Annotated in this window: 50 protein-coding genes, 1 tRNA gene and 3 pseudogenes (2 of these 54 cut by a window edge); 23 read left to right on the top strand and 31 right to left on the bottom strand. The window is 58.9% G+C overall.

What is annotated here, in order from left to right; genetic code table 11:
* Positions 1 to 688, bottom strand: the 5' portion of a protein-coding gene (locus tag BZ163_RS26705; protein ID WP_128873382.1) for a phosphoribosyltransferase domain-containing protein. 440 nt of this gene lie to the left of the window's left edge; 688 of the gene's 1128 nt are visible here — the first part of the coding sequence; its start codon is at positions 686 to 688; its stop codon lies off the left edge, out of view.
* Positions 689 to 747: 59 nt separating this feature from the next.
* Positions 748 to 1782, bottom strand: a complete 1035-nt coding sequence (locus BZ163_RS26700) for an ATP-grasp domain-containing protein (protein ID WP_128873381.1) — start codon at positions 1780 to 1782, stop codon at positions 748 to 750.
* A gap of 506 nt (positions 1783 to 2288) precedes the next feature.
* On the opposite strand from BZ163_RS26700, the gene BZ163_RS26695 reads away from it, so the two are divergent.
* Positions 2289 to 2828 carry a DUF1523 family protein gene (locus BZ163_RS26695; protein ID WP_128873380.1) on the top strand — a complete coding sequence of 180 codons (540 nt, stop codon included), beginning with the start codon at positions 2289 to 2291 and terminating at the stop codon, positions 2826 to 2828.
* 184 nt (positions 2829 to 3012) lie between these two features.
* Here the strand turns inward: BZ163_RS26695 and BZ163_RS26690 are convergent.
* A tRNA-Ser gene (locus tag BZ163_RS26690) sits at positions 3013 to 3102 on the bottom strand.
* Positions 3103 to 3409: 307 nt separating this feature from the next.
* Here BZ163_RS26690 and BZ163_RS26685 point away from each other — a divergent pair.
* The 3 genes from BZ163_RS26685 to BZ163_RS26675 all read left to right on the top strand — a co-directional run bounded on the left by BZ163_RS26685 (position 3410) and on the right by BZ163_RS26675 (position 6652).
* Positions 3410 to 4099, top strand: a complete 690-nt coding sequence (locus BZ163_RS26685) for a crotonase/enoyl-CoA hydratase family protein (RefSeq protein WP_128873379.1) — start codon at positions 3410 to 3412, stop codon at positions 4097 to 4099.
* A gap of 711 nt (positions 4100 to 4810) precedes the next feature.
* Positions 4811 to 5533, top strand: coding sequence for a 1-acyl-sn-glycerol-3-phosphate acyltransferase (locus BZ163_RS26680; RefSeq protein ID WP_128873378.1), 723 nt, complete (start codon positions 4811 to 4813; stop codon positions 5531 to 5533).
* Positions 5534 to 5680: 147 nt separating this feature from the next.
* Positions 5681 to 6652: a magnesium and cobalt transport protein CorA gene (locus tag BZ163_RS26675; RefSeq protein WP_128873377.1), complete on the top strand. Its 972-nt coding sequence runs from the start codon at positions 5681 to 5683 to the stop codon at positions 6650 to 6652.
* A 106-nt stretch (positions 6653 to 6758) separates the two neighbouring features.
* On the opposite strand, the gene BZ163_RS26670 is transcribed toward BZ163_RS26675, so the two are convergent.
* From BZ163_RS26670 to BZ163_RS26660, 3 genes are all read right to left on the bottom strand, one after another.
* Positions 6759 to 7493 carry an amidotransferase gene (locus tag BZ163_RS26670; RefSeq protein WP_128873376.1) on the bottom strand — a complete coding sequence of 245 codons (735 nt, stop codon included), beginning with the start codon at positions 7491 to 7493 and terminating at the stop codon, positions 6759 to 6761.
* Positions 7494 to 7586: 93 nt separating this feature from the next.
* Positions 7587 to 9731 (bottom strand): 3-hydroxyacyl-CoA dehydrogenase NAD-binding domain-containing protein, encoded by a 2145-nt coding sequence (locus BZ163_RS26665; RefSeq protein ID WP_128873375.1) that lies wholly within the window; start codon positions 9729 to 9731, stop codon positions 7587 to 7589.
* 24 nt (positions 9732 to 9755) lie between these two features.
* The gene (locus tag BZ163_RS26660; protein WP_128873374.1) at positions 9756 to 10961 is read right to left on the bottom strand and encodes an acetyl-CoA C-acetyltransferase; all 1206 of its coding nucleotides are present in this window, start codon (positions 10959 to 10961) and stop codon (positions 9756 to 9758) included.
* A gap of 618 nt (positions 10962 to 11579) precedes the next feature.
* On the opposite strand from BZ163_RS26660, the gene BZ163_RS26655 reads away from it, so the two are divergent.
* Positions 11580 to 12401, top strand: coding sequence for a cytochrome c (locus tag BZ163_RS26655; protein ID WP_128873373.1), 822 nt, complete (start codon positions 11580 to 11582; stop codon positions 12399 to 12401).
* Positions 12402 to 12535: 134 nt separating this feature from the next.
* Here BZ163_RS26655 and BZ163_RS26650 read toward each other — a convergent pair whose 3' ends face one another.
* From BZ163_RS26650 to BZ163_RS26620, 7 genes are all read right to left on the bottom strand, one after another.
* Entirely contained in the window at positions 12536 to 13357 is an 822-nt protein-coding gene (locus tag BZ163_RS26650) for a transglutaminase family protein (RefSeq protein ID WP_128873372.1), read from the bottom strand.
* Positions 13354 to 14304, bottom strand: coding sequence for an alpha-E domain-containing protein (locus BZ163_RS26645; protein WP_128873371.1), 951 nt, complete (start codon positions 14302 to 14304; stop codon positions 13354 to 13356). Before BZ163_RS26645 ends, BZ163_RS26650 begins: the two co-directional genes overlap by 4 nt.
* A 12-nt stretch (positions 14305 to 14316) precedes the next feature.
* The gene (locus BZ163_RS26640; protein ID WP_128873370.1) at positions 14317 to 15726 is read right to left on the bottom strand and encodes a circularly permuted type 2 ATP-grasp protein; all 1410 of its coding nucleotides are present in this window, start codon (positions 15724 to 15726) and stop codon (positions 14317 to 14319) included.
* Between the two features lie 275 nt (positions 15727 to 16001).
* Positions 16002 to 16343 carry a ribonuclease E inhibitor RraB gene (locus tag BZ163_RS26635; protein ID WP_064678940.1) on the bottom strand — a complete coding sequence of 114 codons (342 nt, stop codon included), beginning with the start codon at positions 16341 to 16343 and terminating at the stop codon, positions 16002 to 16004.
* 218 nt (positions 16344 to 16561) lie between these two features.
* Entirely contained in the window at positions 16562 to 16795 is a 234-nt protein-coding gene (locus BZ163_RS26630; protein WP_128873369.1) for a hypothetical protein, read from the bottom strand.
* A 227-nt stretch (positions 16796 to 17022) separates the two neighbouring features.
* Complete coding sequence (locus tag BZ163_RS26625) at positions 17023 to 17214, bottom strand: PLDc N-terminal domain-containing protein (protein WP_128873368.1); 192 nt, start codon at positions 17212 to 17214, stop codon at positions 17023 to 17025.
* A gap of 82 nt (positions 17215 to 17296) precedes the next feature.
* Positions 17297 to 17827 (bottom strand): hypothetical protein, encoded by a 531-nt coding sequence (locus BZ163_RS26620; protein ID WP_128873367.1) that lies wholly within the window; start codon positions 17825 to 17827, stop codon positions 17297 to 17299.
* Positions 17828 to 18005: 178 nt separating this feature from the next.
* On the opposite strand from BZ163_RS26620, the pseudogene BZ163_RS36605 reads away from it, so the two are divergent.
* The 3 genes and pseudogenes from BZ163_RS36605 to BZ163_RS26610 form a co-directional block, all read left to right on the top strand.
* Positions 18006 to 18569 (top strand): annotated as a pseudogene (locus BZ163_RS36605) (methyl-accepting chemotaxis protein); the annotation flags it as partial.
* Positions 18570 to 18602: 33 nt separating this feature from the next.
* Positions 18603 to 19487 (top strand): methyl-accepting chemotaxis protein, encoded by an 885-nt coding sequence (locus tag BZ163_RS36600; protein WP_371916834.1) that lies wholly within the window; start codon positions 18603 to 18605, stop codon positions 19485 to 19487.
* A 137-nt stretch (positions 19488 to 19624) separates the two neighbouring features.
* Entirely contained in the window at positions 19625 to 19990 is a 366-nt protein-coding gene (locus tag BZ163_RS26610; protein ID WP_128873365.1) for an Mpo1-like protein, read from the top strand.
* Position 19991: 1 nt separating this feature from the next.
* On the opposite strand, the gene BZ163_RS26605 is transcribed toward BZ163_RS26610, so the two are convergent.
* From BZ163_RS26605 to BZ163_RS26595, 3 genes are all read right to left on the bottom strand, one after another.
* Complete coding sequence (locus BZ163_RS26605; RefSeq protein WP_128873364.1) at positions 19992 to 20789, bottom strand: acyl-CoA thioesterase II; 798 nt, start codon at positions 20787 to 20789, stop codon at positions 19992 to 19994.
* A 281-nt stretch (positions 20790 to 21070) separates the two neighbouring features.
* Positions 21071 to 21838 (bottom strand): CHAD domain-containing protein, encoded by a 768-nt coding sequence (locus tag BZ163_RS26600; RefSeq protein WP_128873363.1) that lies wholly within the window; start codon positions 21836 to 21838, stop codon positions 21071 to 21073.
* Between the two features lie 39 nt (positions 21839 to 21877).
* Positions 21878 to 22156: a hypothetical protein gene (locus BZ163_RS26595; RefSeq protein WP_128873362.1), complete on the bottom strand. Its 279-nt coding sequence runs from the start codon at positions 22154 to 22156 to the stop codon at positions 21878 to 21880.
* A 222-nt stretch (positions 22157 to 22378) separates the two neighbouring features.
* Here BZ163_RS26595 and BZ163_RS26590 point away from each other — a divergent pair, with 222 nt between their 5' ends.
* On the top strand, positions 22379 to 23425 hold the full coding sequence (locus tag BZ163_RS26590; protein WP_128873361.1) for a patatin-like phospholipase family protein: 1047 nt from the start codon (positions 22379 to 22381) through the stop codon (positions 23423 to 23425).
* A gap of 135 nt (positions 23426 to 23560) precedes the next feature.
* Here the strand turns inward: BZ163_RS26590 and BZ163_RS26585 are convergent, their stop codons facing one another.
* The 6 genes and pseudogenes from BZ163_RS26585 to kdpF form a co-directional block, all read right to left on the bottom strand.
* Complete coding sequence (locus BZ163_RS26585; protein ID WP_128873360.1) at positions 23561 to 24259, bottom strand: response regulator; 699 nt, start codon at positions 24257 to 24259, stop codon at positions 23561 to 23563.
* Positions 24260 to 24295: 36 nt separating this feature from the next.
* Positions 24296 to 26946 (bottom strand): annotated as a pseudogene (locus tag BZ163_RS26580) (DUF4118 domain-containing protein).
* Positions 26947 to 27102: 156 nt separating this feature from the next.
* Positions 27103 to 27647 (bottom strand): annotated as a pseudogene (gene kdpC / locus BZ163_RS26575) (potassium-transporting ATPase subunit KdpC).
* A gap of 155 nt (positions 27648 to 27802) precedes the next feature.
* Positions 27803 to 29860, bottom strand: coding sequence for a potassium-transporting ATPase subunit KdpB (gene kdpB, locus BZ163_RS26570; RefSeq protein ID WP_128873359.1), 2058 nt, complete (start codon positions 29858 to 29860; stop codon positions 27803 to 27805).
* A 25-nt stretch (positions 29861 to 29885) separates the two neighbouring features.
* A complete protein-coding gene (gene kdpA / locus BZ163_RS26565) occupies positions 29886 to 31580 on the bottom strand; it encodes a potassium-transporting ATPase subunit KdpA (RefSeq protein WP_128873358.1) in 1695 nt (564 codons plus the stop codon).
* Positions 31581 to 31588: 8 nt separating this feature from the next.
* The gene (gene kdpF / locus BZ163_RS26560; protein ID WP_007899818.1) at positions 31589 to 31678 is read right to left on the bottom strand and encodes a K(+)-transporting ATPase subunit F; all 90 of its coding nucleotides are present in this window, start codon (positions 31676 to 31678) and stop codon (positions 31589 to 31591) included.
* Between the two features lie 261 nt (positions 31679 to 31939).
* Between kdpF and rfbC the strand changes: the two genes are divergently transcribed.
* From rfbC to BZ163_RS26535, 5 genes are all read left to right on the top strand, one after another.
* Positions 31940 to 32485, top strand: a complete 546-nt coding sequence (rfbC, locus tag BZ163_RS26555) for a dTDP-4-dehydrorhamnose 3,5-epimerase (RefSeq protein WP_128873357.1) — start codon at positions 31940 to 31942, stop codon at positions 32483 to 32485.
* Positions 32486 to 32574: 89 nt separating this feature from the next.
* Positions 32575 to 33657 carry a dTDP-glucose 4,6-dehydratase gene (gene rfbB, locus BZ163_RS26550; RefSeq protein WP_128873356.1) on the top strand — a complete coding sequence of 361 codons (1083 nt, stop codon included), beginning with the start codon at positions 32575 to 32577 and terminating at the stop codon, positions 33655 to 33657.
* Positions 33654 to 34529 carry a glucose-1-phosphate thymidylyltransferase RfbA gene (gene rfbA, locus BZ163_RS26545; protein ID WP_128873355.1) on the top strand — a complete coding sequence of 292 codons (876 nt, stop codon included), beginning with the start codon at positions 33654 to 33656 and terminating at the stop codon, positions 34527 to 34529. The genes rfbB and rfbA overlap by 4 nt, the downstream gene beginning before the upstream one ends.
* A gap of 70 nt (positions 34530 to 34599) precedes the next feature.
* Positions 34600 to 35469, top strand: coding sequence for a dTDP-4-dehydrorhamnose reductase (rfbD, locus tag BZ163_RS26540; protein WP_128873354.1), 870 nt, complete (start codon positions 34600 to 34602; stop codon positions 35467 to 35469).
* Between the two features lie 208 nt (positions 35470 to 35677).
* Positions 35678 to 35845, top strand: a complete 168-nt coding sequence (locus tag BZ163_RS26535) for a DUF2897 family protein (RefSeq protein ID WP_064678955.1) — start codon at positions 35678 to 35680, stop codon at positions 35843 to 35845.
* A 128-nt stretch (positions 35846 to 35973) separates the two neighbouring features.
* Here BZ163_RS26535 and BZ163_RS26530 read toward each other — a convergent pair whose 3' ends face one another.
* Positions 35974 to 36825 (bottom strand): DUF1989 domain-containing protein, encoded by an 852-nt coding sequence (locus BZ163_RS26530; protein ID WP_128873353.1) that lies wholly within the window; start codon positions 36823 to 36825, stop codon positions 35974 to 35976.
* A gap of 157 nt (positions 36826 to 36982) precedes the next feature.
* Between BZ163_RS26530 and BZ163_RS26525 the strand changes: the two genes are divergently transcribed.
* Positions 36983 to 37540, top strand: coding sequence for a TetR/AcrR family transcriptional regulator (locus BZ163_RS26525; RefSeq protein ID WP_128873352.1), 558 nt, complete (start codon positions 36983 to 36985; stop codon positions 37538 to 37540).
* On the opposite strand, the gene fabF is transcribed toward BZ163_RS26525, so the two are convergent.
* Positions 37537 to 38811 (bottom strand): beta-ketoacyl-ACP synthase II, encoded by a 1275-nt coding sequence (fabF, locus tag BZ163_RS26520; RefSeq protein WP_128873351.1) that lies wholly within the window; start codon positions 38809 to 38811, stop codon positions 37537 to 37539. The genes BZ163_RS26525 and fabF overlap by 4 nt on opposite strands.
* A 32-nt stretch (positions 38812 to 38843) precedes the next feature.
* Complete coding sequence (locus BZ163_RS26515) at positions 38844 to 39638, bottom strand: SDR family oxidoreductase (RefSeq protein WP_128873350.1); 795 nt, start codon at positions 39636 to 39638, stop codon at positions 38844 to 38846.
* Positions 39639 to 39998: 360 nt separating this feature from the next.
* Between BZ163_RS26515 and wzy the strand changes: the two genes are divergently transcribed.
* Positions 39999 to 41441, top strand: coding sequence for an O-antigen polysaccharide polymerase Wzy (wzy, locus tag BZ163_RS26510; RefSeq protein ID WP_128873349.1), 1443 nt, complete (start codon positions 39999 to 40001; stop codon positions 41439 to 41441).
* A gap of 78 nt (positions 41442 to 41519) precedes the next feature.
* On the opposite strand, the gene BZ163_RS26505 is transcribed toward wzy, so the two are convergent.
* From BZ163_RS26505 to BZ163_RS26480, 6 genes are all read right to left on the bottom strand, one after another.
* The gene (locus BZ163_RS26505) at positions 41520 to 42413 is read right to left on the bottom strand and encodes an O-antigen ligase (RefSeq protein WP_128873348.1); all 894 of its coding nucleotides are present in this window, start codon (positions 42411 to 42413) and stop codon (positions 41520 to 41522) included.
* 755 nt (positions 42414 to 43168) lie between these two features.
* Positions 43169 to 43504, bottom strand: a complete 336-nt coding sequence (locus tag BZ163_RS26500) for a helix-hairpin-helix domain-containing protein (protein ID WP_128873347.1) — start codon at positions 43502 to 43504, stop codon at positions 43169 to 43171.
* Between the two features lie 113 nt (positions 43505 to 43617).
* On the bottom strand, positions 43618 to 45612 hold the full coding sequence (locus BZ163_RS26495; protein WP_128873346.1) for a nucleoside-diphosphate sugar epimerase/dehydratase: 1995 nt from the start codon (positions 45610 to 45612) through the stop codon (positions 43618 to 43620).
* 213 nt (positions 45613 to 45825) lie between these two features.
* The gene (locus BZ163_RS26490) at positions 45826 to 47004 is read right to left on the bottom strand and encodes a DegT/DnrJ/EryC1/StrS aminotransferase family protein (protein ID WP_128873345.1); all 1179 of its coding nucleotides are present in this window, start codon (positions 47002 to 47004) and stop codon (positions 45826 to 45828) included.
* A gap of 93 nt (positions 47005 to 47097) precedes the next feature.
* A complete protein-coding gene (locus tag BZ163_RS26485) occupies positions 47098 to 47724 on the bottom strand; it encodes an acetyltransferase (RefSeq protein WP_128873344.1) in 627 nt (208 codons plus the stop codon).
* Positions 47721 to 48317 carry a sugar transferase gene (locus BZ163_RS26480; RefSeq protein ID WP_128873410.1) on the bottom strand — a complete coding sequence of 199 codons (597 nt, stop codon included), beginning with the start codon at positions 48315 to 48317 and terminating at the stop codon, positions 47721 to 47723. The genes BZ163_RS26485 and BZ163_RS26480 overlap by 4 nt, the downstream gene beginning before the upstream one ends.
* Before the next feature lie 732 nt (positions 48318 to 49049).
* Between BZ163_RS26480 and BZ163_RS26475 the strand changes: the two genes are divergently transcribed.
* The 7 genes in view from BZ163_RS26475 to BZ163_RS26445 are tightly spaced (at most 36 nt apart) and all read left to right on the top strand, a layout consistent with a single transcriptional unit that may run on beyond the window.
* Positions 49050 to 50480 carry a lipopolysaccharide biosynthesis protein gene (locus BZ163_RS26475; RefSeq protein WP_168187410.1) on the top strand — a complete coding sequence of 477 codons (1431 nt, stop codon included), beginning with the start codon at positions 49050 to 49052 and terminating at the stop codon, positions 50478 to 50480.
* Entirely contained in the window at positions 50468 to 51121 is a 654-nt protein-coding gene (locus BZ163_RS26470; protein ID WP_128873342.1) for a hypothetical protein, read from the top strand. Before BZ163_RS26475 ends, BZ163_RS26470 begins: the two co-directional genes overlap by 13 nt.
* Complete coding sequence (locus tag BZ163_RS26465) at positions 51013 to 51774, top strand: O-antigen ligase family protein (RefSeq protein WP_128873341.1); 762 nt, start codon at positions 51013 to 51015, stop codon at positions 51772 to 51774. The genes BZ163_RS26470 and BZ163_RS26465 overlap by 109 nt, the downstream gene beginning before the upstream one ends.
* An 18-nt stretch (positions 51775 to 51792) precedes the next feature.
* Entirely contained in the window at positions 51793 to 53736 is a 1944-nt protein-coding gene (asnB, locus tag BZ163_RS26460) for an asparagine synthase (glutamine-hydrolyzing) (RefSeq protein ID WP_128873340.1), read from the top strand.
* Between the two features lie 36 nt (positions 53737 to 53772).
* On the top strand, positions 53773 to 55050 hold the full coding sequence (locus tag BZ163_RS26455) for a nucleotide sugar dehydrogenase (RefSeq protein WP_305881752.1): 1278 nt from the start codon (positions 53773 to 53775) through the stop codon (positions 55048 to 55050).
* Positions 55051 to 55061: 11 nt separating this feature from the next.
* Complete coding sequence (locus BZ163_RS26450) at positions 55062 to 56102, top strand: NAD-dependent epimerase/dehydratase family protein (RefSeq protein ID WP_128873338.1); 1041 nt, start codon at positions 55062 to 55064, stop codon at positions 56100 to 56102.
* Positions 56095 to 56993: the 5' portion of a glycosyltransferase family 4 protein gene (locus BZ163_RS26445; RefSeq protein WP_128873337.1), read on the top strand. Its footprint extends 226 nt past the window's final position; 899 of the gene's 1125 nt are visible here — the first part of the coding sequence; the start codon lies at positions 56095 to 56097; the stop codon falls past the right edge of the window. The genes BZ163_RS26450 and BZ163_RS26445 overlap by 8 nt, the downstream gene beginning before the upstream one ends.

The following is a 56993-nucleotide window of genomic DNA, read 5'->3' as shown; positions in this document are numbered from 1 at the left end:
ACGGGGCGTCGATATCTTCGATAAAGCGGTAGGCCCCCTGTAACAGGGAAACCTGATCGGTGGAGGTGCCAATGGTGTTGCGCACAGCCCCGCCGGACCAATCCGTCAGAACGCAGGTGACGACCCGTTCGACCTTGCTCAGGCCGGCATCGACCAGGGCGCGGTGCAGATTGATGAACGTCTTGCCGGTGGATGCTTCGTCGTCGACCAGCACCAGCGAACGGGCGTTCAACATCATTTCCCGCACATCGGGATCGACGGGCAGGTGGATCAGGTGCGCACTGGCGTGACTGTGCTCTTCTTCGAATCGAGCGAACAGTTCGGTACCCGTCGGGTGACGCGTACTGACCATGTAGACGACATCGGGGCGGCTGGCGCTGAAGGCACGATGAACACCGGCGCCGAGGCCGACTGCCGTCTCGGCCATGCCAATCACGAGCACAGGGCCTGGCAAGTCGGCAGGAATTTTCGCCGCCAGGTTTTCAAAGCTTGCGTTCATCACCGACGGCCGCACGGGGATGTGACGTCCCAGGACTTTGGACACAAACAGAAACGCACGCTTCGGGTTACGGCGCTCGGCAAATCCGAACAGTGCGTCGGGGGCGATGACACATTCTTCGACGTTGACGTCGAGTCGCCCGCGCACCAGTTGCGCGCTAAGCATTTTTGTCGCGGCGTTACGTTCCATGAACACATTCCTAGGTTGGCGGAGGTCGATAACCTGACGCCTCTTCCGTGGGCTTCAAATCAAAAAGGGGTTACGGATTGCTGGCTTCGATCCGCCACAGCCAATACCGGAACAGCAACGGTAAGGGCCTTCACGCGCACCCCCGACCGCCAGACGGTCGCCGGTTCCTTCAGCCCCAGCCGGCGAGCGGCAAAGATTCCTGGCAGGTTTGTTCCAGTCGCACGGCTGTAACCGATACCGCCCGAGTAGCGAGGATTGATTTCCAGAAGGTGAGGCTTGCCGTTGGCGTCATCGCGCGTCTGTACATTGACGATACCGTCACAGTTGAAGTGCTGTGCGGCCTCGAGCGCCAGCTCCACCGCTGCGCCGTCGCGCTCGAATGTCTGATACAGGCCTTCTTTGCGCCGACCGACAAAGGCCACTGGATGACCTGCCTCACACACCATATCAACCGAACATTCGTTACCGGCCATGTAGGGCATCACGAGCATCGGTGGTCGGGCGGAGCCCGCGCAGTAGGCCTGCAGGTAGGTCTCGAAGCGCACCTCACGCGCGTCCGGATTGGCAAAGCAACGAAAAGGATCAGCGTCCTGAGTAAATCGCCAGAAGCCTTGACCATAGATCCCGACTGCAGGCTTGATGCAAACCTCTCCCACTGCCGAAAGGGTTTCATAGGCAGCAGCCAGTTCCCTGGCGTCAGTCACAGTGATTGCAGGTACGCAGGCCAGGCCTGCGCGCTCTGCCTCAGCGGTGAATAGACTCTTGTCGTCGACCCTGTTGAAGGTGTCGATCGATAGTCCACCCGTCACAAGGACCAGGCCCGATGCTTCGAATCGGGGCCGGGCCCGTTCAAATACACTGCCCTCGCGCCCGGCCAGGATGACCTTGATGTTGTTCGCCCGAGCGGTTTGAATCACCCATTCGATACGTTCCAGGTTGTCCTTCGGCTCCTTGAGGCCGACATCGGCGAGCCCGGTGATTTCGGGACGGTCTTGACGGTGGGAGGCAAAAATCTTCACAGCAGCTGGCAACGCCTCGCGTGCGCCAATGATAATATCGCGCTGGCTGGATTGCCCTTCGAGTAACCAGATCATGTGGAGCTCCTGAAAGATTTGCACGTCCGCCGCCGCTGCCCTCCTCTGAGATAACAGCGGCCTGAACTCCAATGGAAAGGAGGGGACGATAACGGTCCGATCTGTGACTGAAGGCGATGCGTGGCGCCGATGCCAACTTGTTAAAAAAATCCTGATCAAACAGCGGTTCGCGAATAAGTGTGCGAATGTTTCTAAATAGATAAAAACCGAAACATCTCTTTACATAAGTGCCCGTTGGATTATTACGCCGACCAATAATAATCAGTTTGCTCCCCGTTAACTCGGCCAGACTTACCTTGTATCAATATTCTGCGTTTAATAGCCCCGACACGACGCTGCACACTAAGTCAATTCATGTCGGGTTTCTGTGTGTTATCGAGCATGCCGGACAGTAAATCGTTTCAACGAATGTCTACGGTCAGATATCGGGCCCAGTCAGAATTAAACACTGTCCGTGATCGGCGGAATTGGGGCAGAATTCCGCTAATTAAAAACGGAGTGCGTACATGAAGTGGTTAAAGGGGTTGGTACTGGGTGCGATCTTCCTGGTAGTCGGTGCTAGCGCGCTAGGGCTTTACTACGTGCTGCCTCGACACGAGGTGGTATTGATCACCGGCGTCGAAGTCAAGCGCGTCGACAACGACGGCGTGATCAATGCCGAGAACCCTGCGGACGGCCCAACCCGGGATGTCTACTTCATCAATACCGAGGACCCGGACACGAAGCAGGTCGTGGTCTATCGCAACGAAGATACCGGCTGGAGCTTCCCCTGGTACTTCAAGTTCGACTCCGCCGATGTGCAGGCCAAGGCCCAGGGTTATTCCCGCGATGCCCAACAGCTGGCGCTCATCCGCTACTACGGCTGGCGGATCAAGATCCTGTCGGTCTTCCCTAACATTACTCACATCGAAGCAACGACTAGCCGAAATCAGCCGTTCCCGTGGTTCAACACAATTTTCTTTGGTGTGACGACATTGTTGCTGCTTGTTGTCGCCGTTGTCGTACGGCGCCGCCTGAAACGCCGTGGCGACATGGCGATGAACTGATCACCCGGGGGGCTGGTGCAAACGATCGAGGCAAGCGGTATCAAGCCCATCCGGCGGCCCCCAAAAATCCTTATCTGGACCCACTTGTCAGGCGAGCGCATCTGACTCGCCCTTTTTTTCAGACGCCAGAAACCACAAAACCCCTGATTTCTCACGAAATCAGGGGTTTTGCTTACATCGAATTTGGCGGTGAAGGAGAGATTCGAACTCTCGATACAATTTCTTGTATACACACTTTCCAGGCGTGCTCCTTAAGCCACTCGGACACTTCACCGTATCTCTTCAAACAAGTTCTGTCTGTCGAGGCGCGCTAATGTAGTCGAAAGCTTTTCCGATGGCAAACTTTTTTTGCAGAATTTTCATGCGGTTAGCGATTTAGTCGTGGCGACGGGTTTCGGGCCATGGCAAACCTGCCAATCTCCGGCTCGCCGCCCCCTTCTCTATAGAGGGCAATGCACGGCCAGCATGGCCGGCTACGCCTGGCGGGCGGCGAAAGGGTGACTGGCGGGTCAGTCATAGCGCTTTACCTGGCCTATGGCGCTGGGTAACGTCTGCCCTACTTCATTGAAAGGAATAGCGGCATGAGTGAGTTGATTTCCTACCATCTCGAAGACGGTATCGCGACCCTGACCTTGAGCAATGGCAAGGTCAATGCGATTTCGCCAGACGTGATTGCTGCATTTAATGCTGCGCTGGATCAGGCGGTGACTGATCGCGCGGTGGTGATCATTACCGGTACGCCCGGGATTCTGTCCGGCGGTTACGACTTGAAGGTGATGACGTCCGGCCCTGCACAAGCCGTGGCGCTGGTGACGGCCGGTTCGACGCTGGCCCGTCGTCTGTTGTCGCACCCGTTCCCGGTGGTCGTGGCGTGCCCGGGGCATGCCGTGGCCAAGGGGGCCTTCCTGCTGTTGTCGGCGGACTATCGCATTGGTGTCGACGGCCCGTTCAGCATTGGTCTGAACGAGGTGCAGATCGGCATGACCATGCACCACGCCGGCATCGAGATCGCCCGAGATCGTTTGGGTAAATCGGCGTTTCACCGTTCAGTGATCAATGGCGAGATGTTCAATCCGCAGAGCGCGGTGGATGCTGGTTTCCTCGACTTGGTGGTGTCCGCCGAAGAGTTGCAGGGTTCGGCGTTGGCTGCGGCGCGTCAGTTGAAGAAGATCAATATGACGGCGCACAAGAACACCAAGCTCAAGGTGCGCAAGGTACTGCTGGAGACGCTGGATAACGCGATCGTCCTGGATCAGGAGCATTTGGGGTAAGCCCAGTGCTGCACTGTTGAATGGCCTGGCTATCGTGGCGTGATGCTGTTTATGGTGACGGCGATTTTTGGGGGGTTGGTTTGGTTTGGTTTGGTCGGGGTACATATCCGTTTCTGCGGTAACGGCTACTTGGGGTTCCGCCCTTACGGCGGGGGCCCCCTGCGCAACGCCTGCGTTCGGTCTCTGGGAAAGGGGCGGCAGATCTGAAGCCAAAGCAACAGCAACAGCAAAGGCAACTTCAGCGAACCCGGTGCTGGGCATCACACAGTTCAACTGTAGGAGCTGGCTTGCCAGCGAAATTGGTGGGTCAGCTGGAAAATTTTTTGACTGAACGGACGCCTTCGCCGGCAAGCCGGCTCCTACAGAGGATTGGCGTACGGCTTTTGCTTTTCACCACTCATCAGGCCGAGCGTTAGCTCGCCTGCAGCTTTTGATCTTGATGCACCGCCCCCTCGAGAGGCCGAGTGGCAAGTGACCCGCCGTAAGGGCGGAACCATAAGCGGCCGTTGCCGCAGAAACGGATATACACACAATCCACATCGCTCATCTCGCCCCCGTTGAAAATCCTACAGCCCCCCCTAAACCGCACCTGACCGATAACCCGGAAACATGCGCTCAAACATCGCCCATCTCCTGACGCCATAGCGGCAATTGCCGAACACAATGCACATCCGTACACTGCGCCACCTTTTGTCCCGGTGGGGCCTGTAGATGCTGTTTGTGTTTCGCATGTTATTGATGGGGCTGCATTTTATGCTCGCCGGTGTACTTGGCGTACTGCTCGGCCTGTGTCGCCCGTTCAATCCGGATAACAGCCGATTGTGCGCGCGCCTGTATGCGTGGCCGGCGATGTGTATCTTGCGTTTACGGGTGAAGGCCGAAGTCGGGCCGCTGATGGATAAACCCGACAGCTGCGTGATCATCGCCAACCACCAGTCCAACTACGACCTGTTCGTGTTCGGCAATGTAGTGCCGCGCCGCACCGTGTGCATCGGCAAAAAAAGCCTGAAATGGGTGCCGCTGTTCGGCCAGCTGTTCTGGCTGGCGGGCAATGTGTTGATTGATCGTGGCAATGCGCAAAAGGCGCGGCAGTCGATGCTGACCACCACCCATACCCTGCAAAATGAAGACACTTCGATCTGGGTGTTTCCGGAAGGCACGCGTAATCTCGGTGAGGAATTGTTGCCGTTCAAGAAAGGCGCGTTCCAGATGGCGATTGCCGCGGGCGTGCCGATCGTGCCGGTGTGTGTCAGCACTTACGTCAAACACATGCGCTTGAACCGTTGGCGCAGTGGGGAAATCCTGATCCGCTCGCTGCCGGCGATTCCTACGGCGGGGTTGAGCCTGGAGGACATGCCGCTGCTGATTGAGCAGTGCCGCGAGCAGATGCGTGAGTGCATCGCCGTGATGGACCGGCAACTGCAAGCCGCTTGAGAGAAACCCGCCTGGCGCGGGTTTTCTTTTGCACGCGAGCTTTTTGCCTGCGAACTCTGCAGACTTTGCCGACTCTCAAACACCAGACAAGGCTAAGCTGAACACTGCCTGCCACTGCCACCTGCAAACAAGAAGTGAACCTGAATCATGGGTAGAGTCGTTGCTGCTGCGGTTTACAGCGCCGGTAAGAAAGTCACCAATATCACCCTCGACGAAGGCGCGGCCTGGGCGGCAAAGCCGGGCCACTTTGTCTGGATCGGCCTTGAAGAGCCGAACGCCCAGGAGTTGTTCAACCTGCAGCGCCAATTCAACCTGCATGAACTGGCCATCGAAGACGCGCTTGAAAAACACAGCCGACCGAAACTCGAAACTTTCGGCGACGCCCTGTTTATCGTCACCTACTCGCCGATCCGCAATGAAGGCAAACTGGAGTTCATCGAGACTCACATCTTTGCCGGCACCGGCTACATCATTACCGCACGCAATGGTCACTCCGCGTCCTACGCCTATGTCCGCCAGCGCTGCGAGGCGCGTCCGCTGTTGCTGGAGCACGGCGAAGACTTCGTGCTCTATGCCATCCTCGACTTCGTGATCGAAAACTACCAGCCCGTGGGCGAAGCGATCCATGCCGAGATCGATGAGCTGGAGACCAATGTCATGTGCGGTTCCCTGAACGAGCGCGACATTCAAAAACTCCACAGTCTGCGCCGTGATGTCCTGCGGCTGCGCCGTTACGCGGCACCGATGGTGGAAATCGGCGAGGAACTGCAGAAACTGAGTTTCCCGTTCATCGACAAAAACATGCGCCCGTACTTTCGCGATGTGCAGATCCACGTGACACGGCAGATGGAAGACCTGACGACACTGGCGGACATTGCCAGTCAGACGATCGAGGTCGGGGTGTTGCTTGAGGCGTCACGCCAAAGCGTGGTGCAGCGCAAGTTTGCGGCATGGGCCGCGATCCTGGCGTTCCCGACCGCGGTGGCGGGGATTTACGGGATGAACTTCCAGAACATGCCCGAGTTGACCTGGCACTACGGGTATTTCGGGGTATTGGGGTTTATTGCGGTGGGGTGTGTGAGTTTGTGGGCGAGTTTCAAGAGATCGGGGTGGTTGTAGCCGAGACCGAGGCGTCTGTAACATTCGCTGCGGTGCGGCGATCCGACAAGCCAGCTCCTACAATGGAACGCGGTCCCCTGTAGGAGCTGGCTTGCCAGCGAAGCTTTTAGCTTTTAGCTGCTACAGCTTCTGGCTTATGCGCAACAAACCGCATCATCCACTCCGCAACCGTAGCGCCATGATGCTCATGCTCCAGGCTCGCCATGCCTTTGCTGTAGACCTGCTCGCCCAGCGCTTCCTGACGAATATCCAGCAACGCCCGCGAATAATCGTGAATGAATTCCGGATGCCCCTGGAAGCACAGCACCTGATCGTTGATGTGATACGCGGCGAACGGGCAGAAATCGCTCGAGGCAATGACGGTGGCGTTTTCCGGTAACGATGTCACCTGGTCCTGGTGACTGATCAACAACGTCAGCTCTTCCCGCACCGGGCTCATCCACGGCGCCTTGGCGGCGAGCTTGTAGTTATGCGTGCCGACGCCCCAACCCTGGGTCGCGCGCTCGCTCTTGCCGCCCAGCAGCAACGCCAGCAATTGATGGCCGAAGCACACGCCCAGCAATTTGTCGCCGCGCTCATAGCGCTTGAGCAGGTAAGCCCTGAGGGTTTCGATCCAAGGGTCGGTACCGAAGGAATCGGCCTTGCTGCCCGTGACCAGGTAAGCGTCAAAGGTCAGTTCATCGCCGGGATATTCGCCTTGCATCACGTTGTAGACGGTGAACTCGGCCGCGATGGGTTGCTGCGAAAACAGACGCTGGAACATCTGCCCGTAACCCTGATACTGATCGACCAGTTCTGGACGCAGAATGTCGGTTTCCAGAATGCAGATGCGTAACGACATAAAAAATACCTGACACGTGATGGGAATAATGCACACCCAGAGCGTGCCTCGAAACAGGGTGGCGAGGCAAGTCCGGAATGCGTCATCGGTCCCTTAGAACGTCAGCCCTTTTGCGGCTTTCTCCAGCAACAGCGCAGGTGGATTGAATCGCTCGCCATATTGCCCGGCCAGGTACTGGGCGCGGGCGACGAAATCCTTCACACCGTACTGGTTGATGAACTGCAGTGCGCCGCCGGTCCAGACCGCGAAGCCGATCCCGAAGATCGAGCCGACGTTGGCATCCGCCGTCGAGGTCAGCACGCCCTCTTCCAGACAGCGCACGGTTTCGATGGCTTGCACGAACAACAACCGGTCTCGCACGTCCTTCGGCGAAATCTGCCGGTCGGCTTTTTCGAAACGGGTTTTCAGCCCTGGCCACAGCTGTTTCCGGCCACCGGCCGGATACTCATAGAAACCGCCGCCAGCGGCCTTGCCCGGACGCTTGTATTCGTTGAGCAGCAAGTCAATCACGGCGAACGCCGGATGCTCGATCAGCGGTTTCCCTTCCCCTTGCAGGTCTTTTGCCGTTTGCTGGCGGATATGGCTCATGAGGCTGAGGGAAACTTCGTCGGAGATTGCCAGAGGGCCGATCGGCATGCCGGCCTTGCGCGCTTCGGTCTCGATCATTGGCGCGCTCACGCCTTCGCCGAGCATGGCGATGCCTTCGTTGGTGAATGTGCCGAACACCCGCGACGTGAAGAAACCGCGACTGTCGTTGACCACAATCGGCGTTTTCCTGATTTGCAGGACGAAATCAAAACCACGGGCCAGGGTTTCGTCGCTGGTTTGTGCGCCTTTGATGATTTCCACCAAGGGCATTTTCTCCACGGGGCTGAAGAAATGCAGGCCGATGAATTTCGTCGGGTCCGGCACTGCAGTGGCGAGGCCGCTGATGGGCAAGGTCGAGGTATTGGAGGCGATCACTGCCTCCGGCCCGACAACTTTTTGCGCGGCCGAGGAGACCTTGGCTTTCAACTCCCGGTCTTCGAATACCGCCTCGATGATCAGGTCGCAGCCGGCCAGATCCGCATCGCTGTCGGTGGTGTGGATTCGCGCCAGAATCGCTTCACGCTGCGCCTTGCTCAGTTGGCCGCGAGCGACTTTCTTGTCCAGCAGCATCGCCGAATGGGCCTTGCCCTTCTCTGCTGCCGCGAGGTCGATGTCCTTGAGCACTACGTCAATACCGGCCGATGCGCTGACGAAAGCGATGCCAGCGCCCATCATCCCGGCGCCGAGCACCCCGACTTTCTGCGTCGCATAGGGCGCAAACCCCTGGGGCCGCGAACCACCGGCATTGATTTCGTTGAGTTGAAACCAGAAGGTGCCGATCAGATTCTTCGCGACCTGGCCGGTGGTCAGTTCGGTGAAGTATCGGGTTTCGATCAGGTGCGCGGTGTCGAAATCCACCTGAGCGCCTTCAACCGCGGCGCAGAGGATCTTCTCCGGCGCGGGCAGGCAGCCCTGGGTCTTGCTGCGCAGGATCGACGGCGCGATGGCCAGCATTTGCGCGACTTTCGGGTTCGCAGGCGTGCCTCCAGGGATCTGATACCCCTTTACGTCCCAGCGCTGAACCGCTGCCGGGTTAGCCAGAATCCAGGCGCGCGCCTTGCTCAGCAACTCGTCGCGATCTTTTGCCAATTCATCGATCAAGCCCGCCTGCAACGCCTGTTGCGGGCGGATTTTCTTGCCTTCAAGCAGGTACGGCAGGGCTTGCTCGATGCCCAGCATGCGCACCATGCGCACCACTCCCCCGCCGCCGGGCAGCAAGCCGAGGGTCACTTCGGGCAGGCCGAGTTGCACGGATGGATCGTCCAGCGCCACGCGATGATGGCAGGCCAGGCAGATTTCCCAACCACCGCCCAACGCTGCGCCGTTGATCGCGGCAACCACCGGTTTGCCCAGGGTTTCCAGGGTGCGCAGTTGCCCCTTGAGGTTCAGGACCATGGTGTAGAAGGCTTTGGCTTCGGGCTTGCCGACCTTGATCAGCTCATTGAGGTCGCCCCCGGCGAAGAAGGTTTTCTTGGCCGAGGTAATGATGACGCCGGCAATCGTGTCCTTCTCCGCAATCAGTCGGGCGACGCAGGCGGCCATGGCTTCGCGGTAGACCGCGTTCATGGTATTGGCGCTCTGGCCCGGCAAGTCGATGGTCAGGATGACGACCTGGTCCTGCCCCTTTTCGTAACGAATGGCTTCGCTCATACGGTATTTCCTTGAAGTCGGGGCTCAGAGGCGTTCAATGATGGTGGCAATGCCCATGCCGCCGCCGACACACAGGGTCGCGAGGCCATAACGCAGGCGCCGGGTTTCCAGTTCATCGAGCAGCGTGCCCAGGATCGCGCACCCGGTTGCACCGAGTGGGTGGCCCATGGCGATGGAGCCGCCATTGACGTTGACCTTGTCCGGGTCGATGGCCATGTCCTTGATGAATTTGAGCACCACGGAGGCGAAGGCTTCGTTGACTTCGAACAGGTCGATGTCTTCGACCCGCAACCCGGCCTTGGCCAGCGCCTTGCGCGTGGCCGGCGCAGGGCCGGTGAGCATGATGGTCGGATCGGTGCTGGTGACCGCCGTGGCGACTATCCGTGCCCGGGGTTGCAGGCCGAGCGCCCGGCCCTTGGCTTCGGAACCGATCAGCATCAAGGCCGCGCCATCGACGATCCCGGAACTGTTGCCCGGGGTGTGCACGTGGTTGATTCGCTCCACGTGGCTATAGACCCGTAGCGCGGTGGCGTCGAAGCCCATTTGCCCGATCATCTCGAAGCTCGGCTTGAGCTTGCCCAGGCCTTCCAGCGTCGATTCGGCGCGGATGAACTCATCGTGATCGAGCAGGATGATGCCGTTCTGATCCTGCACCGGCACCAGTGACTTGCTGAACGAACCGTCCGCCCGCGCCCGTGCGGCCTTCTGCTGGGAGTGCAGCGCGTATGCATCGACGTCGCCCCGGCTGAAGCCTTCAAGGGTGGCGATCAGGTCGGCGCCCACGCCTTGGGGAGTGAAATGACTATGCAGATTGGTTTCCGGGTCCAATGCCCAGGCTCCGCCGTCGCTGCCCATTGGCACGCGGGACATGGATTCGACGCCGCCGACCACGACCAGGTCTTCGAAGCCGGAACGGACTTTCATCGCACCAAGGTTCACGGCTTCCAGCCCCGAGGCGCAGAAACGGTTGATCTGCACGCCTGCCACGCTGACATCCCAAGCGGCCACTTGGGTCGCGGTTTTGGCGATGTCGGCGCCTTGATCGCCGATCGGCGTCACGCAGCCGAGCACCACGTCATCGACCTGGCTGGTGTCGAGGGAGGTGCGCTGTTGCAACGCCGTGAGCAGCCCGGCCACCAGATTCACCGGTTTGACGCTGTGCAAGGCCCCGTCAGCCTTGCCCTTGCCCCGGGGCGTGCGTAACGCGTCGAATATCAAAGCTTGGGTCATGACGTTCTCGAACCTGATGATGAGTAGGTACTTGGTAGGTACTTAAGATCTTTGTGCTCTCACCTTATGCCGAGGCGCAACCGATTCAATGACCGCAACGCTCAGCCGCATTGACGCTCACGCTCAGACGAACGGTAGTCAGCTATGGGATTAACCGATTCAGGATGCGAAGTGTCTAGCAAACGGGCGCCCAACAAGCTGGCAATAGGCCTCATATCGTTTTAAGAGCATTTAATATCAACTCCATATTAAATGGATCTAAAGCAAGGGTGACGCGGGCTCTAATGTGAAGTTGTACGAAGTTGTCGTCGGGTTTTGCCGAGGCGCTCGTTCTACAGGAAGTGCAACGCCTTGCCGTCATGGAGCTATGCAGGCAGGCATCAGGAAATAACAAAAAAAGGCGGTCAGCCATGTTCAAACAATCGAAAGTTCGTCAAGCCGGGCTCATTCTATTCGCCACCACGCTGTTGTTGATTTTGCCGAACCTGACCAAGGTGATCGGCTAGTCGGTCTTTAGTAAATACGGCGTCGGGTTTTTTATATCGCCTCATTAAAAATGTGACTGGCTCGCTACCCGGGCCAGCGTGGGTGTGCCAACCTTTATGGCACTCCTACGACATGGACGGCGATCACTTGAAAACACTCATTCTGTTCGGGGCCCTGCTGCTGAGCACGCCCCTCCTTGCCGCACAGCTGGACCTGGAGCTGGGCGCGAACAGTCGCACCTGGCAGACCGAGGAATTGCTCAAGCATCCTCAGGTTCAGACCATCACCATCACCAACGACGTTTCCTACAAACGGGACATGAGCTATCGCGCTGTTCCCGTGGCGGCATTGTTGACGGGTATCAAGCCTGAGGATCACCTGCAAGCCGTGGCGCTGGACGGATTTGCGGCAGAGTTGTCGGCGGCGCCGCTGCTCAATGCCAAGGGTGCGCGGGCCTGGCTGGCGATTGAAGACCCGGCCAAACCCTGGCCGGCACTGTCCGAAGGCAAGCACAGTGCCGGGCCGTTCTATCTGGTCTGGACCGATCCGCAAGCGGGCAATATCAGTCCTGAGCAATGGCCGTTCGAAGTGGCGAGCATCAAACGCATGGCGCCGGTGGCCGAGCGCTTCCCTGCCCTGCTGCCCGACCCTGCGCTGGCGGCGGATGATCCGGTGAACCAGGGCTTTGCACTGTTTCAGAAGAACTGCCTGGCCTGTCATCGGCTCAATGGGGCCGGGGATGCGCAGTTCGGGCCGGACTTGAATATTCCGTTCAACCCGACCGAGTACTTCGGCGCGGATTTCCTCACGCGTTACATTCGTGACCCGCAGAGTTTGCGGCAGTGGCCGCAGGCGAAAATGCCCGGGTTTACGGCGGCTGTGTTGCCGGAGGCGGAACTGGAGATGTTGGTGGGGTATCTGAAGCATATGGCGGGGCGCAAAGTTAAGCCCTAAGCCTTTTGTCGTCTGGGCCGGCCTCTTCGCGAGCAAGCCCGCTCCCACATTTAATCTGCGTCGTACACAAATGCTGTGTTCATTGCAGATCAAATGTGGGAGCGGGCTTGCTCGCGAAGCCGGTTGCCCGGATTTTACTGTTGTTGCACCGAAATCACAGGCGCCAGCAGCGGCATCGGCGTTGGCGAAACGAACACCTTCGCATGCATCTGCTCACACCCGCCGCCCCGGCGCATGCCGCGCACCGGGCAGGCATCCAGGTAATCCAGGCCCACCGCCAGTTTCAGGTGGCGCTCGGGCCGGGCCAGTTCGTTGGTCACATCGAAGCTGTACCAGGCGTCATCGAGCCAGGCTTCCGCCCACGCGTGGCTGGCCAGGTGCTCGCAGTCCTCGCTGTACAGATAGCCCGACACATAACGCGAGGCAATCCCCAGGCTGCGGGCGCAGGCGAGGAAGGCATGGGTGTGGTCCTGGCACACGCCCGAACGCCCGGCGAAGGCCTGGGCGGCGCTGGTGTCCACGGCGGTGGAGCCCGGCGTGTAGGTCATGTACTGGTTCAAGCCATGCATCAGGTCGATCAGCGCCGTGCGATCCCGACGTTGCTTGCATTGCTTGCGGGCAAACGCGCGCAGGGCTTCGTCGGCTTCGGTCAACCGGGTGAAACGCAGGAACGGCAGCGCCGACTGGCTCTCATGCTCGGCTTCACGCAGCTCATCGATGTCCACCTGGCCCCGGGCACCAATGATGATGGCCTCGTGGGGCTCATCCATGGTCAGCACATGCAGGATATTGCCAAACGGGTCGAGTTGCGCGCGCACCGGACGCGGCAGGTCGAGTTGCCAGCTGAGCACATGCTGGCGTTCGCTGTCGTGGGGGGTCAGTCGCAGGTACTGGATGCTCGCCCGCACCTGATCTTCGTAGTGATAGGTGGTCTCGTGGCTAATGGAAAGTCTCATGCGGCCTCCAGGTAAGAGCTGTGAATGGCGTTGCCCAACTGGCGCACCAGCGGGATGAACTCGGTCAGCCAGGTGTGCAGGCCTTCGTCGAGAATTTCGCTGATACCGGTGTAGCGCAGGCGCGCGTCCATTTCCGCCGCCAGGCGTTGCGCAGGACGGCCGTTGGCCCCCGGCAGCTGGGCGAGAATCTGGTCGATCTCTTCGGTACAGGCCCGCAACGAACGCGGGACGTCGGCACGCAGTAGCAACAACTCGGCGACATGCCGGGCACCGGGCGCGTCGCGGTAGATCTCGGTGTAGGCCTCGAACGAGGACAAGGCCCTCAACAAGGCACTCCACTGGTAATAGGCGTGGGCCGTGCCGTCGCTGACCGCTTCGGCCTGGTCACCGGCCATTTCGTAGCGTGCATCGAGCAGGCGCAAGGTGTTGTCTGCCCGTTCGATGAAGGTCCCCAGACGAATGAAGCGGAACGCGTCGTTACGCATGATCGTGCCGTAGGACGCGCCGCGGAACAGGTGGGAACGCTCCTTGATCCACTCGCAGAATCGGCTCATGCCGTAGCGACTCAAACCCTGGTCGGCGATCCCGCGAATTTCCAGCCAGGTGGCGTTGATGTTTTCCCACATATCGGCGGTGATTCGCCCACGTACCGCATGGGCACTGGCCCGAGCGGCACCGAGGCAACTGTAGATGCTCGCCGGGTTGGCCGCGTCCAGGGCGAAGAAATGCAGCAGCCGCTCGGCATGCAGATCGCCATGGCGCTCCAGGTAATCGTCCAGGGTGCCGGTAATCAGCAACGGCATGGCGAGTTCGTGCAAACCGTCACCGCGACCATCCTGTGGCATCAGCGACAGCGAATAACTGATGTCGAGCATCCGGGCGAGGTTTTCCGCCCGCTCCAGGTAACGCGACATCCAATACAAATCCGAGGCAGTTCTACTTAACATGGCAGGCTTCCTTCAATCCTCGACCACCCAGGTGTCCTTGGTGCCGCCGCCCTGGGAGGAGTTCACCACCAGGGAGCCTTCACGCAGGGCGACACGGGTCAAACCACCGGGCACAACCCGGGTTTCGCGGCCAGACAATACAAACGGACGCAGGTCGATATGGCGTGGGGCGATGCCGTTTTCGACAAAAGTCGGACAGGTCGACAACGACAATGTCGGTTGCGCGATGTACGCGTGGGGCTTGGCTTTGATCCGCGCGCGGAAGGTTTCGATTTCCGCTGCCGTCGCCGCCGGCCCCACCAGCATTCCGTAGCCGCCTGAACCCTGGGTTTCCTTGACCACCAGCTCTGGAAGATTGGCCAGGACGTGGGACAACTCGGCCGGATTACGACACTGCCACGTCGGCACATTCTTCAGGATCGGCTCTTCGTCGAGGTAGAAGCGGATCATGTCCGTGACGAACGGATACACCGACTTGTCATCCGCTACCCCGGTGCCGATGGCATTCGCCAGGACCACGTTGCCGGAACGGTAGGACGACAACAGCCCCGGGACGCCGAGCATCGAGTCCGGGTTGAACGCCAGCGGGTCGAGGAAGGCATCGTCGAGGCGCCGGTAGATCACGTCGACGGCTTTCGGCCCATCCGTGGTGCGCATGAACACCTTATCGTCACGCACGAACAGGTCCGCGCCTTCCACCAGTTCGACGCCCATTTCCCGAGCAAGAAACGCATGTTCGAAAAACGCACTGTTGAAGCGGCCTGGCGTCAGCACCACCACACTCGGGTTATCGATCGGGCTGGAGCTTTTCAGGGTATCGAGCAACAGGTTCGGATAGTGGTCGATCGGTGCAATGCGTTGCGCCGCGAACAATTCGGGGAACAGACGCATCATCATCTTGCGGTCTTCGAGCATGTAGCTCACGCCGCTCGGTGTACGCAGGTTGTCTTCGAGCACGTAGTACGTGCCGTCGCCATCGCGTACCAGATCGACACCGGAAATGTGCGAATAGATATTCCGGTGCAGATCCAGCCCTTGCATCGCCAACTGGTATTGCTCGTTGGCCAGCACTTGCTCGGCCGGGATGATGCCGGCCTTGATGATGCGCTGGTCGTGATAGAGGTCGGCGAGGAACATGTTCAGCGCCTTGACCCGCTGGATACAGCCGCGTTCGACGACCCGCCATTCACTGGCGGGGATGCTGCGGGGGATGGTGTCAAAGGGAATCAGGCGCTCTGTCCCTTGCTCGTCACCGTAGAGCGTGAAGGTAATCCCGGCCCGATGAAACAGCAGATCGGCCTCGCGTCGCCGTTGGGCCAGAAGCTCATCAGGCGTTTCGGCCAGCCAACGGGCAAACTCCCGGTAATGCGGGCGGACCTGGCCGCCGGCATCATACATTTCATCAAAATAGGTGCGGATCATGCCGTACTCCTTGTCACCCGGACTTACAGGCCTTCGCAAGGCCCGTGCCATCGGCATAAACGCTTTGATATCAATCAGTTGGATAACGACGCCGGAATCACCGCACCAATCCTGTGCGGTAACTGCCCCAAGCTGATCGCCCCCGCCTCATTGCGAAGCAATGTCTTCGCCCATCAGCAGCATAGTCAAAGCAAAAACAAGAGCAAAAGAAGCCGCAAACGAAAACGGCCAACCCAAAGGTCAGCCGTTAGTGAATGTTGTCGCTGTTCATAATGTTATGCGAGTCGCCCTCGTACCTCCTGCTTGACGCCCCACCCTTCGATGATCCCGCCCAGAGGCTCCACCACTGCCTCGAAGTCCTGCTCGAAGTCGCCGATACCGTCGTAGGTGGCGTACATCACTTTACTCAGTTCCAGGTACCACGCGCCGTCATCGCGCACGCTGATCTGGGCATTCAAGGATTCACCGCAATAATGCCCTGCCGCCCTGCGCGCCCGCTCCTCGTCCGGGAAAATGGCGTAGAACTCGATGGGATGGAATCGTGAAAAGTCGAAACCGCCTTCTTTCATGCGGCGCAGCACGCTGCTGCTGATGTCTTCTTGATAGGCTGTGCTCATGAAACGTCCCCCTCAACTTGATGGATAGACTTTCCGTATTCCCGGCACACGCAACCGATTGGTGCGAGTGATGCGGCAACAAATTGCCGGTGGGAAGCAAGCATGTAGCTGACAAGACCAGACCTTAGCGATTCGTTCGCTGATCTCGCTTGCAGAGTATCCCCAAGATAGAGGCGCTGCCAAGGTCTGGTTGTTTCACGAATGTGCCAGGAAGTATTTCAGACGGGAGTAATGCCGAGGATTTGAATGCTGTTCTGGGTCTTGAGACTTTTGACGCTCGCATCAGCAGTGCGCCCTTCCAGATCATTCAGATCCAGTTCGGCAGCGACAGGCAGGAGACGGGCCTTGATCAGTTTGGCGGCATGCTCGTTGTCCGGGCATTCGTCGCACTCGAAGACTTCGTCGACTGTTTCACCATGATCATCCACGAAAGTGATTTTCCACTTTTGCATCAGTGCCTCCTCGAACAAACCCGCAAATGGGCTTACATGTATCTGGACTTGTACCCTGACTGATCGTTCAACGGGATTACAACGCGTCAGCCTGATGCTGACGAATTACCCTGTAGGAGCCGGCTTGCCGGCGAAGGCGGTGTGTCAGTCACATCGTAGGTGACTATCAGGCCGCCTTCGCTGGCAAGCCAGCTCCTACAAGGGTCGGTGTTGTTTGTGGGGACCGGTCAAACCCGCACATTACCCCGCGGTCCGGCGATGGCCCAGATAATCAGCCCCAGGACCGGCAACAGCAGGATCAACAGCACCCAGACGATTTTCATCCCGGTGCCGGTGCCACTTTTCAGCACGTTGATGATTGCCCAGATGTCCAGGGCAAGAATGATCAGGCCAACCAGACCATTGAACGTGGAACCCATGGTGTCGCTCCCTAAGAGTGGTGTGCACTCTTAGGATAGCTGTCCCGTGCGCGGGTTCCGTTTTATTCGGTCCAGGGTGGCGTCAGACGTGGATCGCCACTTTCAGGGCTTCCAGCGAAGGTGCGGCAGCGATGCCGACTTCAGCACACAACTCGAGCACCCGCGGTACGTCATTGCCGTAGACCAGCACCACTTGCAACTCGTCATCGAGCAACTGGCTGAAGTTCATCAGCACGTAGCCGCCGTTTTCCTTGTTCATGCTGCTCATCTGCACCTGAATGCGATTGAGCGCGGTCAGGGCTTCGGTCTTGGCCAGTTGCTTGGGTTTGATATTGAAATCAACGCCGGGGCCGAAGGAAGCAACGATCCGGGCGAACAGATCCATATAGCTGTCGGCCTGGAACAGCACGGTTTCCGGCAAGCTGCCGACGACCACCCACTCGCCCAGAGGCATCGGGAAGGTCTCGTCGTAGTTGATATCCGGGTTGGCCGCCAGGAAAGCCGTTGGATCGGCGTAGGCCTGGGCCGCTTCATCAGCGATTTTCAGGATTTCGTCATCGCTCATGCACCCGGAGCTGATTTTGCTGATGAGTTCGACGAGTGCGGCTTTCATGGGGCGGAATCCTGTAGCGAGGGAATTTTGAAGGCACGAAGGATAGCGCATTCCGCCCCGCCGTGGCTGCACGGGCGCGTTGCCGGGAATGTTGACCCACATCAAGGCCCGGCACGCTCGGTAGCGGCACAATAATGGCACCTTGCCGAAACTGTTTCCGCTATCAGAGAAAACCTCCATGGGTGCCTGGCTTAGCAATATCTCGTTGAAGTACAAATTCTGGGCGGTCAACGCCGTCGCTTTCGTCACCACCCTGTTGTTGGTGTTGTACGCCGTACAGCTTGAACAACAGTCGCGCAGCCATGACGCCCGGGCGTCGGCCCAGGCCCAGGCACGGCTGCTCGCCGCCTGGCCTGCCGGGCAACCGTTACCGCAGGCCGAACACCTGCTGACCTTCAACCCCGGGCAGGCGCCGCTGCTCAATGGCCAACCGGTACTGGAACTGGCCGATGCCAACGGCTGGGTCGAGATCAATGCCATGCCACTGCTCGGTGACAACCCATTGCTGGGCGCCGAGGTGTTCACCCGTACCGATGGCCAGCAGGTCGCGGCAATTGCCTATGGGCCGAGCCTGGTCCAGGTGTTCGGCGAACGTTTCACCCACTATGCGGTGGCGGTGATGATCCTGATGCTGGCAATGCTCGGGGCTTCGCAATTGTTGATCCGCTTCCTGCTCAGTCAGCTCAACACCTTGAAGGACGTGATGCTCCACGTCGAGAAAACCGGCGACCTGTCCGCCCGTGTCCCGCTGGCCTGCAACGACGAAGTCGGGCAGATGGCCAACGCGTTCAACGCGATGCAGGCGGGATACCAACGGGTGGTCGGCACCGTCGCCAGCACCGCCCGGCAACTGGATGTCGGCGCGGCGCGACTGGCGTCGAGCATGAACGAGGTGCGTGTCGGCATGCTTGGCCAGCAAAGCGAAACCGATCAGCCGCCACCTGCGATCAACGAAATGACCGCCACTGTCTACCACATCGCCCAGCACGCCGGCGCGACCCGCGATTTGTCGCAAACCGCCGATACCCTGGCCGGCAGCGGCCAGGCAGTGGTCAGCCGGGTGCAGCAGTCGATCAGCGGGTTGTCCGCCGGGGTGCAGCAGACGGCCGAGATGATTCAGCGCCTGGCCGAGGACAGCCAGAAGATCAACGGCGTGGTCGGGGTGATCCGCAGCATCGCCGAGCAGACCAATCTGCTGGCGCTGAATGCCGCGATCGAAGCGGCCCGGGCCGGTGAAATGGGACGCGGCTTTGCGGTGGTCGCCGATGAAGTGCGTAACCTGGCCAAGCGCGTGCAAACCTCCACCGACGAGATCACGCTCATGGTGACCGCGTTGCAGGCCGGGACGCGGGACGCGGTGGATTTCATGCAGGAAAGCTCGTTCAAGGCCGATGATTGCGTGCAACAGGCCCAGGAGGCCGGTGCAGCCTTGGCCGACATCACCCGCGCGGTGGCACAGATGCGCGAAAGCAACACGCAGATCGCGGTAGCGGCCGAGCAGCAGAGTCAGGTGGCGGAGGAAATGAATCGGGCGGTGGTGAGCATTCGGGATGTGACCGAGAACACGGTGCAGCAGACGGTGGGGTCGGCGACGACCAGCAATGAACTGGCGGCGCTGGCGGGGGAATTGAACAGGGCCATAGGGCAGCTCAAGCTGTAACGCCCCCTTCGTCCGCCCGGTCACCATCGATATCGCGCATGATCCCTATCACTTCGATAGCCACCTTTGATTCGTCGCCCGCTGGCGCCAGGCCTATCCTTCAATCATGTGTTGAACACGGATCGAGGATCGGCATCATGGGCAAACGTCACCCCAACCTACCCGCCTGGCAATGGCGAGCGTACCCGAACAATCATCAGCACCCGACCAACCTGGTGTTGCACCTGATCGCCGTGCCGCTGTTCATCGTCGGTGTCCTGCTGATTGTCTGCGGGGTGTTCAGCCTGAACCTGGGCAATTTCGCCATCGGCATTATCGGCCTGTTGGCTGCGTTGGGCCTGCAACGCCATGGTCACAGCCTGGAAGCCCAAGCCTCCGAGCCGTTCAGCGATCGCAAGGATGCCGTATCACGCTTGCTGGTCGAGCAATTCCTGACCTTTCCCCGGTTCTTCCTGAGCGGCGGCTGGTGGCGCGCCTGGCGTGAGCGCCACCGTCGTCACTGATTCAGGCAAAAATGGTCACGGTCTGGCGGCTCATGGCGATCAACTGGCCATCTGCGCTCCACAGTTTCGCGGCGGCATGACCGTAGCCGTCAGCGGCGTGTTCGATTTCAACCAGGTATTGGCACCAGTCCAGCGTGCTCAGCTCGAGCAACGGTTGAACGAATTCGATGGTCCAGGTCAGCGTACTGCCCATCGCCGGTTTGTTCAGGTGCGGCAACAGCGCCGGCGGCCAGGCGTCGACCAATGCCAGGATATGCGACTCACTGACCGCCTCTGCCTTCACGTCCCCGCGCAAACGCACCCAGCCGCCCATCTCGCGGGATTTGTTACCGGTGAACGGCAGTCCGCCGACACTCCAGCGCATCGCCAGATGACGCATGAACTCCGGGGTCACGCCTTTGATGTAAGGCAACTCCTGGCACTCGTCCCAGTGTTTCATCTGCGGTGCCGGGTCGGCGCTCACAGCCACTTCGGACGGACGCGAGGCACCGAAACTGCCCTGGATCAGCGTCACGACCTGGCCCTTCTGCATCGCCCGGCCCAATACCTGGCTCACGGCCTTGCCTTCACGCAACACATCGACTTCAAAGCTGACCGGCACTTCGGGCTCGACCGGCCCGACAAAGGTGATCGCCAGCGAACGCACCGGACGATCCGCCGGCACCTTGGCGCGCATGGCTTCGTATTGCAAAGCGGCCACCAGGCCCCCGAAGCTGGCCCGCCCTTGCGCCCATTCGGCCGGGATAGACAGCTCGCGCGGCTGGCTGCGGACGGTGTCGAGCAGATCGGAAAAGCGCATGGAAACCTCAAGAACGGGAAAAGGATGCAGGGATCTTAACCAGCCGGCGCGGACGGCACAGGGCTTATTCTGGCCAAAGAGGCTGACAGATAGGCCGCACTCGGTTTAAACACCGTCTTCATGCCCAACACAAAACCAGATGTAGGAGCTGGCTTGCCAGCGAAAGCGGTGTCACAGGCAACAATAATGTTGAATTTGACGGCCTCTTCGCTGGCAAGCCAGCTCCTACAGGAGTTTATGTATGCCCATTTGTTGTGGTTAGCCCCGAGATGTTCGGGTTTTCAGGATTTGAAACAGGCGGAGTCGAGTTTATCGAGAACTCGATCGGCGCGGGCTTCAGCCTTGGCCAAATCAGTTTTCCAGCCCGCCACACAGGGTTGCAAATCCGCTTCCTCTTCGGCCCTGGCCAGCCATTGCCAGCAATCGTGCCAATCGCCCAAGGCGCCCTGGGCGGACTTCAACCTGGGCATGGCCGCCTTCGGTAAACGGTCCAGCTCGGGATAGGCTTCGATGCCATAACGCACGCGCTTGATCAGCAGGCGCAGACGATGGCGATCATGGGCCGGGTCATGCAGCGCCTTATCCAGTTTTTTCCATTGTTTGGCCAGGCGTTTTTCAATGTGCGCGCGCAGGCCCTTGAGCAAGTTTTGTCGCTGGGAGGCGCGCAAAAACCGCGGAAACGCGTCGAGCATCATCAGCAACTGCGCCAACTGGGGACTGGCCGCCACCGCCGGATAGGCCTCGGCCATTTGTGCCATGCGCCGGTGCGCCGCCTCCGGTTGATCATGCTCGAGCAAGTACGCGGCCAAGACTTCGCGATCGCGCAATGGCGTTGAAAGATCACCGACCGCGGACGCCGCCGCTTCCAGCTGTTCGACGCCGGGCAAGCCACGCAATGGCCGCAGCAGACTGCGCAAACGGCGAACCGTGGTGCGCAGGTCATGCAAGGCTTCAGGGTCGGTACGGGCACTCAGGCGCGCCTGGCAGGCCAGCACACGAACTTCCAGGCCCAGGATCCGAACCACTAACCGATCAACCAACGCAGACATCATTTAGCTCCCCGAATTTTCCCAGGCGCCCATCATGCCTCAACGGCCGGCGCGCGACTCACGAATATAAAAACGCGCCCGCTCGGCTTTCTTGGAGCAGCCTTCGAACGCTTCAAACTGCTGTTGAGTCTTGGCGCCGGTCAACAGCGACAGCGCCTTGGAGTAACTGACGGTCCCGGCAAACCCTTCAGCCTTGGCCAGGTCCAGTTCGTGCCACGCGGCATCGATTCCAGTGGCGCAGCTGTCGCGATAGGCGGTTTTGCCGGCGCATCCGGCGAGTGCCAGCGCAATCAGGGGCACACAGATCCAGGCTTTCATCACTCACACCTCAAAGATAGGTAAACAATTGTGCATGTAAGACGGTATGGCGCGGGAAAAGTGCCTTGACCCCGTCACGGAAACGACAGCGTTGGGAAGAATACCCATCTGCCGCCATGGAGTGTCGAAAAAACGACGCGAATGCCCCGCCGGGCGACCTTGGCGATTGAAGCGCGGCCCTCGATGGGTGCATTGTTGAACCTTGTCAGACGAGGGCGGTTCATGAAAAAGCGTGTCGCATTGGTGCTGGGCTCAGGTGGAGCCCGGGGCTATGCCCATATCGGAGTCATTGAAGAGATCGAGCGACGTGGCTACGACATCGCCTGCATCGCCGGTTGCTCCATGGGCGCCGTGGTCGGCGGGATCTACGCCGCCGGCAAACTCGACGAATATCGCGACTGGATCGAGAGCCTCGATTACCTGGATGTGTTGCGCCTGGTCGACGTCAGTTTCCGCCTGGGCGCGATTCGTGGAGAAAAAGTCTTCGGGCAAATCCGGAAGATCGTCGGCGAAATCAACATCGAGGACCTGCGCATTCCCTACACCGCAGTAGCCACCGACCTGACCAACCAGCAGGAAATCTGGTTCCAGGAAGGTTGCCTGCACCAGGCCATGCGCGCCTCGGCGGCGATCCCCAGCCTGTTCACCCCGGTGATGCAAGGTAACCGCATGCTGGTGGACGGCGGGATCCTCAACCCTTTGCCCATCGTGCCGGTGGTGTCGAGTCATTGCGACCTGATCATCGCGGTCAACCTCAACTCCACCAACCAGCGCCACTACCAACTGCCGGTGATCCAGCGCCCGGCCGCGTTCAAGACCCGTTTCGACAGCCTGATCAATTCGTTGGGATCGAAATTGCCATTTCGCCGCAAACAGGCGGAACAATTGCTGCTGCTGGAAAAGGAAGCGTTGCTGGCGGAGGCTGCCGAGATCAATCCCTGGATCGAATCCGCCGAACCCGAAGCCCAGCAACCGGCGGCCGCGCCTGAACGTGACGGCGCGCCGAAGTCCGCCACCGGTTCGTTCATCATCGACAACGTGGGCCCGGCCTCGTTGCTGGATTTGATCAACCAGAGTTTCGAGGTGATGCAGACCTCGTTGGCGCAGTACAAGATCGCCGGTTATCCGCCGGATATCCTGATCAACGTACCGAAGCGGGTGTGCCGGTTTTTCGAGTTCTACAAGGCGCCGGAGCTGATCGCGCTGGGGCGGGAGATTGCGCGGGATACGCTGGACCGGTATGAGAACGACCAGAAGCGCGATTCCTGAAGTTCTCGGTTGACTGTCAGGCCCCTTTCGCGAGCAAGCTCGCACACATTGGATCTGTGGATGCTGAAGATCCCCTGTGTGCGAGCTTGCTCCGGGCGGCGTTCCGGCGATGAGGCCGGAACATTCAACACAGAACTAAAGGCTATCCTCACTCAAAAGCCGATACCCCACCCCCGCCTCGGTCACGATAAACCGCGGCCGGGTCGGATCATCCGCCAGCTTCTGCCGCAGATGCCCCACCACAATCCGCAAATAATGACTGTCTTCGGTATGGGTCGGCCCCCAGATGTCCTTGAGCAATTGCTGCTGGGTGATGACCCGTCCCGGATGCCGTGCCAGTTGCGCCAGCACCGCGTATTCCTTGCGGGTCAACCCCACTTCGCTGCCATCGAGCAGCACCCGGCGATACGCCAGGTCCACGGTCAAGGGGCCGAACGTCAGTGCCGCCTGTTGGGCTTCACCGGTCGGGGCCTGACGCAACAAGGCGCGGACCCGCGCCAGGAACTCCTGGATGCCGAACGGCTTGGTCACATAGTCGTTGGCACCGCCATCGAGGGCCTCGACTTTCTGCCCTTCGCTGGCACGCACCGACAGCACCAGCACCGGCACCGTCGACCATTGTCGAAACTCGCGCAGCACCTGCTGACCGTCCATGTCCGGCAAACCGAGGTCGAGCACCAGCAAGTCCGGTTTGTTCAGCGCGGCCTGCGCCAGCCCCTCGGTGCCGCTGCCGGCTTCCAGCACTTTGTAGCCCTGGGAAGCGAGGCTGATGCGCAGGAATTTGCGGATTTGCGGTTCGTCGTCAATGACCAAAATGGTCGCGGTCTGGCTCATGGTTTTCGATCGCGGCAAGGTGAGAGGCAAAGGGTATCAGGCTTCACTTTCAAAGCTCGGTTGTTCCTGCACCGGCAAGTGCAGGGTGATACAGGTGCCGCGCCCTTCGATGCCGTCGGCGACGCTGATCCGCCCGCCATGGGCACCGACCATGCCCTGACAGATGGCCAGCCCCAGCCCCGTGCCCTGTCCGCCACGATCGCCTCGCGCCGCGGTGTAGAACATGTCGAAAATTTTCGCTCGCTCCTCCTCCGGAATCCCCGGGCCTTCATCGCTCACCGCAAAAAACAGCTCGCTGTCGTCGGCGCCGACGCGCAATTGCAGGCGCCCGTGAGCCGGTGAAAAGCGTGCCGCGTTTTCCAGCACGTTGACCAGCGCCTGTTCGATCAGCGCGGCGTGGACAAACAGCAGCGGCAACTGCGCGGGCACCTCGGTGCTGACCTGCAACGGTGCCAGCACCGCGCGCAGGCGATTGAGCGCACTGCCGACGATGTCGGCCGGCGATACCCAGTCGCGTGCCAGCTTCAGGGCGCCATGACCGAGACGGGTCATGTCCAGCAGGTTCTGGATGTAGCGATCGAGGCGTTCGGCCTCATCGCGCGTGCCTTCGAGCAGCTCCCGGCGATCCTCCAGCGGGATGGCCTCCCCGAGGGCCAACAGGCTGTCGATGCTGCCGCGCATCGAGGTCAGCGGCGTGCGCAAATCATGGGACACCGACGCCAGCAAGGCACTGCGCAGTTGTTCGGTTTCGCCGTGCAGCCGCGCCGCTTCCAGGTCCTCGGCCAATTGCGCACGGGCCAGCGCCTGGGCCAGCGGCTGGCTCAATGCGGTCAACAAACGCCGACGCTGGCCGCTCAAGGTCTGGCCTTCCCTGGCACACACACCCAGCAGCGCCAACGGCCCATCCTCCACCGACAGCGGCCACCACCACCATCGGCCCAACGGTAACGTGCCGGTGCCTGCGCCAGCCGGCTGATCGTGTTGCCAGGCCCAATCGGCAGCGGCGCGTTCGGCTTCGGAAAACTCCAGCGGCCCACCGGTTTCGACTGTCCAGCCACTGTCCCCGTCGCGATCGAGCAGGCACACCTTCAGATCGGTCCAGCCGTTGAGGTGCTGGGCCGCCGCGCTGACCACGGCCTGGCGATCGGTGGCGGCCGTGAGCTTGCGCGACAGGTCGAGCAGTTCCGTGGTCTCTTCCTGGGTGTCGCGCAATGCCTGCAATTGCCGGCGCTGCCGGGCCGCAAGGTTACCGGTGAGCGCCGCCATCAGCAGGAAGAACAGCAAGGTCAGGACGTCTTCTTCGCGCTGGATGCTAAGAGAGAAATTCGGCGGAATGAACAGAAAATCATAGGTCAGAAACGACAGCGCCGCACAGGCCAGCGCCGGCCCGAGGCTGCTGCGCACCGCCACCAGCAATACGGCGGCGAGGAACACCAGTGAGATGTTCGGCAACGGCAGCACACTCGCCACGGCCCAGGCCAGCGCACTGGCCAACACCGTCGCCACGACCGCCAGGGCGTAGTCGAACCAGACCAGCGACTGCACCGAACGCTGGCGCGGTTGATGCGCTTCCTGATCACTGTCGAGGACGTTGATTTCCAGGCCGCGGGCATTGCGCAGCAAGCGCGATGCCAGGCCACCGCCGAACAGGCGCCGATGCCAACGCTGCCGGGACTGGCCCACCAGCACCAGGCTGGCACGACGTTCGGCGGCGTGCTGGATCAGGGTTTTCGCCACTTCGCCGGCGCGCAGCAGCACCACTTCGCCACCGAGACGCTCCGCCAGTTGCTGGGCGCTTTGCAGGCGCAGGCGCGATTGCTCGTCGCGCACGCGGCCGTTATCCACATGCACCAGACTCCACGGCAGATGCCGCCGCTGCGCACGCGGCTGGCGTGACGCACCAGGCGTTCGGCCTGGGCATCGCCATCGACGCCCACCAGCAAACGACCGCGCACCGCCGGTGCCGCCTGGCCGAGCTGGCGATAGCCCTGGGCCAGATCATTGTCGACCTGGGCGGCAGCGGTCTGCATCGCCAGTTCGCGCAGGGCGGTGAGGTTGGTCTGGGTAAAGAACGCATCGATGGCCGCCCGCGCCTGCTCCGGCACGTAGACCTTGCCCTCGCGCAGGCGCTCGAGCAGCTCGCGCGGCGGCAGATCGACCAGCAGCAATTCGTAGGCCTCTTGCAACACCCAGTCCGGCAAGGTTTCCCGAACCTGCACGCCGGTGATGCCACGCACCTGGTCGTTGAGGCTTTCCAGGTGCTGGACGTTGACCGTGGTGAACACGTCGATGCCGGCGGCAAGCAGCTCCTGGATATCTTGCCAGCGCTTGGCGTGGCGACTGCCGGGGGCGTTGCTGTGGGCCAGTTCATCCACCAGCGCCAGTTTCGGCCGGGCCGCGAGCAAGCCGTCGAGGTCCATTTCTTCGAGCATTACCCCACGGTATTCCGAGCGCACCAGAGGCTGCTGCGGCAAGCTGCCGAGCAGTGCCTCGGTTTCGGCGCGGCCATGGGTCTCGACCACCCCGGCGATGACTTTGACCCCCTGACGCAGTTGGCTGTGGGCTGCCTGCAACATGGCGTAGGTCTTGCCGACACCGGGCGCGGCGCCGAGAAAAACCTTGAGCCGGCCACGTCCATCCCGGGGCAGGTCTGCTAACAGCGCGTCGGCGCGGCCGGAGTTGCTCATGCTTGAAGCTCACTTTATTCAGAGATTAATGCAGTGGCTGTCAGGGCCTCTTCGCGGGCAAGCCCGCTCCCACAGGGGACAATGGTGGATACAAAATTTGTGACCACTATTGATCCCTGTGGGAGCGGGCTTGCCCGCGAATGCGCCACTACCGGTTTACAGCTTATCCAGCGCCCTGTTCAGCGCCAACACATTCACCACGGCGGCCCCACCAACGGCTGCTCGATGTGCGCCTCCAGCAACTGCTGCAGCGCAGTCACCGGCAAATGGCGCGCCGCCGCCACTCGCGCCAGTTGATAGGCAATCGCCGCCGGTGGCAAGTGTGGATCAAGGCCGCTGCCAGAAGTGGTCAGCAGCGCCAACGGCACCGCGCCCTGGCCGGGCACCAACAGTTTATTGGCCTCATCGATCACCCGCGTGGCCAGGGCCGGGTTGCTCGGCGCGAGGTTGCTCGCGCTGCTCGACACGGTGGCAAATGCACCGGCCGATGGCCGCGGATGGAACCAGGCGTCACCGGCGAAATCCTGGGCGATCAACGCCGAGCCACGGACCTTGCCGTCGGCGTCACGAACCAGGCTGCCATTGGCCTGATCCGGGAACGCGACCTGGGCGACACCGGTGACGACCAAGGGGTAGGCGACGCCGGTGATCAGGGTCATCAGGACCAACAGGCTCAGGGCCGGACGTATCATAGTGGACATTTCAAACTCCTCGAATTCATGGATACCCCCTGTAGGAGCGAGCTTGCTCGCGAAGAACCAGAGGGTGCCGCGTTCATCCAGACAGTACGCGTTATCGTTAACGCCCATCGCGAGCAATCGAGCGTCGACCGGCTGCTCCTACAGGGGGTGTTCGGTCAAACCAGATGCAACGCCGTCAACAGCATGTCGATCGCCTTGATCCCCACGAACGGCACCACAATCCCGCCCAGCCCGTAGATCAGCAGATTGCGCCGCAACAACGCTGACGCACTCGCCGCCTGCACCCGCACGCCGCGCAGGGCCAACGGGATCAGCACCACGATGATCAAGGCGTTGAACACGATCGCCGAGAGGATCGCGCTCTGCGGACTGCTCAGGTGCATGATGTTGAGCACGCCGAGTTGCGGGTAGATCGAGGCGAACAACGCCGGCAGGATCGCGAAATATTTGGCCACGTCGTTGGCGATGGAAAAGGTGGTCAATGCGCCGCGGGTCACCAGCAATTCCTTGCCGATCTGCACCACGTCCAGCAGCTTGGTCGGGTCGCTGTCGAGGTCGACCATGTTGGCCGCCTCGCGCGCGGCTTGCGTGCCGTCGTTCATCGCCATGCCGACATCCGCCTGGGCCAGGGCCGGGGCATCGTTGGCGCCGTCGCCGCACATGGCGACCAGGCGACCGTCGTTCTGTTCATGGCGAATGCGCGCCAGTTTCTTCTCCGGCGTGGCTTCGGCCAGCACGTCATCCACGCCCGCCTCGGCCGCAATCGCCGCCGCCGTCAGCGGGTTGTCGCCGGTCACCATGACGGTGCGGATCCCCAGCTTGCGCAGTTCGGCGAAACGCTCGCGGATGCCAGGCTTGACCACATCCTTGAGGTGAATCGCACCGAGCAATTTACCGTCGCCGCAGACCAGCAACGGTGTGCCGCCACTCTGGGCGATCCGGTCGATTTCACGGGACAGTGCGGGGGCGAGATCGGCGCGTTTGAGGCCAACGAACGCCAGCAGCGAATCCACTGCGCCCTTGCGATAGACCCGCCCCTGATAGTCGACACCGGACAGGCGAGTCTCGGCACTGAACGGCACCGCCGCCAGCCCTTCGAGGCTCGGCTCGGGCTGTGGATGAGTCCCGCGCAGGTACTCGACAATGGATTTGCCTTCCGCCGTGTCATCGGCCAGCGACGCGAACAGTGCGCCTTCAGCCAGCTCCCTGGCGCTCACGCCCGGCGCCGCATGAACCGCGGTGCAACGGCGATTACCGAAGGTGATGGTGCCGGTCTTGTCCAGCAGCAGGACGTGCACGTCCCCCGCCGCTTCCACCGCGCGCCCGGATTTGGCAATCACGTTCAGCCGCACCAGACGGTCCATCCCGGCAATCCCGATGGCGGACAGCAACCCGCCGATGGTGGTCGGGATCAGCGTGACCAATAACGCCACCAGGAACACCAGCGGCAGGCTGCCATTGGCGAAGTGGGCGAAGGGTTGCAGGGTGACAACCACCAGCAGGAAGATCAGCGTCAGACCGATCAGCAGGATATCGAGCGCCACTTCGTTCGGGGTTTTCTGGCGTTTGGCGCCTTCGACCAGGGCGATCATGCGATCCAGGGTCGACTCGCCGGGGTTGGCGGTGATGCGCACCAGCAGCCAGTCGGAGACCAGGCGGGTGTTGCCGGTGACAGCCGAACGGTCGCCGCCGGACTCACGGATCACCGGCGCGGACTCACCGGTAATCGCCGCTTCGTTGACCGCGGCAATGCCTTCGATCACCTCGCCGTCACCGGGGATCATTTCCCCGGCTTCGACGCGCACCACATCGCCCTTGCGCAAGCTGGCAGCGGGCACCACCTGGAAGGCGCCGCCGGTGGTTTTGCGCCGGGCGCTCAAACCTTCGCTGCCAGCCTTGAGGCTGTCGGCGCGGGCCTTGCCGCGCCCCTCCGCCAGGGCTTCGGCGAAGTTGGCGAAAAGCACGGTGAACCACAACCACAGGGCGATTTGCGCGGCGACAAAGGTCGGCACGGCGTTGTCGGGAATGAAGCACAGCACGGTGGTGAGAATGGCGGTCAGCTCCACCACCAGCATCACCGGTGCACGCTGCAATTGCCGTGGGTCGAGCTTGACGAAGGCTTGCACCAGCGCCGGGCGCCACAGGGCCGAGATCGCGGTTTTCGGTTGTTCCGGGGCCTTCACGACGGCGGCTTTGGATACGGGCATATTCATCATCCTGCTCCTAAAATAAAGAGGCTCAGAAGCCCATGCTCAGATGTTCGGCAATCGGGCCCAGCGCCAGGGTCGGCAAGAAGGTCAAACCACCCACCAGCAAAATGGTCACGGTCAGCAAGGTCACAAACAGCGGGCCATGGGTCGGGAAGCTGTTCTGGCCGATCGGCGCGGTCTTCTTCATCGCCAGGCTGCCGGCCAGGGCCAGTACCGGCAGGATGTAACCGAAGCGACCGATCAACATGCCCAGGCCCAGCATCAGGTTGTGAAACGCCGTGTTGGCGCCGAAGCCACCAAACCCCGAACCGTTGTTGGCACTGGCCGAGGTGTAGGCGTACAGCAGCTGACTGAAACCATGGGCGCCGGGATTGCTCACCGCCGCGACAGGGCCGGGCAGACTGGCGGCAATGGCGCCGAGCACCAGCACACCGACCGGCATCACCAGCAAGGTCACCACCAGCAGCTGCACCTCCCTGGCCTGCAGTTTCTTGCCCAAATATTCAGGCGTGCGACCAATCATCAGCCCGGCGAGGAACACCGCGATCAACACGTTGAGCAACATGCCGTACATCCCGGCGCCGACGCCGCCGAAGATCACCTCGCCGACCATCATGTTCACCAGCGCCACCATGCCGCTCAGCGGGTTGAGGCTGTCGTGCATGCCGTTGACCGAACCGTTGGACGCCGCGGTAGTCGTCACCGACCACAGCACCGTGGCGGTGGTGCCGAACCGCGCTTCCTTGCCTTCCAGCGGTGCGGTCTGTTCGACGGCAACGTTGTCCAGGGTCGGGTTCGGCTGGTACTCGGCCCACAGCGAAGTCGCGCCGCCGATCAGGAACAGCGCCAGCATGCAGGCGATGATCGCGCGGCTCTGGCGCAGGTCCTTGACGTAGTGGCCGAAGGTGAACACCAGCGCCACCGGGATCAGGATGATCGACGCCATTTCGAACAGGTTGCTCCAGGCCGTCGGGTTCTCGAACGGATGCGCCGAGTTGACGCCAAAGAAGCCACCACCGTTGGTGCCCAGTTGCTTGATCGCAATCTGGCTGGCGGCCGGGCCGAGCGGGATCACCTGATCAACGCCCTGCATCGTTACGGCATTCACATACTGCGCGAGGGTTTGCGGCACGCCCTGCCAGACCAGATACAGCGCCAGCAGCAGGCACAGCGGCAGCAGGCCATAGAGGGTGGCGCGGGTCATGTCGACCCAGAAGTTGCCCAGGGTGGCGGTCGACTTGCGACCGATACCGCGACACAGCGCTACCAATACCGCCAGGCCGGTAGCGGCGCTGACGAAGTTCTGCACGGTGAGGCCGGCCATCTGGCTCAGGTAACTGAGGGACGCTTCACCGCTGTAGGCCTGCCAGTTGGTGTTGGTCATGAAACTGATGGCGGTATTGAACGCCAGGGTCCATTCCTGACCCGGCAAGTGCTGCGGGTTAAGCGGCAAATAGTCCTGGAATAACAGGATCGTGAACAACAGCAAGAAGCCCGCGAGGTTGAAGGCGAGCAAGGCCAGGGCGTATCGCTGCCAGCTCTGTTCGACCTGCGGATCGACGCCGGCCACTTTGTAACACCCGCGCTCGACCGGTCCGAGGATCGGGGTCAGCCAGGTGCGCTGCCCCTCCATGACCTTGTAAAAGAACCGCCCGAGAAACGGCGCCGGGATCAGCACCACGGCCAGGAAGGCGAGGATCAGCCAATAGTCGTAACTGTGCATGATCGCTCCTAGTTCCGGTCTGCGCGCAACAGCGCAACCAACAGATAAATGAACAGTCCCACTGCCAGCAGCAGTGACACTCCGTCCAGAACACTCATGGAAATTCTCCGTGTTACGGCGTATTGCCGCGTGTGCAGTCATTGTCGGCAAGGAGGCTGTAAAGGAACGAGATCGAGGGGGATGGCGGGGTATAAAGAAAGCGTAAAGAGTGGGGTTACGCCGGGGTTACAGGGGAGTTCGGGTGGCGCTCGCGGCGACTGGTGCGCTACGCCTGACGGGTTGACGCATCGGCTACTCGCATCAGTGCACGCTTTGAGCAAGAATGTCGGGCATTGATGACTATTGCCGGAACACTGCCCATGAATGTAATCGCCACCGATTTGCCCGGTGTACTGATCATCGAACCGAAAGTTTTTGGGGATGAGCGAGGTTTCTTTTACGAGAGCTTCAACGCCAAGGCTTTTGAAGATGCCACAGGCCTGCACGCTCAATTCGTTCAGGACAATCATTCGCGCTCGCAAAAAGGCGTATTGCGTGGACTGCATTACCAACTGGAAAACACCCAGGGCAAACTGGTGCGCGTGACGGCCGGTGAAGTACTCGATGTCGCCGTGGACATTCGCCGCAGCTCACCGCATTTCGGCAAATGGGTCGCGGTGCGCCTGTCCGCCGAAAACCATCGCCAGCTCTGGGTCCCGGAAGGTTTCGCCCACGGTTTTGTGGTGTTGAGCGATTTCGCCGAGTTTCTCTACAAGACCACCGACTACTACACGCCCTCTGCCGAGCGCAGCATCCGCTGGGACGATCCGGACCTGGCCATTGACTGGCAACTGGACGAAGCACCGCAACTGTCCGCAAAGGATCAGGCGGCGAAGTTCTTCAAGGACGCCGAGGTTTTTGCCTGACCGTGAACGGTCACAGCCGTTGCATCACCCCGTTCTGCCGACAAGCTACATCCATTCGCGCTATCGACTTCTGAAAAAGGCAGGCCAACATGCGTATCCTCATTACCGGCGGTGCAGGCTTCATTGGCTCCGCCCTGATTCGCGAGCTGATTCGGCACACCGAGCATGAAGTGCTCAATCTGGACAAGCTGACCTACGCCGGCAATCTTGAATCGCTGACCAGCATTGCCCATGACACTCGCTACGAGTTCGTTCAAGCCGATATCGTCGATCAGGTGACGGTCAGCGCGGTGCTGACACGTTTCCAACCGCACGCGATCATGCACCTGGCAGCGGAATCCCACGTCGATCGTTCCATCGACGGACCTTCGGATTTCATCCAGACCAATATCGTCGGCACCTACAGCCTGCTGGAAGCCGCTCGTGCCTATTGGCACACCCTCGCCGAGCCGGAAAAAAGCGCCTTTCGCTTTCATCACATTTCCACCGACGAGGTCTACGGCGACCTGAGCGGCACTGATGATCTGTTTACGGAAACGACGCCCTACGCCCCGAGTTCGCCCTACTCCGCCAGCAAAGCGGCCTCCGACCACCTGGTCCGTGCCTGGCAGCGCACCTATGGCCTGCCGGTGTTGCTGACAAACTGCTCGAATAATTACGGACCGTTCCACTTCCCCGAAAAACTGATTCCGTTGGTGATCCTCAATGCCCTGGCCGGCAAACCGCTACCGGTGTACGGCGATGGCCTGCAAGTTCGCGACTGGCTGTTCGTTGAAGATCACGCCCGGGCGTTGCTCAAAGTAGTGACCACGGGCATTGTCGGCGAGACCTACAACATCGGTGGGCACAACGAGCAGAAGAATATCGATGTGGTGCGAAGTCTCTGCGCCCTGCTCGACGAGCTGGCACCGCACAAGCCTGAAGGTGTCGAGCACTATGCCGACCTGATCACCTTCGTCCAGGATCGTCCTGGCCATGACCTGCGCTACGCGATCGATGCCGGCAAGATCGAGCACGAGCTGGGCTGGGTGCCCCGGGAAACATTCGAAACCGGCTTGCGCAAGACGGTGCAGTGGTACTTGAACAACCTGGAATGGTGCCGTCGGGTTCAGGACGGCAGCTACCAGGGTGAACGCCTTGGCGCCATCAATTCCCGGGAGCTGCTCGCATGATCAAAGGTATCGTTTTGGCGGGTGGCTCGGGCACACGCCTGCATCCGATCACGCTCGGAGTGTCCAAACAGCTGTTGCCGGTCTACGACAAACCGATGATCTATTACCCGATATCGGTCCTGATGCTGGCCGGCATCAAAGAAATCCTAGTGATCTCTACACCACAGGACCTGCCTCAGTACCGCAACCTGCTGGGGGATGGGAGTCAGTTCGGGGTCAGCTTCCACTATGCCGAACAACCGTCTCCGGATGGACTGGCCCAGGCGCTACTGATTGGCGAAGCGTTCATTGGCAATGATGCGGTGTGCCTGATCCTCGGCGACAACATTTTCCATGGCCAGCACTTCAGCGAGCAGTTGCAAAACGCGATAACACGCTGTTCTGGCGCGACCATATTCGGCTATTGGGTCAAAGACCCGGAACGTTTCGGGGTGATTGATTTCGACAGCCAGGGCCGTGCCCTGTCGATCGAAGAAAAGCCGAAAGTACCGAAATCCAGCTATGCCGTCACCGGCCTGTACTTCTACGACAACGATGTAGTCGAGATCGCCAAGTCGATAAAGCCTTCGCCTCGCGGCGAACTGGAGATCACCGACGTCAACAATGTGTATCTCAAACGCGGCGACCTGCAAGTCGAGCGTTTCGGACGCGGTTTCGCCTGGCTCGATACCGGCACCCACGACAGCTTGCTCGAAGCTTCTCAGTACGTGCAGACCATCGAACATCGACAAGGCTTGAAAGTCGCCTGCCTCGAAGAGATCGCTTATGAGAATGGCTGGATCAACCGCGAACAGCTGCTGGAGCGCGCCCACTACTTCGGCAAGACGGGATATGGTCAGTACCTGCTCAAGCTGGCCGGGGAAACACAATGAATGCGTTTGAAACCAACCTGCGCGGTGCAGCTGTCGCCGGTAAAAGCTTGCAAGAGGCTGATCCGCTTCTATGAGAATTCTCATCAGCGGCCAGCATGGCCAGGTCTCACGCGAACTGCAGCGTCGACTGGGAAGTATCGGCGAGTTGATTGTGCTGGGTCGTGATCAGCTCGATCTGGCGCAGCCCGATCAGATTCGCCATCAGGTACAGCATGTGCGTCCCGATCTGATCATCAACGCGGCGGCCTATACAGCGGTCGATCTGGCCGAAAGCGAGCCAGAAACAGCCTTTGCCGTTAACGCGGTGGCACCCGGCATTTTAGCGGAAGAAGCGCTGAAGCTCGGCATCCCGCTGATTCACTACTCCACTGATTATGTATTCGACGGCACAAAGTTTAGACCTTACAACGAAAGCGACACTGCGAATCCGCTCGGGGTTTACGGCCAGAGCAAGCTGGCGGGCGAACAGGCGATCACCGAGGTGCAAGGCCAACATCTCATCCTGCGCACCAGTTGGATCTATTCAACCCATGGCCGCAATTTTCTGCTGACGATGCAACGCCTGCTGCAAGAACGTCCGGAGGTACGCGTTGTCGCCGATCAGATCGGGGCGCCTACCTGGGCGGGCACAATCGCCAACAGCACCCTTTCCCTGATCAAACGCTGGCAGGCGGGTGACGTTGCTGCCTGGGGCACTTATCATCTGACCGCTCAGGGTCAAACCTCCTGGTTTGGCTTCGCCCAGGCCATCGGCGAAGCATTACGGCAACAGGGGAAGCCCTGTGCAACCCTGTTGCCCATTCCCTCCAGCGATTATCCGACGCCAGCAGCCCGGCCGCTAAACTCATGCCTGGATTGCAGGCGCCTACAACTGGATTGGGGCGTCAGGCAACCCGACTGGCAAACTGCGCTGCGCGAGTGTCTTGCCGAGCAAGGCTAACCAGGTTTTTGCCAGGCGTCGGCGGATGCGATGTTAACGAGCCTTACACCATTGCCATCCAGGAGCAGCATGCGGCAACTACAAGGATGTGCGGCGTGCACGGCAGATCAGGCATAGAATGGAACCACTGCGAAAATAAATCGCTCAAAGTGGTATGCACGATCGATTGGCGAAACCCGCCAACCGGCCTGCCCTCAAGGAGAGCCCTATGCCCTGGTATGCCTGGTTGATTCTGGTCGTTGCAATCGGCTCGATCGTTGGCGGTTTGATGATGCTGCGCGACACCGCCAACAAGGTCGAGCTGACCGAAGAGCAACGCAAACGCGTCGCTGAACGCAACGCGCAAGCGGATGCCAAGGATGCGCAGGACCGCTAGATAGATTGCAAAGATCAAAAGATCAAAAGATCAAAAGATCGCAGCCTGCGGCAGCTCCTACGGGGGATATGTGTTTCCCTGCAGGAGCTGCCGCCGGCTGTGATCTTTTCGCTCGTGCCATGGTCCGTTTACTGCTCCCAATCCGCCTTGGCAATGTGCAAGCCATGCAGCCCCTTGTACGCCGCGCGCTCCGGCTGGCTCCAGCCCGCCAGCAGCGAATCCTGCAACTGATAGATTTCCACCCCGAGCGGTCGACACACGCTCAGCGGATCCTGCGCATCCGGCCCCCACATGGCCAGCGAAAGATCGCCGCCCGGACAGGTTGACAGTGCACACAGCAGATCGATTTCGGCGAAGAACTCCAGATAGTCGCCCTTCTGTGCCGGACAGGCTTTCATGAAGTACATGTCGTCGTGGTTCAGGCCGGTGCACTGGAAAATATTCAACACGTCGTGCACGTCGAACTCGGTCAAGCCATGGGGCAACACCGCTCGAGTCAGGTTCGAATGACAGTGGTGATGGAAGTCTTCGCCGGTGAGCATTTTGTTCACATAGGGATCGCAACGCGTGCCGAGCAAATCGTGCAAGCGGCCACCGTGCTCGTCGATACCGTAACCGGCCAGGCTGTCATCGGTGATGGTCACCAGGGGCCGTAAAAACGGCAGGTTCGACCAGAGCCGGTCATGGGTACTGACATGCGCGCCTTGCAGCTGTCGGGTCCGGGCCGCCCACAAGCGTTCACGCGGGTCGTTGGCATTCCACACATTGAAATCCCCGACTTGCGGGCCAACTGGCGTCGTGACCCGGAACACGTGTCCAGCCGGTACCTTCCACGCGCGACCGGTGCGGATCGGCACTTCAAAGGCTTCAATCAGCGTGCGCCCATCCTTCGCGTCGCGGATCCGTTCGTAGAACGCAGTGTCCACCTGCAAGGCCGAGCCTTTGCTGACTTGATAGGCCGCCGGATAGTCTTTGTACATGGCATGCGTCCTCGATTAAAAGAAATCACTATTCGTGCCAGCTCAATCGATATAGCAAAGACCAAGTTGGACGCATCTGCATGCTTTTTAGCAATAAAAGTACAGTCACCATCCAATTTTCATTGGTTAAGATGGTGCATTGTTGCGGAGATTCGAAATGCGTTACTCGCAGGACCATAAAGCTCAGACCCACCAACGCATCATCAAGGAAGCATCAGCGCGGTTTCGTCGCGATGGTATTGGTGCGACCGGCTTGCAGCCGCTGATGAAAGCGCTGGGTTTGACTCACGGCGGCTTCTACTCGCATTTCAAGTCCAAGGACGAACTGGTAGAAAAAGCCCTGCAAGCAGCGGGAGATCAGGTAGACGTTATATGCGCCGAACTGTTTGCCCAGGATCAACCGCTGGAAACATTCATTGATACCTATTTGTCTGAATGGCACCAGACTTCACCGGATGAAGGTTGTCCGCTTCCGACCATGTCGTCGGAACTCGGTCTGCGCGGGCAACCAAGCCCGACCTCTGACGCAGTGCTCAATGCACGGCTCGACCAGGTGCAAGCCGCGCTCGAAAGCGAGGACGCCGCCGAACGCGCCATCGTCATCATGTCGACCCTGGTCGGCGCGCTGCTGCTATCGCGCAGTGTCGAAAATCCGCAGTTCGCCCAGCGGATTCTCGACATCACCCGTGTCTATCTCAAACGAACCGGGGATTAACCCTGCCAGCGCTTGAACAGCACACTGGCATTGACCCCGCCAAAGCCGAAGCCATTGGACAATGCGTATTCAATAGCCATCGGCCGTGCCTGACCATGGACGATGTCCACGCCTTGGGTAGCGGGGTCCGGGTTATCGAAATTGAGGGTCGCCGGCACGACCTGGTCGCGAATCGCCAACAGCGTGAAGATTGCCTCGATTCCGCCTGCCGCACCGAGCAAATGCCCGGTGGCAGATTTGGTCGAAGTCACCGCAATGTTGTTGTCCGTACCGAACACCGCCTTGATGGCGGCCAGCTCACCGAGGTCGCCAATCGGCGTCGAGGTTGCGTGGGCGTTGAGATGCTGCACCTGCGCAGGTGAAATACCCGCCTGGGCCAACGCCAGCAACATCGCTCGCTGTGCACCGCTGCCATCCTCGGGCCCGGCGGTCAGGTGATAGGCGTCGGCGCTGGTGCCATAGCCGACCAACTCGGCCAACGGCTGCGCGCCGCGAGCCAGGGCATGCTCCAGGGATTCGATCACCAGCAGACCGGAGCCCTCGCCCATGACGAAGCCATCGCGACCGCTGTCGAACGGCCGCGAAGCACGCTCCGGGGTGTCATTGTAAGCACTGGACAAGGCGCGAGCCGCGGCAAATCCGGCCAGACTGACGCGATCGATCGCCGCTTCCGCACCGCCGCACACCGCAATGTCCGCCTCACCACAACGAATCAGCCGCGCCGCATCGCCAATCGCCTGAACCCCGGCCGCGCACGCCGTCACCGGAGCACCCAACGGGCCCTTGAAACCGTGCTGAATCGACACATGACCGGCAGCCAGGTTGACCAGAAACGAAGGAATGGTGAACGGCGACAAGCGCCGCGGCCCCCGGCTGTCGGTAGTACGCACCGCATCGGCAATCGCGCCGAAACCGCCCACGCCGGAACCGATAATGGTCGCCGTACGCTCTTGGGCATTGGCGTCCTGCGCCTGCCAACCCGCTTGCTCGATTGCCTGACGAGCCGCCTCCATGGCAAACAGAATGAAGCGGTCCATCTTCTTCTGCTCTTTCGGCGCCGTGGCCCGGTCCGGGTCAAAACCCGCCTCGGCATCCTCCGCCAGCGTCGGCACTGCACCACCGACCCTGGTCGACAGATCGGCCACCACCTCGTCGGGCAAATTGCGTATCCCCGAACGCCCCGCCAACAAACGCGCCCAGACAGCCTCGACACCACTCCCCAACGGCGACACCAGGCCCATGCCTGTCACAACCACTCGACGATCACTCATACTGCAATTACCTCAAGCCAATGGATGGCACCTCACTTGTAACGCGAGGCGGCCTTGCTTTTGGAAAGATTCGGCGCCATCACATGACGCGCCGCAACGAAGGCGTCCCAGTCGGCGGCATCCGGCAACGAAGGGATAGTGACCAACTCACCCTGATCCAGCCCCGACAACGCCGCATCCACCATCTCCCCCGCCTCCATCACCATATCCTCAGGGATCTGGGTAGCATCGATACCGGAGCGTTCCCAGATCTCGGTGCGTGTCACACCAGGCAACACGGCTTGAACCTTGACCCCGGTGCCATCCAGCTCGGCATTCAACGACTGGGTCAGACTTAACACATATGCCTTGCTGGCGCTGTAAGTTGCGTTGAAACGCTCGGGAAACAATGCCACCACCGAGGCAATGTTAATGATCGTCCCCCGGCCCGCCTTGGCAAAACCAGCCGCCGCCGCCGAAGCCAGCCGCGTCACCGTTGTAACGTTGAGCTGGATCAATCGCTCCAACTGGTCCATGTCGGCATTAGCCAACAAGCCATCCGCTGCAACACCGGCGTTGTTCAGCAGCAAGCTGATACTGGAATCGCTACGCAGGCGCTGCTCAAGCTTGAGCACATCATCCTTTTGCGTCAGGTCAGCCCTGAGCACCTCGACCTGAACCCCATGCTCGGCGCGCAACCTGCTCGCCGCCGCTTCCAGCCGCTCCTGATCGCGAGCCACCAGCAACAAATCAAAACCACGCGCCGCCAAGCGCTCGGCGTAGATCGCGCCGATACCGGAAGAGGCACCGGTGACGAGGGCAGTGCCTGGGTTTTGGGGAGAGTTCATGAGAGTGCTCCTTGGGGATGCTTGAGAGGAAGGCTAGCGCATGAGGCCTAAACGCCTCAGCGAAATTATTATAGGCATAATCCGATAGTAATATGATAGTCGTAATTTTTTAGGCGACAGACAGAGAATGGCGCGTCACGGCGGGCTCGAAGCGAACCGTATCCGTATGTCGTTGTCCATGATTGCAGTCCTGCGCAATCCACCACAAGGTCAAGTCCGGGACAATGCCGCCGGTTTTCGGCGAGCGAGTCGAAGCGGACCAGCCGCAGGCGATCGTCAGCCGCGTCGGCGACACGCCTGCATTCAAGTCCGCCTGTCCGGGGCACCCTACCGCTACCTTAAGAGTGCGAAGAAAACAGCATGAGCATGAATCGCATCATTTTCGACAGACTGTCCAATCCGCGGAATATCGCCTTGACCTCCCTGGTGTTGGTCCCTTTGTTCTTCTTGCTCTGGTTTATTTCTCCAGTCAATCCGACGATGGAAGAGGCGCAATCCTGGTCCACACTCAGTGTGGTCGGTTCACTCGTCTACTTGATCCTGTCCAGCGCGCTTGTTCATCGAACTATCGTACATACGTACGTGCTTTTTATTGCTTGCATATCGTTATTTATCGGGGGACGTTTCGTCGCCCATGCAATGGGGTTCGACCTCTCGATCTTGGGAATGGAAACCAACTTCTTCTCCGTTCACCGGCCAGACTTTGTCACTATCGAACTGAATGCGAATGAAGGCATTCGCTTGGCGCTCTACATAGTGACTTGCCTGCATGCGATGCACGCTGGATACATGTTTTCGTTTTGGAAAACACCGAAAACCGTCGCGCCACCGATGGATCTGGAGTGGACAAAAACCCTGCGAATCCCCGCCATCATTCTCGCCACTGTTTCAACATTGGCTTTCATGGTCAGTTTCCCCGAGGTTTATCGAAGCGTTCACAATGAGGGATACATATCACTCTACAAAGCCGCCTCGTCTGACTTCACCACGCGCGGCAGCACCGCCGCCCAATATGGACTTTTGCTGGCGCTCGGCCTGGCATTCGCTTCCCGGATCAAATGGCTGGGATGGTGCATATTGGGTTTGTTGGCAATCTACTACATTGCCAACCTGCAGCTGGGCGTTCGCGGCGGCATCATGGGATTCGCGTTACTCTGCGTGTGGTTGTTTCACACTCAAATAAGACGCATTGATCGTATTGCACTAGTGGGACTGCCTGTTCTTCTCGCCGGTTTGATAATACTGGCGGCGATAGGCCCCCGCGCGGCTCACTTCGGAGAAAACACCGCGGTCTTTCTGCCTTGGTTCATCGATAATCAAGGATTGACGGCGCTTTATATCCATTCATCCATGCAGATTGACACCTACCCCTCACTCGCCTACCTGCACAGTATCTTCCCCGCAACACCGATTGTTGCCAAGCTCCTGGGTATCAGCATTCCGCTGGATCAACTGTATTTCGGGCAATTCCTTTCCAAGGCAGTGCTTTCAGGTGATGCCTATGGGCAAGGGTTCGGCATGGGATGGTCACTGTTTTCGGATTTCTACGCGTACACTTTATGGATTCCGGGGATGTATCTGATTGCTGCAGCCGGTTTCGGAGCAGTGTTGGCCAGGCTTGCAAGCTCTACCAACCCACTCGTTTTTGGGGCACATGTGATGATCTTCGTGAAAATCATGTTGCTTCCACGAACAGGGCTTTACAGCGTCGTTCCCTTCCTCATCGCGTACGCGGCCATACTGGGCGCCTGCTACTTCGGCAGCCGCCTTATGGGACGGAAACTGGGAGTATCGATGAAGTAAGACTGGAGGAACGGCGCCCGGCCCTGGCGCCCCTCCATGCATTTACCTGAAGCCGTCTGGTATTCGCTGTCACCCTGACTACCGAGAGGGCGGCGCGATCGCCTGGGTATCACCCTTATCGCCCGCCACTTGCCCAAAAAGCCTGTTTTTTATGACGACGGCACAAATCACCATATACAAGGTGAACATTGGCTGACGAAGCATGAAGTGAGCGCCAGAAAAGACCATCAATATCACCAGCAGTGTTATCGAATAGGGGTCGCGCGCCTTGAATGCTCCGACCATCAGCCACAAGTACAATGCAGCAAAGAGGATGACGCCTACGACGCCTACTTGCGTAAGCATGTCCAACAGAAGGTTATGGGCTTCCTGTCTATCTTCAGGCGAATCCAGATAGGAAAATGCGCCGGGTCCATGGCCGACTATTGGGGACAGCTTCCAGACTTCAAAAGCGTGGATCCATAAGGTTTTACGCACACCTGCCTTATTAGGGTCCATCCCTATCCCCAGCGCTGAATCGGATTTTCCAAAGGCGAGAGGGGCTGGAGCCATTTTGTTACCAGCACGTTGCCCCTTCGACAGGTCCCGATTGAACGCTGGAGCAAAACCCAAGGAAGTGAGGAAGCTTGAGGATTTTGAAGTGTGCCCGGCCCCTGACGGTTCATCCTTGTCAGCTCGTGCGGACAACCCGGCCGACGACATTTTTTCCGAGATTTCTGCCCGGACACTTTCAAAGGCTTGCTGGCCAGCGCCGTCAAAGAAAAATTTAAATGAAGCAAATGCGAGCACAAAGGCGACGATCATTGTCGCAAAAAATCTCCAGTTCATATTCCCCAGCCAACGCCAGGCTATTACCGTCATTAACGGAAGCCCGATGCACCATGCCAAAAGCAGCGCATCGCTTCTTACACAAAATCCTAAAAAGAAAAAGAACCACAAAAAAAAAGAACTTCTTGACGAACCGCCACCCATGCCAACGGCTGTTTTGGGATACAGCTGCCAGCCAGATAGGCACTGGCAACAAAAATAATGCAAGTTGGTTAGGGTTGGTTGACCAGGCCGCCACACGGGACGGGTAGAACGTAGTATTGATCTCCAGCAAATCCGAGAGCCAGACGCTGCCGATCAAAAATATAAATAACGGAATGGCGAGCAGCAAGACAGGGATAGTGCCCATGGCTCTAATGAACCGCTGAAACTCGGCCTTGGTTAAATCACCGACATAAGTCAGAACAATCAGAGTGAAACCAGCAGCATATAAATAGGCAATTGCGGTATGTATCGTGCCCTCGCCGTGCACAGACCCTACGAAATATCCAACAATGGCGGTGGCAATGAACGCGATCCAGAACAACATTAATGGATGTTTCAGATTCTGCAGGAAGTTACTTCGACGCAAAAACACAAACGCTGCCAGGAAAACTATGATTTCCCCCACACCTACAGGCAGACCTGGAAACCGCAGCATGGTCGAAACCGACAGGAAGGCGACCAACGCCGCTATTACAGGAACAACACTATTTTTATGCATTGGCGTACAACACTCTCTGATCAACGACCAAGGCTGGTGACTACCCGGGTGAAACTGAAGGCACCAGCAACATCGGCAGGGAGTATGCCATAAGCTCAGATGTGGGAACTCATTTCACGAGCAAGCTTCTGCGGCGTCTCATCGGCCCATGCAAAAGGCCGGTCAATGACCGGCCTCTGGCATTAAATACAACGGCTTAATTCACCTCGAGCCTGTCACGGTTTCTATCGAGGATTACCTTACCGATCCCTTTTACCTCAAGCAGTTCGTCCGCAGAAGCAAACGGCCCATTACTATCACGATATGCAACAATCGCCTGAGCCTTAGCTTCACCCACACCTATTAGCTCCTGCTGTAGCGTTAGCGCATCGGCCTTATTGAGATCGACCTTGCCGGCCTGAGTCTTGGGGGCAGCTTCCGTTACCACCGGTGCAGTGACAGCTTCGGTCTTACCCGCCGGGGCCGCAGTAATTCCCATAGAGAAGCTGCTCAGAAGGGCAAAAACCAGAGAGTAGAAATAGCCAGTACGCATATATGACGCTCCATGACATCAATTTAAGAGAGCAGCTTTCCCGAAGCTGCTCTCTAAACGTAGGTGATGTCTGAAGCCTGTCAAAAACCGGTCCGTTACAGCATGTGAAACAATCAGGGTTCGAGGCGGCGTTGCTGATAGATCCAGTCGACGATTTCACCGTCGGGCGCATAGCCGCTGACGGAGTCTCGCAAGAGCTGACGCACACGCGTGTAGTCGTCCTGTTCGACAGCAGACAAGAGTTCGTTCAACCGGGCTTTAAGCACATCCCACGGCAGATGGTCTTCATTGGCACTCATGATCATTGGATGAGAAGTCGCCACGACCCCATCGCCGATCAGCAACTCTTCGTACAATTTCTCCCCCGGTCGCAACCCACTGAACTCGATGGCGATATCGCCGTGTGGATTGCGCTCCGAGCGAACGCTCAAGCCGGAAAGGTGAATCATTTTCTCAGCCAGCTCGACTATTTTCACCGGTTCACCCATATCCAGCACGAAAACGTCTCCGCCTTGCCCCATCGAGCCGGCCTGGATGACCAGCTGCGCGGCTTCGGGAATGGTCATGAAGTATCGGGTGATTTTCGGATGGGTGACCGTCAACGGTCCGCCGGACTTGATCTGTTTATGAAACAGCGGAATGACCGAGCCTGAGGAACCCAATACATTGCCGAATCGCACCATGGTAAAGCGGGTCTTGTTGACCTGGGATACATTGCTGACATCACCAAAAAGAACCGGCGCGGCTTCGCGACTGAGCGCTTGCAATGTCATCTCGGCCAGACGCTTGGTACTGCCCATGACATTGGTCGGGCGAACGGCCTTGTCTGTGGAAATCAGCACGAAATTGGAGACCCCGGCCTGCAACGCCGCCTGGGCGGTGTTGAGTGTGCCAATGACGTTGTTGAGAACGCCTTCGGCAATGTTGTGCTCGACCATCGGCACATGCTTATAAGCCGCAGCATGGTAGACCGTGTCGACATGCCAGGTTTTCATGATGTCCAGCAGCTTCGCCTCATGGCGTACCGATCCCAATATCGGTAGCAGCTTGACCGACAGCGATTCGCGGTTGATGCGCTGTTCCAGTTCGGACAGGATGCTGTAGAGGTTGAACTCACTGTGCTCGAATAGCAGCAAGGTTTTCGGATGAGCCCCCAGAATCTGGCGACAAAGTTCTGATCCGATGGAACCACCCGCCCCCGTCACCAGAACACATTGACCTTCGATGCAGCGGGAAAACAGGTCTTCCTGCGCCGGTACCGTATCGCGGCCCAGCAAGTCGGCAATATCCACTTCCTGAATATCGTCGACCTTGACCCGCCCACTGGCCAGGTCCATAAAGCCGGGAACAGTGCGCACGTGCAGCGGAAAAACTTCGAGAAAGTTAAGTATTTCTCTACGCCGGGCTCGGGTTGCCGAAGGAACTGCCAGCAGGATTTCCTGCGCACCCGTCGAATCAATCAACTGCTGGATATGTTTTGGCGTGTACACCTGCAGTCCGGCAATCACCCTGCCGGCGAGGCTGCGATCGTCATCGATGAACGCCACCGGGCGCATCAGCCGCCCCATCCGCAATGCCACCACCAACTGGTTGCCGGCAGACCCCGCCCCGTAAATGGCCACTTTGGGCAAACCGTCGTCCCGACTGGTGAAGGGTACATGCTGAGTAGCCGCAAACCAGTCGCCCAGAAAGTACTGGCGCATAGCCAGACGCAGACCACCGATCATGACCAGGCTCAGCCACCAATAGTTGAAAATGATCGAGCGAGGGACCACTGGCTGATGGTTGCTGTACCCATAGACTATGACCGCGAGCAACAGGGCAGAAAGACTGACAGCCTTGATGATGGCGATCAGTGCATCGTTGCCGAAATAGCGCATGACGGCCCGATACAATCCAAAACGAATGAACAGAGGGATTGCCACAATCGGAGCACTGATGAAAAGCCAGCGATGCCCTTCCAGAGGGTTGATCAGCTCATCGATGCCAAGGCGCACGACAAATGCCATCCATAATGCCAGCCAGACCAGCAGAACGTCGCAGATGACCTGAATCAGCCGCTTTTTCCTACGCGATAGCCCTAGCAGGAATGCTCGTGCCTTATCCATAAATCCCTCGTAAAACCTGGACCGTTCTAGAACCGTATGGCGACTTGCCAATCATTGACCCAAAAGTCAAAGGCATGCCACACGGTCCGGCCTCTATTTAAATGACGTTTGCCGTCAGCCCCATCCAAGACGGCTCTGCTCTTTACACGCTATGTTCTATCAATGCCTGCAATGCCTGACGAACCCGGTAGAACCGATCGCGTGATTAAAAGTTCAAACGCCTTGCGCTTCTTGCATGACGTCGCGCAGAACCTGACACGTCTTGTCGATTTCAGCAGTAGTCAGTGTTGGATGTACCATGAACATCAGACTTGTTTCGCCCAATTGCATGGCAACCGGCAAACGCTCCTTCGGACGCCATTGCGTATTGTCGAATGCCTTCTCCAGATAAACTTCAGAGCACGAGCCGGAAAAGCAAGGCACGCCGCGCGCAACAATTTCATTGAGTATCCGGTCACGGGTCCAATCGGCTTTCAATGCCTCAGGCTCGACGAACACATAGCATTTGTAAGCCGCATGCAAGCAGTCGTCCGGGATGGCAGGCACCCGCAGACCGGGCAATTGTTCGGCGGCAGCCCAAATTTTACGAGCGTTGGCCAAACGCGCCTGTTGCCATTGATCCATGCGTCGCAGTTGAATACGGCCCAATACGCCTTGCGCTTCCAGCATGCGCCAATTGGTACCGAAACTTTCGTGCACCCAGCGAAAACCGGGGGCGTGCTGTCGTTCGTACACGGCTTCCCAGCTCTTACCATGATCCTTGTAGGACCACATGTCCGACCACAAGTCGTGATCATTGGTGGTGACCATCCCGCCTTCACCGCCGGTCGTCATGATCTTGTCCTGGCAAAACGACCAGGCACCGACATGACCGATAGAACCCACCGGACGCCCTTTGTACTTGGCGCCATGGGCCTGGGCACAATCTTCGACGACCTTGAGACCGTGCTTCTCGGCCAACGCCATGATCGGGTCCATGTCGCAAGGCCATCCTGCCAGATGGACACAGACGATTGCCCGGGTGCGCGAAGTCAGCACGGAATCGATGGTCTGAGCCGTGATGTTCTGCGAATCAGCATCCACATCGGCAAAAACAGGAATGGCACCGGCGTTTACGATACTGGATACCGACGCAAGAAACGTGCGGGAAGTGACGATGACCTCATCCCCTGCGCCAATACCCAGGGCCTTGAACGCGAGGTCCAGGGCGACAGTTCCATTGGTCAGCGCAACGGCGTAGCGAGTGCCGCTCCAGGCGGCGAACTCTTTCTCGAACTCTCGGCATTCCTGCCCGGTCCAGTAATTGACTTTGTTGGAAAGAATGACGTCACGTACTGCGTTGGCTTCTTCTTCAGAAAAAGAAGGCCAGGGAGAAAAAGGAGAGTTCAGCACAGTCCATACCCATTAATTGCAAGATGAAAATTCAGAAAAATCACTCGTTTACAACCAATTCAAGCCATGCCCTGCAGCATAGTCGATCTCGGCTCAAGTCGTTGCAATGACTTTGGCAGGTACACCGACAACCACTGAGCCATCAGACACATCATTGACCACTGACGCGCCGGCACCGGCAACAACGTCGCTCCCGATCCTGATCAATTGCCTGACACTGGCACCTATCCCTATCCAGCTCCGCTCACCTACGCTGACAGCGCCGGCCAGCCTGGCGCCAGGACTGATGTGGACCGCGTCCCCCAACACACAATCATGGTCAACACTACAACCGGTATTGAGGATCGCGCCGAAACCGATTTTCGCGTCGGCATTGACTACCGCTCCGGCAAAAACCACGGAGCCGGGGCCTATGGAAGCGTATTGGCTGACGAACGTCATTGGATGAATCAATGACACGACAGGCGCAGCCGCGGCAATCAGGGACGCCAGCTTCGCATGTCGGACACTGTTATTGCCAATCGCAACGGTGACACCCTGATAGTCCTGGAGGCGGGTGTACATTGCCGCCGAATCACCCACCACAGGCCAACTGCCATTGCCCGTGAGGCCGGGCCATGCATCATCGTAAAAGTCCACCTGGTCCCAACCGCAGCATTGCGCGGTATCCGCCACGACTTTGCCATGCCCGCTGGCACCCAGCACCGCCAGCCTTTTCATCGCTTATTACCGGTAAATTTGGACATGGTGACGTTGTCGTCCGCGCTGATCCCCTCTTTGACAACCACCTTCTTTACCGTCATGAACAGGATCTTGAGGTCGAGGAGGAAGGTCCGGTTATCTACATACCAGACATCCAGCTTGAATTTTTCGTCCCAGCTCAACGCATTGCGACCATTGACCTGTGCCCATCCGGTCACACCTGGACGGACTTCGTGGCGTCGGTTCTGCTCCTGGCTGTAAAGGGGCAGATATTCCATCAGCAGCGGCCGTGGTCCGACCAGGCTCATGTCACCTTTAAGAACATTCCACAGTTCAGGCAACTCATCCAGGCTACTGGAACGCAGGAAGCCGCCGAAAGGTGTCATTCGTTCGGCATCCGCAAGAGGATGGCCGTCGTTATCGACGGCATCGCGCATTGTACGAAACTTGACCATTTCGAAGGGTTTACCGTCACGTCCAGGACGTACCTGCCGGAAGAGCACCGGTGAACCGAGTTTTTTGCGGATATTCCAGGCGACAATGGCCATCACGGGAGCGAGGAGTACGAGGGCGCACAATGAAGCGCTGATATCGATAAAGCGTTTGAACATTAGTTGACCCGACGTTTGATTGGATGCGTGCTTGTAATCATTGCTGCTCATGGCTGCATCTTTCCACAAAGCGATCAGCCCGCTGCGTCTCGCCCCGGGGATGCCGATGCACAACCGGCAGGAAGCGACTCAAACCAATTGCTGGTTTTGCAAGCCAGTCCCTGCACCATCGTTCAAGACAGATGATCGGAAAAACAGGCACCAAAAACGAAAAATTTTGACGACCATGACTTCACTCGTCAAGCAATGAATAACGTTGCCGTTATTCATATTGTTCCAGAAAGTAAAGCATCGCCTTGCCCAACCGACAGGAGCAAAGCCAAACCGCCCCGGCTCGCGAATGTCTGGCGCCCTGCCTCTGACTTTGGCGCAGATCGCCAGACGATGACTGGTCGCATACTGCGATACGAATCCTCCCACTCGAAACCCGGCCACACACAGCGCACGCGGCCTGCAAGCGCGTCATCAACGCTTGCCACTTGCCAGAGCCGCTCTATCCAGTATCATTCCCCACCTCCCATTCCATGGCGCCTTACTGCTCGCAATCGTGCTTGCATCTTCCGATGCATTCGAGTCCTGCAAAGCGTTTAGCCAGCACGTACGTGGATGGAGGGCCTGCCAGGAAATTGCTTCCGATGCCCCATAAAACCCAACAGACTTTGCGATCCAGACCATTCCCGGATGGTAACCGGAACGTCGAGCACATTACGTATTCGGCATAGGGAGATGGAATTGAATAGCTGGCTGAAGAAATCCCTTGCGCTGTATTCGGCCAATGGTCTGAATTTCCTACTGAACATTCTGATTATTCCGATCCTTGTTTACTACATCGGTTTTCAGGGCTATGGATTCTATTCGGTCTATATCATCCTCTCGAGCACACTGCTGTTCCTCGATTCGGCTTTATCCAAGTCGGCAGTCAGCAACATTTACTCGGTGAAGGAAGAGCAACGCGCCCAGCTCGTCAGCTCAACTCGAGCGGCTTACGTCATTGCAGGTGTCGTGCTGCTGCTGGCCGCCCCGATGGTTGCCAAGGGCGTCTCGGCCCTGTTCCCGCTACGTACCGATCAACTGGACCTGGCTTACTGGATCGGTGCTGCGGCGGTGATCGAGTACGTGCTGGCACTGCCTGGCCAGTATTTCCAGATGCTCAATGTGCTGCGGGGCCGACACTTTGCCTACGCCCAGTATCAACTGTGCATCCAGCTGAGCAGGTTCCTCTCAGTGGCGATAGTCGCCGCTGCTACACAGCAGATCGAGTGGGTGCTAGCCGCCATTGTTCTCAGAAAGATCCCTGACTATCTGATTCTGTGGCTCTTCTGGCGCAAGCAGCAAGCCGAATCCCGCAATCCGGTCGCCTGGTCTTTGGTGACTACCCTCTATCGACAGGCGGCACCGATTATCGGAGTCGCTCTCCTCCAGGTGCTCGCGACAGAATTCATATCCATCTATGTCAGCCATGCCTATGGTGCCGAAACATTGGGCAAGTACAGATCCGTCTACGACGTGTTGAACAAGATCTGGTTCGTTGCGACCCTCTATCCGGTCCTGGTCTATCCAAAGATTTGCGAGTGGCTGGCCGATGCTCATAAAAAAGCGTGGCTCAAGGACATGCTGTCCTACCTGAACCTGGGAAGTGCCTTGATTTACGGGGCACTCACGCTCACGGGTCTGACCCTCTACCCTTTCCTGGCCCAATGGTTCCCACCGCTACAAGAGGCGGCTCCGTTCGCTGCGGGATTGCTGGCCGGAATCTGTATGTCCGGACATGTCCGCCTCGGGTATGAGTTTCTGCAGGCGCAGAAAGATGCAGGCGCTGCACTGTTGATCAACCTGTTCTCACTGGGAGCCGGTGCCGCCACACTGTTCGCTTTCCATGCCCATGAAACCAGGGAAATCGGCTGGGCCTGGTTCACTTCTCAATTACTGGCCGTCGTAATTGTCGACATCCGTAACGGTATACTCTTGTCCTCCCCACTCCATAAATCAGCCATGGGGCTAATGCCCTGGCTCGGAGTGGGTATCGGGGTATTCACGACAACGTCAATCCACGGCATTCAAGGTGCAGTCGTTTCACTGCTCCTGCTTGCCGTTTTCATGAGTGGCATCGCTTTTCTGGCGAAGCGCCTGCGAGACCTAAGGCAAAACAAATGGGCAAGGTAAACTTTTTATCGATCGGTGCCGCGCTGATCGTTTTTGCGTCCGTGGCAACAGTGCTGCGGTTCGGCAATCTGCCAATCGGCATCGGCGAACTTGCCGTGATGCTGCTATTCCTCTGGGCCTTGCGTTACAGAGGCGCCCTGCACTACCTGAAACACCCGATCATGCTCTTCTGGATAGGCTTCATTGCGATCGCGGCAGTAGCGGCACTGCTCAGCCCTGTCGAAGGAGCCAGCGCGACCCACACGGCTGCAGCCTATATATATACGGGGTGTTTTTCACTCATGGCGCTGGCCTGCATCGAGCAGACGTCAAAACAGGAATTCTCCAGTTTCATCAAGGCGCTGGGCGTGATCCCGGTCGTATTGCTGGCCATCCCGTTCCTCTGCTTCCTGACGGACTCCAACGAACTGGCTGAATTGTTCAGAATCAATACGGATTACCCTTCGCGGCTGTCGGCCTGGTCCACCAACCCCAACCAGCTCGCACTGTTGCTGCTGCCTATTCCTATCTGGCTGATGGCGGTCTACCGTGAATCGAACTGGCAAGCGCCCGCTGGCTACGCAACTTCCTGCTTCTGTGGGCGTTTTTCCTGCTCGGCATATGCGTACGCAGCGATGCACTGCTGCTCGCCTGGACCATAGGATTGCCATTGCTGACGATCGTGGCGTCTCTCTGGGTGAAACGGGTCAATTGGAAAATGTTCGCAACAATGCTGGTTGCTTTCGTCCTTGCATTCAGCACATTCAAAGTCATGATCGATGGGCCGGGTCGGGAACAGCTCCTCAAGATCGAAACAGCGATCGTCAGCACTGTTTCCTCGATGTTTGGCGAAGCCGCTCCGGAACAACCGAAAAAAGCGTTTGCGCCTGGCAAGTCCGACTCCATCATCGGTGTCGGCTTCGACGAGAACAAGGGCGGTGTGCGCAAGACCCTGTGGATCCATGCCTACGACGCATGGCTGCAATCCCCCATTATCGGACATGGGCCGGGCGCATTCTCCTATCTGGAAGATCCAACCAAAAAGGAAGAGGCCCATAACCTCGGCTTTGACATGCTGACTCAAGTTGGAATCGCAGGCGTGCTACTGTTTGCCGCTTTGTACCTGTGGCTTCTCTTCAAGGCATATCAGGCCCGAGATCCGTATTCGCTGGCCGTACTGATCGTATTGATGCTGTTCTCCGGGGCTCACTTCATGCTTCGGCAGCCAGTGTTCAGTCTTTATATGATCATCTGCGCGCTAGCGGTCAAAAATGGCAGCTTCACTGCGTTGCGCGAGAAGCCTCAATCCATCTGATTACAATGAGATTGTTCCATGTGCGGTATTGCAGGGTTCTGGCACCCTAACAGCCAAGGCAAGTATGACGGGCCAACAGCCCTCACCCGCATGACCGACGCCATTGTCCACCGTGGTCCCGATGACGCTGGCGCCTGGGATAATGGCGCCGGGCTGTTTCTGGGTCACCGACGACTTGCGATCGTCGACCTGAGTTCAGCCGGGCATCAGCCCATGGCATCGCCGACAGGCCGATATGTCATCGTCTTCAATGGTGAAATCTACAACTTCCAGGCGCTGCGCCAGACGCTCGATGCGGCACAACAGAGCCCATTGCCCTGGCGTGGCCATTCGGATACCGAGGTCATGCTGGCGGCATTCGAACGCTGGGGGATTCAAGAGACCTTGCGCAGACTGGTCGGCATGTTTGCGCTGGCGGTATGGGATCGCACACGGGAAACTCTGACACTTGCCCGGGACCGGATCGGTGAAAAACCACTTTACTACGGCCTGAAAAAAGGCACGCTGCTCTTCGCCTCGGAATTGCAGGCACTCGAGGTGCATCCGGGTTTTGACGCAGAGATTTCACGCAACAGCCTGGCGTTACTCCTGAAGTACGCGTATGTGCCATCGCCACACTCCATTTATGAAGGCATTCACAAATTGCCACCCGGCACGTGGATCGAACTCGACCGCGCCGCCCTGGACAGCGGAACGATGGGTGCGCCCCAGGCCTATTGGGAGCTACCCACTTCACAGCCCGGGAGCAATGCATCGCTTTCCGACGCCGAAGCGATTGATCAGCTGCACGAGCTGATGCGCACGACCATACGCGATCAAATGGTCGCCGATGTGCCCCTCGGCGCCTTCCTGTCTGGAGGCATCGATTCGACGCTGATCGTGAGCTTGATGCAATCGCTCTCAGCGCAAAAGGTCAAGACCTTTACCATCGGCTTCGACAACCCCGGCTACAACGAGGCGGAGCACGCAAAAGCTGTGGCCCTCCATCTGGGCACCGAACATACCGAGCTCTATGTGTCCGGCACGGACGCTTTGAACGTCGTACCGAAACTGCCTGACATCTACGGCGAGCCCTTTGCCGACTCGTCGCAGATACCCACCTATCTCGTTTCTCAAATGGCACGCAGTCACGTCACCGTGAGTTTGTCTGGAGACGCCGGCGATGAACTTTTTGGCGGATACAACCGCTATCAGTATCTGCCCAACGTATGGAGCAAGTTGAGCCGCGTTCCTGGACCTGCGCGCAAGCTGGCAGCCCGAATGATCGAGTCCGCCTCGCCCAATCGCTGGGATTCCATCGCCAACGGATTGAACCCGGTCACTCCGGCGCGCCTGCGCGTGCGCCTGCCTGGCGAAAAGCTGCATAAACTGGCCGGCGTCATGCGACACGACTCTGCCAGCCAGATGTACGACCACGTGGTGTCTCAGTGGCAAAATGCGTCCGACGTCGTCATTGGGGCAAACTTGCCCGGCCTGGCATCCGTCGGAAGCGGTGATTTCGCCAGCTGGATGATGCGCCAGGACACGCTGACCTATTTGCCGGACGACATACTGGCCAAAGTCGATCGCGCAGCCATGGCCGTCAGCCTGGAAACCCGTGTGCCATTCCTGGACCATCGAATCGTCGAGTTTGCCTCGACGTTGCCGATGTCGCTGAAAATCCGCAATGGCAGCACCAAGTGGATACTGCGCCAGCTACTCTATCGCTATGTTCCACGCGAACTGATCGAGCGCCCGAAAATGGGCTTCGGCATCCCGCTACACGATTGGCTTCGCGGTCCATTGCGCGACTGGGCCGAATCCCTGCTGGACCCACAACGATTGGCAAGCGAGGGTTATTTCGCCCCCGGCCCTATCCGCGCCGTTTGGGAAAGACACCTTCGAGGGCAGGGAAACTACCAGCAGCAGCTTTGGCCGGTGCTGATGTTCCAGGCATGGCTCGATCGAAAACGAGCCATCTGAATAAAAGCTTCCATTACTAGAGGAAAATCCATGTATCTGAGAAAGATATCAGTGGTCGGGCTGGGTTATGTTGGCTTGCCCGTGGCTGTAGCGTTCGGCAAGCACGGGCCGGTCATCGGCTTCGACATCAACGAAAGCCGCTTGCAGGAACTTCGCGCGGGACAAGACCGTACAAACGAAGTCACCGGTGATGAGCTGGCACAGACGCAAATCGAATTCACCAGCAAGACAGATGTCCTTGCTCAGGCCGATTTTCATATCGTCGCGGTCCCTACGCCCATCGACGACGCCCACCAGCCAGACCTGACGCCGGTCGTAAAGGCCTCCGAAACCGTGGGCAAAGCGCTCAAAAAAGGCGATATCGTCGTCTATGAGTCGACGGTTTATCCCGGGGTCACTGAAGACATCTGCGTTCCGATCCTCGAACGCATCTCAGGCTTGAAATGCGGCACAGACTTTACCGTGGGCTATAGCCCGGAGCGCATCAACCCGGGCGACAAGGAGCACACGTTCACCAAAATCAAGAAGGTGGTGTCCGGACAAGACGCCGCCACACTTGAAATTGTCGCCGACGTGTACGCCTCCGTGGTCACGGCGGGTGTCTACAAAGCTGCATCCATCAAAGTGGCCGAAGCCGCCAAGGTGATCGAAAACACACAGCGCGACCTGAACATCGCACTGATGAATGAACTGGCACTGATCTTTGACCGGATGGGCATCGATACGCTCGACGTTCTGGAGGCGGCAGGGACCAAGTGGAACTTCCTGAAATTCAAGCCGGGCCTGGTCGGCGGTCACTGCATCGGCGTAGACCCGTACTATCTGACGCACAAGGCCGAGAAGCTTGGTTACATCCCGCAGGTCATCCTGGCCGGTCGTCGCATCAATGACAGCATGGGTGCTTTCATTGCCCAGCAGACGATCAAACAGATGATCCATGCCGGTCACCCGATTGCTGGCGCCGTCGTCACAGTGCTCGGCCTGACCTTCAAAGAGAATTGCCCCGACCTGCGCAACTCCCGCGTCATCGATATCATTCGTGAACTCGAGGATTTCGGCGTCAAGGTACAAGTATTCGACCCAGAAGCCGAGCCGGCAGAAGCCCTGCACGAATATGGTGTCTCGCTGCTCAAGCTTGACGAACTGCAGCCTGCTGCCGCAGTCGTGGTGGCTGTTGCCCACGACACCTATGCGCGCTGGACACACGACGAATACCTGAAGCTTATGCACAACGGCCCCGTCGTCATCGATGTCAAAGGTGTCTGCGACGGCCCGGCCCTGGAAAGTGCTGGAGCACGTTTCTGGCGCCTTTAATGGAGAATGGCATGAACACCTACGAAACACTGCGTAAAAACCTGGCGGCTGCGCCGCGCACCTGGCTTGTCACTGGCGTGGCTGGCTTCATCGGCTCGAACCTGCTCGAGACACTGCTGCAGCTGAACCAGCGCGTCATCGGCCTGGATAACTTTGAAACCGGTCACCAAAGCAACCTTGATTTGGTGAAACAGGCTGTTCCAGACACTGCTTGGGCACAGTTCAAGTTCGTGCAAGGGGATATTCGCCAGCTGGAAGATTGCCAGCGCGCCCTGGCAGGAGGCGTCGACTACGTTCTTCACCAGGCGGCACTGGGCAGCGTCCCCCGCTCGCTGGAAGATCCGATCCGTACCAACAGCACAAATATCGATGGCTTCCTGAACATGCTTGTCGCCAGCCGCGATGCCGGCGTCAAGCGCTTCGTCTATGCCGCTTCGAGCTCGACGTATGGCGACCATCCTGACTTGCCCAAGGTAGAGGATCGCATCGGTCGGCCGCTTTCGCCCTATGCCGTCACCAAATACGTCAACGAGTTGTACGCGGATGTGTTTGCACGCTGCTACGGGCTACAAACAATCGGTCTGCGGTACTTCAACGTATTCGGTCCAAGGCAGGATCCTGATGGCGCGTACGCGGCCGTCATTCCAAAGTGGTTTGGCGCCCTGCTCCGCGATGAAGCCATTCACATCAACGGCGACGGCGAAACCAGTCGAGACTTTTGCTTCGTTGCCAATGCTGTCCAGGCCAATCTGCTGGCGGCAACGACCCAAGTAGCCGAGGCGGTGAATCAGGTATACAACGTGGCGGTGGGTGACCGTACTACCTTGAACGAACTGTTCTCTCATATCCGCGATCTCGCCTCTGCCAGCCAGCCGGAACTCAAGGATGTGAACCCGGTGTACCGCGACTTCAGAGCCGCCGATGTGCGCCACTCCCAAGCGGACATCAGCAAGGCGCAATCATTGCTCGGCTATGCTCCGACCCATCGCATTGCAGCCGGACTGCAGGATTCCGCGGCCTACTACACAACCCATGTAGGCAAGCATGTCTAAGATTGTTGTCATTGCCGGGCTCGCCGAATCACTGATTCGGTTTCGCGGGGATCTTCTGGATGCAATGCGAGCGAATGGGCACGAAGTCGCCGCCATTGCACCCGAGGATGATGACTCCGTTCGTCAACGACTCGCCGCGAAAGGTATCGATTACCATGTCGTGCCAATGTCACGCGCCGGGTTGAATCCATTCGCCGACCTGCGCTACCTGCTGCAGCTTAGCCGGTGCCTACGCAGCATAAAGCCCGACGTGGTTCTTGCGTATACGATTAAACCGGTGGTCTATGGATTGCCTGCTGCGCGCCTGGCGGGTGTCCGGCGGCGTTATGCGCTGATTACCGGGCTTGGGTATGCCTTTACCGACGCTGAGAAGAGCTTCAGCCGCAGCCTGGTCAATCGTGTTGCATCGGGCTTGTACCGGTTTGGATTACGGTTCGCCAATGGGTTGTTCTTCCAGAACCCGGACGACCGACAACTCTTCAAGGACCAGGGACTTTTCAACGCGAACCTCCCGAGCTGGATCGTCAATGGTTCCGGGGTCGACACCGAAAGCTTCCCGGTCGCTCCCCTGCCGTCTCACCCAAGCTTTTTGTTTGTGGGCAGAGTACTGCGGGACAAGGGGGTCATTGAGTATGTAGAGGCCGCTCGTGCGTTGAAATCTACCTGCCCACAAGCTGCTTTCCACTTGGTCGGGCCTTTGGACTCCAACCCTTCGGGCATCAATGCCGATATCGTTTCGGGGTGGGTAAAAGAAGGCGTTGTCCAGTATCACGGAGCAGTCAGCGATGTGAAGCCACACCTGGCAGCCTGCAGCATATTCGTGCTGCCGTCATACCGTGAGGGGACACCGCGCTCGGTACTCGAAGCCATGTCCTGTGGGCGAGCCATTAT

It is taken from the genome of Pseudomonas sp. VI4.1 (genome assembly GCF_002029345.1).
Lineage (GTDB): Bacteria > Pseudomonadota > Gammaproteobacteria > Pseudomonadales > Pseudomonadaceae > Aquipseudomonas.
The sequence above is the reverse complement of the archived record's forward strand: the minus strand, read 5'-3'. Positions and strand labels throughout refer to the sequence as shown.

What these genes read in the sequence shown, in the direction of transcription:
- BZ163_RS26700 (WP_128873381.1), bottom strand. Translation starts at nt 1,782, where the DNA reads ATGATCTGGTTACTCGAAGGGCAATCCAGCCAGCGCGATATTATCATT.
- BZ163_RS26695 (WP_128873380.1), top strand. Translation starts at nt 2,289, where the DNA reads ATGAAGTGGTTAAAGGGGTTGGTACTGGGTGCGATCTTCCTGGTAGTC.
- BZ163_RS26685 (WP_128873379.1), top strand. Translation starts at nt 3,410, where the DNA reads ATGAGTGAGTTGATTTCCTACCATCTCGAAGACGGTATCGCGACCCTG.
- BZ163_RS26680 (WP_128873378.1), top strand. Translation starts at nt 4,811, where the DNA reads ATGCTGTTTGTGTTTCGCATGTTATTGATGGGGCTGCATTTTATGCTC.
- BZ163_RS26675 (WP_128873377.1), top strand. Translation starts at nt 5,681, where the DNA reads ATGGGTAGAGTCGTTGCTGCTGCGGTTTACAGCGCCGGTAAGAAAGTC.
- BZ163_RS26670 (WP_128873376.1), bottom strand. Translation starts at nt 7,493, where the DNA reads ATGTCGTTACGCATCTGCATTCTGGAAACCGACATTCTGCGTCCAGAA.
- BZ163_RS26665 (WP_128873375.1), bottom strand. Translation starts at nt 9,731, where the DNA reads ATGAGCGAAGCCATTCGTTACGAAAAGGGGCAGGACCAGGTCGTCATC.
- BZ163_RS26660 (WP_128873374.1), bottom strand. Translation starts at nt 10,961, where the DNA reads ATGACCCAAGCTTTGATATTCGACGCGTTACGCACGCCCCGGGGCAAG.
- BZ163_RS26655 (WP_128873373.1), top strand. Translation starts at nt 11,580, where the DNA reads ATGGACGGCGATCACTTGAAAACACTCATTCTGTTCGGGGCCCTGCTG.
- BZ163_RS26650 (WP_128873372.1), bottom strand. Translation starts at nt 13,357, where the DNA reads ATGAGACTTTCCATTAGCCACGAGACCACCTATCACTACGAAGATCAG.
- BZ163_RS26645 (WP_128873371.1), bottom strand. Translation starts at nt 14,304, where the DNA reads ATGTTAAGTAGAACTGCCTCGGATTTGTATTGGATGTCGCGTTACCTG.
- BZ163_RS26640 (WP_128873370.1), bottom strand. Translation starts at nt 15,726, where the DNA reads ATGATCCGCACCTATTTTGATGAAATGTATGATGCCGGCGGCCAGGTC.
- BZ163_RS26635 (WP_064678940.1), bottom strand. Translation starts at nt 16,343, where the DNA reads ATGAGCACAGCCTATCAAGAAGACATCAGCAGCAGCGTGCTGCGCCGC.
- BZ163_RS26630 (WP_128873369.1), bottom strand. Translation starts at nt 16,795, where the DNA reads ATGCAAAAGTGGAAAATCACTTTCGTGGATGATCATGGTGAAACAGTC.
- BZ163_RS26625 (WP_128873368.1), bottom strand. Translation starts at nt 17,214, where the DNA reads ATGGGTTCCACGTTCAATGGTCTGGTTGGCCTGATCATTCTTGCCCTG.
- BZ163_RS26620 (WP_128873367.1), bottom strand. Translation starts at nt 17,827, where the DNA reads ATGAAAGCCGCACTCGTCGAACTCATCAGCAAAATCAGCTCCGGGTGC.
- BZ163_RS36600 (WP_371916834.1), top strand. Translation starts at nt 18,603, where the DNA reads ATGGCCAACGCGTTCAACGCGATGCAGGCGGGATACCAACGGGTGGTC.
- BZ163_RS26610 (WP_128873365.1), top strand. Translation starts at nt 19,625, where the DNA reads ATGGGCAAACGTCACCCCAACCTACCCGCCTGGCAATGGCGAGCGTAC.
- BZ163_RS26605 (WP_128873364.1), bottom strand. Translation starts at nt 20,789, where the DNA reads ATGCGCTTTTCCGATCTGCTCGACACCGTCCGCAGCCAGCCGCGCGAG.
- BZ163_RS26600 (WP_128873363.1), bottom strand. Translation starts at nt 21,838, where the DNA reads ATGTCTGCGTTGGTTGATCGGTTAGTGGTTCGGATCCTGGGCCTGGAA.
- BZ163_RS26595 (WP_128873362.1), bottom strand. Translation starts at nt 22,156, where the DNA reads ATGAAAGCCTGGATCTGTGTGCCCCTGATTGCGCTGGCACTCGCCGGA.
- BZ163_RS26590 (WP_128873361.1), top strand. Translation starts at nt 22,379, where the DNA reads ATGAAAAAGCGTGTCGCATTGGTGCTGGGCTCAGGTGGAGCCCGGGGC.
- BZ163_RS26585 (WP_128873360.1), bottom strand. Translation starts at nt 24,259, where the DNA reads ATGAGCCAGACCGCGACCATTTTGGTCATTGACGACGAACCGCAAATC.
- kdpB (WP_128873359.1), bottom strand. Translation starts at nt 29,860, where the DNA reads ATGAATATGCCCGTATCCAAAGCCGCCGTCGTGAAGGCCCCGGAACAA.
- kdpA (WP_128873358.1), bottom strand. Translation starts at nt 31,580, where the DNA reads ATGCACAGTTACGACTATTGGCTGATCCTCGCCTTCCTGGCCGTGGTG.
- kdpF (WP_007899818.1), bottom strand. Translation starts at nt 31,678, where the DNA reads ATGAGTGTTCTGGACGGAGTGTCACTGCTGCTGGCAGTGGGACTGTTC.
- rfbC (WP_128873357.1), top strand. Translation starts at nt 31,940, where the DNA reads ATGAATGTAATCGCCACCGATTTGCCCGGTGTACTGATCATCGAACCG.
- rfbB (WP_128873356.1), top strand. Translation starts at nt 32,575, where the DNA reads ATGCGTATCCTCATTACCGGCGGTGCAGGCTTCATTGGCTCCGCCCTG.
- rfbA (WP_128873355.1), top strand. Translation starts at nt 33,654, where the DNA reads ATGATCAAAGGTATCGTTTTGGCGGGTGGCTCGGGCACACGCCTGCAT.
- rfbD (WP_128873354.1), top strand. Translation starts at nt 34,600, where the DNA reads ATGAGAATTCTCATCAGCGGCCAGCATGGCCAGGTCTCACGCGAACTG.
- BZ163_RS26535 (WP_064678955.1), top strand. Translation starts at nt 35,678, where the DNA reads ATGCCCTGGTATGCCTGGTTGATTCTGGTCGTTGCAATCGGCTCGATC.
- BZ163_RS26530 (WP_128873353.1), bottom strand. Translation starts at nt 36,825, where the DNA reads ATGTACAAAGACTATCCGGCGGCCTATCAAGTCAGCAAAGGCTCGGCC.
- BZ163_RS26525 (WP_128873352.1), top strand. Translation starts at nt 36,983, where the DNA reads ATGCGTTACTCGCAGGACCATAAAGCTCAGACCCACCAACGCATCATC.
- fabF (WP_128873351.1), bottom strand. Translation starts at nt 38,811, where the DNA reads ATGAGTGATCGTCGAGTGGTTGTGACAGGCATGGGCCTGGTGTCGCCG.
- BZ163_RS26515 (WP_128873350.1), bottom strand. Translation starts at nt 39,638, where the DNA reads ATGAACTCTCCCCAAAACCCAGGCACTGCCCTCGTCACCGGTGCCTCT.
- wzy (WP_128873349.1), top strand. Translation starts at nt 39,999, where the DNA reads ATGAGCATGAATCGCATCATTTTCGACAGACTGTCCAATCCGCGGAAT.
- BZ163_RS26505 (WP_128873348.1), bottom strand. Translation starts at nt 42,413, where the DNA reads ATGGGTGGCGGTTCGTCAAGAAGTTCTTTTTTTTTGTGGTTCTTTTTC.
- BZ163_RS26500 (WP_128873347.1), bottom strand. Translation starts at nt 43,504, where the DNA reads ATGCGTACTGGCTATTTCTACTCTCTGGTTTTTGCCCTTCTGAGCAGC.
- BZ163_RS26495 (WP_128873346.1), bottom strand. Translation starts at nt 45,612, where the DNA reads ATGGATAAGGCACGAGCATTCCTGCTAGGGCTATCGCGTAGGAAAAAG.
- BZ163_RS26485 (WP_128873344.1), bottom strand. Translation starts at nt 47,724, where the DNA reads ATGAAAAGGCTGGCGGTGCTGGGTGCCAGCGGGCATGGCAAAGTCGTG.
- BZ163_RS26480 (WP_128873410.1), bottom strand. Translation starts at nt 48,317, where the DNA reads ATGTTCAAACGCTTTATCGATATCAGCGCTTCATTGTGCGCCCTCGTA.
- BZ163_RS26470 (WP_128873342.1), top strand. Translation starts at nt 50,468, where the DNA reads ATGGGCAAGGTAAACTTTTTATCGATCGGTGCCGCGCTGATCGTTTTT.
- asnB (WP_128873340.1), top strand. Translation starts at nt 51,793, where the DNA reads ATGTGCGGTATTGCAGGGTTCTGGCACCCTAACAGCCAAGGCAAGTAT.
- BZ163_RS26450 (WP_128873338.1), top strand. Translation starts at nt 55,062, where the DNA reads ATGAACACCTACGAAACACTGCGTAAAAACCTGGCGGCTGCGCCGCGC.